The 57298-nt window shown below is 66.0% G+C and carries 48 protein-coding genes and 1 riboswitch (1 of these 49 cut by a window edge); of the genes, 20 read left to right on the top strand and 28 right to left on the bottom strand.

All coding sequences use genetic code 11. The features are described from left to right. The 4 genes from AC13GF_RS18085 to AC13GF_RS18070 all read left to right on the top strand — a co-directional run. Nucleotides 1–1582, top strand: the 3' portion of a protein-coding gene (locus tag AC13GF_RS18085) for an ArnT family glycosyltransferase (protein ID WP_440086436.1). It extends 149 nt beyond the left edge of the window; only the last 1582 of its 1731 coding nucleotides appear in the window; the start codon falls outside the window, past its left edge; the stop codon is at nucleotides 1580–1582. Between the two features lie 111 nt (nucleotides 1583–1693). Further along, complete coding sequence (locus tag AC13GF_RS18080) at nucleotides 1694–2461, top strand: phosphatase PAP2 family protein (protein WP_483005538.1); 768 nt, start codon at nucleotides 1694–1696, stop codon at nucleotides 2459–2461. Continuing rightward, on the top strand, nucleotides 2458–4107 hold the full coding sequence (locus AC13GF_RS18075; protein WP_483005537.1) for a phosphoethanolamine transferase: 1650 nt from the start codon (nucleotides 2458–2460) through the stop codon (nucleotides 4105–4107). The genes AC13GF_RS18080 and AC13GF_RS18075 overlap by 4 nt, the downstream gene beginning before the upstream one ends. Nucleotides 4108–4693: 586 nt before the next feature. Beyond that, nucleotides 4694–6658: a M2 family metallopeptidase gene (locus AC13GF_RS18070; protein WP_005410621.1), complete on the top strand. Its 1965-nt coding sequence runs from the start codon at nucleotides 4694–4696 to the stop codon at nucleotides 6656–6658. A 119-nt stretch (nucleotides 6659–6777) separates the two neighbouring features. Here the strand turns inward: AC13GF_RS18070 and AC13GF_RS18065 are convergent, their stop codons facing one another. The 3 genes from AC13GF_RS18065 to AC13GF_RS18055 all read right to left on the bottom strand — a co-directional run bounded on the left by AC13GF_RS18065 (nucleotide 6778) and on the right by AC13GF_RS18055 (nucleotide 9517). After that, nucleotides 6778–7170 (bottom strand): hypothetical protein, encoded by a 393-nt coding sequence (locus AC13GF_RS18065; protein ID WP_126928404.1) that lies wholly within the window; start codon nucleotides 7168–7170, stop codon nucleotides 6778–6780. An 82-nt stretch (nucleotides 7171–7252) separates the two neighbouring features. After that, nucleotides 7253–8149 carry a siderophore-interacting protein gene (locus AC13GF_RS18060; protein ID WP_483005536.1) on the bottom strand — a complete coding sequence of 299 codons (897 nt, stop codon included), beginning with the start codon at nucleotides 8147–8149 and terminating at the stop codon, nucleotides 7253–7255. A gap of 141 nt (nucleotides 8150–8290) precedes the next feature. After that, nucleotides 8291–9517, bottom strand: coding sequence for a multidrug effflux MFS transporter (locus AC13GF_RS18055; protein ID WP_126928402.1), 1227 nt, complete (start codon nucleotides 9515–9517; stop codon nucleotides 8291–8293). A 299-nt stretch (nucleotides 9518–9816) separates the two neighbouring features. Further along, a riboswitch (glycine riboswitch) is annotated at nucleotides 9817–9919 on the top strand. A 62-nt stretch (nucleotides 9920–9981) separates the two neighbouring features. On the opposite strand from AC13GF_RS18055, the gene gcvP reads away from it, so the two are divergent. Further along, nucleotides 9982–12849 (top strand): aminomethyl-transferring glycine dehydrogenase, encoded by a 2868-nt coding sequence (gene gcvP / locus AC13GF_RS18050; protein ID WP_483005535.1) that lies wholly within the window; start codon nucleotides 9982–9984, stop codon nucleotides 12847–12849. Nucleotides 12850–12941: 92 nt separating this feature from the next. Here the strand turns inward: gcvP and AC13GF_RS18045 are convergent, their stop codons facing one another. From AC13GF_RS18045 to AC13GF_RS18035, 3 genes are all read right to left on the bottom strand, one after another. Further along, complete coding sequence (locus AC13GF_RS18045) at nucleotides 12942–13352, bottom strand: VOC family protein (protein WP_005410627.1); 411 nt, start codon at nucleotides 13350–13352, stop codon at nucleotides 12942–12944. Between the two features lie 103 nt (nucleotides 13353–13455). Then, nucleotides 13456–14823, bottom strand: coding sequence for an amino acid permease (locus AC13GF_RS18040; protein WP_483005534.1), 1368 nt, complete (start codon nucleotides 14821–14823; stop codon nucleotides 13456–13458). Nucleotides 14824–14905: 82 nt separating this feature from the next. After that, on the bottom strand, nucleotides 14906–15628 hold the full coding sequence (locus tag AC13GF_RS18035; RefSeq protein ID WP_126928399.1) for an AraC family transcriptional regulator: 723 nt from the start codon (nucleotides 15626–15628) through the stop codon (nucleotides 14906–14908). Between the two features lie 107 nt (nucleotides 15629–15735). Here AC13GF_RS18035 and AC13GF_RS18030 point away from each other — a divergent pair, with 107 nt between their 5' ends. Then, the gene (locus AC13GF_RS18030) at nucleotides 15736–16110 is read left to right on the top strand and encodes a hypothetical protein (protein ID WP_483005533.1); all 375 of its coding nucleotides are present in this window, start codon (nucleotides 15736–15738) and stop codon (nucleotides 16108–16110) included. Between the two features lie 9 nt (nucleotides 16111–16119). Here AC13GF_RS18030 and AC13GF_RS18025 read toward each other — a convergent pair whose 3' ends face one another. After that, on the bottom strand, nucleotides 16120–16821 hold the full coding sequence (locus AC13GF_RS18025) for a serine aminopeptidase domain-containing protein (protein ID WP_483005532.1): 702 nt from the start codon (nucleotides 16819–16821) through the stop codon (nucleotides 16120–16122). A 132-nt stretch (nucleotides 16822–16953) separates the two neighbouring features. Between AC13GF_RS18025 and AC13GF_RS18020 the strand changes: the two genes are divergently transcribed. Then, nucleotides 16954–17241 carry a hypothetical protein gene (locus tag AC13GF_RS18020; RefSeq protein WP_049429967.1) on the top strand — a complete coding sequence of 96 codons (288 nt, stop codon included), beginning with the start codon at nucleotides 16954–16956 and terminating at the stop codon, nucleotides 17239–17241. Nucleotides 17242–17327: 86 nt separating this feature from the next. Here the strand turns inward: AC13GF_RS18020 and AC13GF_RS18015 are convergent, their stop codons facing one another. Then, nucleotides 17328–19451 (bottom strand): methyl-accepting chemotaxis protein, encoded by a 2124-nt coding sequence (locus AC13GF_RS18015; protein ID WP_483005531.1) that lies wholly within the window; start codon nucleotides 19449–19451, stop codon nucleotides 17328–17330. 152 nt (nucleotides 19452–19603) lie between these two features. Further along, complete coding sequence (locus AC13GF_RS18010; RefSeq protein WP_483005530.1) at nucleotides 19604–20302, bottom strand: potassium channel family protein; 699 nt, start codon at nucleotides 20300–20302, stop codon at nucleotides 19604–19606. A 235-nt stretch (nucleotides 20303–20537) separates the two neighbouring features. Here AC13GF_RS18010 and AC13GF_RS18005 point away from each other — a divergent pair, with 235 nt between their 5' ends. Further along, nucleotides 20538–21779, top strand: a complete 1242-nt coding sequence (locus AC13GF_RS18005; protein WP_483005529.1) for a DUF4062 domain-containing protein — start codon at nucleotides 20538–20540, stop codon at nucleotides 21777–21779. 109 nt (nucleotides 21780–21888) lie between these two features. Here the strand turns inward: AC13GF_RS18005 and AC13GF_RS18000 are convergent, their stop codons facing one another. The 5 genes from AC13GF_RS18000 to hflK all read right to left on the bottom strand — a co-directional run bounded on the left by AC13GF_RS18000 (nucleotide 21889) and on the right by hflK (nucleotide 26479). After that, nucleotides 21889–22530 (bottom strand): hypothetical protein, encoded by a 642-nt coding sequence (locus AC13GF_RS18000; RefSeq protein WP_483005528.1) that lies wholly within the window; start codon nucleotides 22528–22530, stop codon nucleotides 21889–21891. 117 nt (nucleotides 22531–22647) lie between these two features. After that, a complete protein-coding gene (locus AC13GF_RS17995; protein WP_014038120.1) occupies nucleotides 22648–23940 on the bottom strand; it encodes an adenylosuccinate synthase in 1293 nt (430 codons plus the stop codon). A 292-nt stretch (nucleotides 23941–24232) separates the two neighbouring features. Continuing rightward, on the bottom strand, nucleotides 24233–24418 hold the full coding sequence (locus AC13GF_RS17990; protein WP_005414170.1) for a DUF2065 domain-containing protein: 186 nt from the start codon (nucleotides 24416–24418) through the stop codon (nucleotides 24233–24235). Nucleotides 24419–24485: 67 nt separating this feature from the next. Then, complete coding sequence (gene hflC / locus AC13GF_RS17985; protein ID WP_010482785.1) at nucleotides 24486–25349, bottom strand: protease modulator HflC; 864 nt, start codon at nucleotides 25347–25349, stop codon at nucleotides 24486–24488. Next, complete coding sequence (hflK, locus tag AC13GF_RS17980) at nucleotides 25346–26479, bottom strand: FtsH protease activity modulator HflK (RefSeq protein ID WP_006463285.1); 1134 nt, start codon at nucleotides 26477–26479, stop codon at nucleotides 25346–25348. Before hflK ends, hflC begins: the two co-directional genes overlap by 4 nt. A 153-nt stretch (nucleotides 26480–26632) precedes the next feature. On the opposite strand from hflK, the gene AC13GF_RS17975 reads away from it, so the two are divergent. Continuing rightward, a complete protein-coding gene (locus AC13GF_RS17975; RefSeq protein ID WP_483005527.1) occupies nucleotides 26633–27628 on the top strand; it encodes a YhdH/YhfP family quinone oxidoreductase in 996 nt (331 codons plus the stop codon). A gap of 88 nt (nucleotides 27629–27716) precedes the next feature. Then, a complete protein-coding gene (gene pilH, locus AC13GF_RS17970; RefSeq protein WP_126928388.1) occupies nucleotides 27717–28088 on the top strand; it encodes a twitching motility response regulator PilH in 372 nt (123 codons plus the stop codon). A gap of 89 nt (nucleotides 28089–28177) precedes the next feature. Here the strand turns inward: pilH and AC13GF_RS17965 are convergent, their stop codons facing one another. Continuing rightward, nucleotides 28178–29071 carry a DnaJ C-terminal domain-containing protein gene (locus AC13GF_RS17965; protein WP_483005526.1) on the bottom strand — a complete coding sequence of 298 codons (894 nt, stop codon included), beginning with the start codon at nucleotides 29069–29071 and terminating at the stop codon, nucleotides 28178–28180. A gap of 261 nt (nucleotides 29072–29332) precedes the next feature. On the opposite strand from AC13GF_RS17965, the gene AC13GF_RS17960 reads away from it, so the two are divergent. Further along, nucleotides 29333–29815, top strand: a complete 483-nt coding sequence (locus tag AC13GF_RS17960) for a peroxiredoxin (RefSeq protein WP_032127816.1) — start codon at nucleotides 29333–29335, stop codon at nucleotides 29813–29815. A gap of 29 nt (nucleotides 29816–29844) precedes the next feature. Further along, nucleotides 29845–30420 (top strand): ferritin-like domain-containing protein, encoded by a 576-nt coding sequence (locus AC13GF_RS17955; RefSeq protein WP_483005525.1) that lies wholly within the window; start codon nucleotides 29845–29847, stop codon nucleotides 30418–30420. Between the two features lie 113 nt (nucleotides 30421–30533). Here AC13GF_RS17955 and pbpC read toward each other — a convergent pair whose 3' ends face one another. The 9 genes from pbpC to prpB form a co-directional block, all read right to left on the bottom strand. Then, entirely contained in the window at nucleotides 30534–32915 is a 2382-nt protein-coding gene (pbpC, locus tag AC13GF_RS17950) for a penicillin-binding protein 1C (RefSeq protein ID WP_483005524.1), read from the bottom strand. Between the two features lie 49 nt (nucleotides 32916–32964). Further along, nucleotides 32965–37872 (bottom strand): alpha-2-macroglobulin family protein, encoded by a 4908-nt coding sequence (locus tag AC13GF_RS17945; protein ID WP_483005523.1) that lies wholly within the window; start codon nucleotides 37870–37872, stop codon nucleotides 32965–32967. Nucleotides 37873–38035: 163 nt separating this feature from the next. Continuing rightward, nucleotides 38036–39496 (bottom strand): bifunctional 2-methylcitrate dehydratase/aconitate hydratase, encoded by a 1461-nt coding sequence (locus tag AC13GF_RS17940; protein ID WP_483005522.1) that lies wholly within the window; start codon nucleotides 39494–39496, stop codon nucleotides 38036–38038. A gap of 124 nt (nucleotides 39497–39620) precedes the next feature. Then, on the bottom strand, nucleotides 39621–40799 hold the full coding sequence (prpF, locus tag AC13GF_RS17935; RefSeq protein WP_483005521.1) for a 2-methylaconitate cis-trans isomerase PrpF: 1179 nt from the start codon (nucleotides 40797–40799) through the stop codon (nucleotides 39621–39623). A gap of 3 nt (nucleotides 40800–40802) precedes the next feature. Next, nucleotides 40803–41165: a type II toxin-antitoxin system RelE/ParE family toxin gene (locus AC13GF_RS17930; RefSeq protein WP_483005520.1), complete on the bottom strand. Its 363-nt coding sequence runs from the start codon at nucleotides 41163–41165 to the stop codon at nucleotides 40803–40805. Beyond that, entirely contained in the window at nucleotides 41162–41404 is a 243-nt protein-coding gene (locus tag AC13GF_RS17925) for a type II toxin-antitoxin system ParD family antitoxin (RefSeq protein ID WP_005410653.1), read from the bottom strand. The genes AC13GF_RS17930 and AC13GF_RS17925 overlap by 4 nt, the downstream gene beginning before the upstream one ends. A gap of 100 nt (nucleotides 41405–41504) precedes the next feature. Next, complete coding sequence (acnD, locus tag AC13GF_RS17920; protein WP_483005519.1) at nucleotides 41505–44123, bottom strand: Fe/S-dependent 2-methylisocitrate dehydratase AcnD; 2619 nt, start codon at nucleotides 44121–44123, stop codon at nucleotides 41505–41507. A gap of 97 nt (nucleotides 44124–44220) precedes the next feature. After that, nucleotides 44221–45378: a bifunctional 2-methylcitrate synthase/citrate synthase gene (prpC, locus tag AC13GF_RS17915; protein ID WP_010482770.1), complete on the bottom strand. Its 1158-nt coding sequence runs from the start codon at nucleotides 45376–45378 to the stop codon at nucleotides 44221–44223. Nucleotides 45379–45414: 36 nt separating this feature from the next. Then, nucleotides 45415–46308, bottom strand: coding sequence for a methylisocitrate lyase (gene prpB, locus AC13GF_RS17910; RefSeq protein WP_005418360.1), 894 nt, complete (start codon nucleotides 46306–46308; stop codon nucleotides 45415–45417). Between the two features lie 154 nt (nucleotides 46309–46462). Between prpB and prpR the strand changes: the two genes are divergently transcribed. Continuing rightward, a complete protein-coding gene (gene prpR, locus AC13GF_RS17905) occupies nucleotides 46463–48046 on the top strand; it encodes a propionate catabolism operon regulatory protein PrpR (protein ID WP_483005518.1) in 1584 nt (527 codons plus the stop codon). Between the two features lie 74 nt (nucleotides 48047–48120). Here the strand turns inward: prpR and AC13GF_RS17900 are convergent, their stop codons facing one another. After that, nucleotides 48121–48582, bottom strand: coding sequence for a DoxX family protein (locus AC13GF_RS17900; RefSeq protein WP_483005517.1), 462 nt, complete (start codon nucleotides 48580–48582; stop codon nucleotides 48121–48123). Nucleotides 48583–49504: 922 nt separating this feature from the next. Here AC13GF_RS17900 and AC13GF_RS17895 point away from each other — a divergent pair. Continuing rightward, entirely contained in the window at nucleotides 49505–49903 is a 399-nt protein-coding gene (locus AC13GF_RS17895) for an imm11 family protein (RefSeq protein WP_483005612.1), read from the top strand. Between the two features lie 147 nt (nucleotides 49904–50050). Here the strand turns inward: AC13GF_RS17895 and AC13GF_RS17890 are convergent, their stop codons facing one another. Then, nucleotides 50051–50395 (bottom strand): YqfO family protein, encoded by a 345-nt coding sequence (locus AC13GF_RS17890; RefSeq protein WP_483005516.1) that lies wholly within the window; start codon nucleotides 50393–50395, stop codon nucleotides 50051–50053. A gap of 9 nt (nucleotides 50396–50404) precedes the next feature. Beyond that, nucleotides 50405–51004, bottom strand: coding sequence for a pyridoxamine 5'-phosphate oxidase (gene pdxH / locus AC13GF_RS17885; RefSeq protein WP_483005515.1), 600 nt, complete (start codon nucleotides 51002–51004; stop codon nucleotides 50405–50407). Between the two features lie 40 nt (nucleotides 51005–51044). On the opposite strand from pdxH, the gene AC13GF_RS17880 reads away from it, so the two are divergent. Further along, on the top strand, nucleotides 51045–51872 hold the full coding sequence (locus AC13GF_RS17880) for a kinase (protein WP_483005514.1): 828 nt from the start codon (nucleotides 51045–51047) through the stop codon (nucleotides 51870–51872). A 6-nt stretch (nucleotides 51873–51878) separates the two neighbouring features. Here AC13GF_RS17880 and AC13GF_RS17875 read toward each other — a convergent pair whose 3' ends face one another. After that, nucleotides 51879–52082 (bottom strand): dodecin family protein, encoded by a 204-nt coding sequence (locus tag AC13GF_RS17875; RefSeq protein WP_005410663.1) that lies wholly within the window; start codon nucleotides 52080–52082, stop codon nucleotides 51879–51881. Nucleotides 52083–52180: 98 nt separating this feature from the next. Between AC13GF_RS17875 and AC13GF_RS17870 the strand changes: the two genes are divergently transcribed. From AC13GF_RS17870 to mdtD, 5 genes are all read left to right on the top strand, one after another. After that, nucleotides 52181–52723 carry a shikimate kinase gene (locus AC13GF_RS17870; protein ID WP_483005513.1) on the top strand — a complete coding sequence of 181 codons (543 nt, stop codon included), beginning with the start codon at nucleotides 52181–52183 and terminating at the stop codon, nucleotides 52721–52723. Further along, complete coding sequence (aroB, locus tag AC13GF_RS17865; protein ID WP_483005512.1) at nucleotides 52720–53832, top strand: 3-dehydroquinate synthase; 1113 nt, start codon at nucleotides 52720–52722, stop codon at nucleotides 53830–53832. The genes AC13GF_RS17870 and aroB overlap by 4 nt, the downstream gene beginning before the upstream one ends. Nucleotides 53833–53954: 122 nt before the next feature. Next, entirely contained in the window at nucleotides 53955–54194 is a 240-nt protein-coding gene (locus tag AC13GF_RS17860; RefSeq protein ID WP_032127800.1) for a WGR domain-containing protein, read from the top strand. A 26-nt stretch (nucleotides 54195–54220) separates the two neighbouring features. Beyond that, nucleotides 54221–55303: a uroporphyrinogen decarboxylase gene (gene hemE / locus AC13GF_RS17855; RefSeq protein WP_483005511.1), complete on the top strand. Its 1083-nt coding sequence runs from the start codon at nucleotides 54221–54223 to the stop codon at nucleotides 55301–55303. A gap of 92 nt (nucleotides 55304–55395) precedes the next feature. Next, nucleotides 55396–56805 (top strand): multidrug transporter subunit MdtD, encoded by a 1410-nt coding sequence (gene mdtD, locus AC13GF_RS17850; protein ID WP_010482759.1) that lies wholly within the window; start codon nucleotides 55396–55398, stop codon nucleotides 56803–56805. The last annotated feature ends 493 nt before the right edge of the window (nucleotides 56806–57298 follow it).

The raw sequence follows: 57298 nt of genomic DNA, 5'->3' as shown, positions 1-57298 counted from the left end.
GGCCGCGCGGACTATGGTCGAGAGCGGGCAATGGCTGCTGCCGCATCGTGGCAGCGAGCTGTATGCCGAGAAACCACCGGTGTTCATGTGGCTGCAGGCGGCCGCTTACGAGGTGGTCGGCAGCTGGCAGTGGTCGTTCCTGCTGCCGTCATTGCTGGGCGCCCTGCTGAGTCTGTGGCTGGTGTCGGATCTGGCACGGCGGCTGTGGTCGCCGCGGCATTCCATCTATGCCCTCGCGGCGCTGTTCTGCACCCTGCAGTTCGGGCTGATGGCCAAGCGTGCGCAGATCGACATGGTGCTGGTGGGGATGACCACCGTCGCCCTGTGGGGCTTGATGCGGCACCTGTGCGAACGTCGCAACCTGCCCGCGCTGTGGCTGGCCGGTTTCGCCGCAGGCGTCGGCACGGTGACCAAGGGCGTGGGTTTCCTGCCGCTGCTGATGGTGCTGCCCTGGTTCGGCTGGTGGCTGTACCAGCGCCGTCGCGGGCACCGTGTGGAGGGTCCGCACCCGGCAACGCTGCTGTGGCTGATCCCGGCGTTCCTGCTGGGCGTGGGCGTGTGGCTGGCACCGCTGGGCTGGGCCCTGCTGCATACACCCAGCGCCGAACTGCAGGCCTACGCGCATGAGCTGCTGTTCAAGCAGACCGGCACCCGCTACGCCAATGCCTGGCACCACCGGCAACCGGCCTGGTACTACCTGCAGGTGATCCTGACCCTGTGGCTGCCGGGCAGCCTGCTGCTGCCGATGCTGCTCAAGCCCTGGTGGCGCCGCATCCGTCGTGGCGATGGCCGCCAGTGGCTGCTGCTGGGCTGGGCGGTGCTGGTACTGGTGTTCTTCAGTGCCAGCCCGGGCAAGCGCGAGGTGTATCTGTTGCCGATGCTGCCCGCGATGGCACTGGCGGTGGCGCCGCTGCTGCCCGGCCTGCTGCGCCGCCTGTGCGTGCGCCGCTACCTGTTCGGCTACAGCGTGGTGCTGATGCTGGCCACCGGCGTGCTCGGCGTGATGCTGATGACCGAGCACCCGTGGGCGTTGGCACAACTGGAACGCCGCGCCATGCCCGATACGTTGCTGCCGGTGCTGGGCGATGGCCTGCTGACCTTCGCCATTGCCCTGGCCACGCTGATCGTGTGGCTGCGGGTACGTCGTGCCGCGACGCTGGTACTGCTGACCCACGGCATGCTGTGGATGCTCTACGGCCTGGTGCTGATGCCTGCACTGGACCCCTTCGCCTCGGCATCGGCACTGATGCGCCGGGTCGGTGCGCGGATCGGTCCCGATGCCGAACTGGCGCTGGTGGCCTGGCGCGAGCAGAACCTGCTGCAGGCCGACCGGCCGGTGCGCGAGTTCGGCTTCAAGCGGCCCTGGGCCGAGCAATGGCACGACGCCGGCCCGTGGCTGGCCGAGGCACCGGACAAGCGCTGGCTGCTGGTGCTGGATGATGCAATGAGCCCGTGCGTGGACCCGAGCAAGGTGATCGATATTGGTGTTGCCAACAGGAACCGTTGGCAATTGCTTCCCGGTACCGCATGGAACCCGGAATGCCACGCCGAGCGGACAGGGTCGACCGCTGAAGAAGACTGAACGTTGACACGTACCGGGCAAGCATTAACCCGGCACGAACGAGCGTCCGACCCTTCTCCGACATCCAGGTGACGAGCATGACCGCGGATTCCCGACCCGCCCTTTCCCAGCATGCCCGTCCGTCCCCTTGATTCGGTAGCGCCGCTTGCGACATCGCCACTGGCGTCACGATTTGCCGTAACTCACCTCTGGCTGCCTGTCGCAATCGGTCTGCCCCTGTTTACGCTGCTGATGGGTTTCGGCGGCGACCAATGGGTGGCCGATCACCTGTTCCGCCTGGAGGGTGGCCACTGGGCGCTGCAGGACGCCTGGGTCACCCGCACGGTGGTGCACAAGGCCGGCAAATGGCTGAGCACGGCTGCTGCACTCGTGGCGATCCTGCTGTGCTTCCACCACTGGCGAAAGGGTCGCGATCGCACCCTGCGGTGGGCGCTGCTTTATGTCGTAATTGCCATGGCTCTGGGCACCGGTGTGATCTCCCTGCTGAAGTCGCTGGTACCGATGGAATGCCCCTGGGACCTGCTGCGCTACGGCGGCCACCAGCCTTTCATCGGGCTTTTCACGGCGCGCCCCGCAGGCATGGCCGCACAGGCCTGCTTCCCGGCGGGCCACGCCAGCGCGGGTTATGCATGGTTGTCCCTGTACTTTTTTGCCTTGCTGTGGCGCCCTTCATGGCGCTGGGCCGGGTTGTGGATCGGCCTTGCCACCGGCCTGGTGTTCGGCATCAGCCAGCAGCTGCGGGGCGCGCATTTCCTTTCGCATGACGTGGCTACTGCTTTGATCTGCTGGCTGCTTTCGCTGGGCCTGTATCTGATCGTCAAACGCGTCCTGGCACGCCGTCAGCTGGACCGTCCCCACCGCCAGGAGGCAAACGCATGAGTGCATCGGTCCAACGCCCCGCCCGCCTTCCCGCGTTGGCGAGCCTTCGCCGCTGGCGGCCGCAGCTATCCACCGAAGCACTGATCGCACTGACCAGCCTGTTCTTCGCGGTGGCCGGCAACGGCCTGTTCTGGCACAGCGCGATGGCCAGCCATCCGGGCAGCCTGCGCTACGCGCTGTCGCTGCTGCTGTTGCTGCTGGGTGCACACGGCGTGCTGCTGGGCATCCTGGTCTGGCGCTGGAACGCCAAGGTGGTGATCAGCCTGTTGCTGCTGGTGACCGCATTCGCTGCGCACTACATGAGCCGTTACCACATCTACCTGGATGCGGACATGCTGCGCAACGTGCTGGCGACCGATCCCAAGGAAAGCCGCGAGCTGATGACCGTGTCGCTGGTGTGGCCGGTGCTGTTGCTGGCGGTGTTGCCGATGATCGTACTGTGGCGCGTGCAGCTGCGCCGCCGCAGCTGGGGCCGCAGCCTGCTCTGGCGCATCGGCTTCCTGGTCGTGGCGGCAGTGACCGCGGTGGGCGGCGCATTGATCTCGTTCCAGGATGTCTCGGCACTGATGCGCAATCAGCGCGAAGTGCGCTACCTCGCCACCCCGGCCAACGTGCTGCTGGGCATGCCGCGTGCGCTGCGTGGCGACAACCCGGTGCAGCGCGCGCCGAAGCTGCCGATCGGTACCGATGCCAAGGCCACCCCGCGTGCACCTGCCAGCAAGCCGCGCCTGCTGGTGATCGTCATGGGCGAAACCGTGCGCGCGCAGAACTGGGGCCTCAACGGTGGCCGCAACACCACCCCGGAACTGGCCCAGGCCAGTGTGGTCAATTTCCCGGACATGCATTCGTGCGGCACCAGCACCGAGGTTTCGCTGCCGTGCCTGTTCTCGCCGTGGGGCCGCCACGACTACGATGAGAAGAAGATCCGCGCGCACCAGTCGCTGCTGCACGTATTGAACCGCGCCGGCATCGCACCGTTATGGCGTGACAACCAGTCCGGCTGCAAGGGCGTGTGCGAAGGCCTGGACTTCCAGTCATTGTCCGATGCGACCACCCCGGGCCTGTGTGCTGATGGCCGCTGCATGGACGAAATCCTGCTGCAGGACCTGGCCACCCAGGTGCGTGCCAGGCCCGGCGACCGCGTGGTGGTGCTGCACCAGCTGGGCAACCATGGCCCGGCCTACTTCGAGCGCTATCCGCCCGCGTTCCGCCGCTTCACCCCCACCTGCGATACCCGCGACATCGGCCGCTGCACGCGCGAAGAGATCACCAACAGCTACGACAACGCCGTGCTGTACACCGATCACTTCCTGACCAAGACCATCGGCACGCTGCAGGGCATGCAGGACTACGACACAGCGATGATCTACCTGTCCGACCACGGCGAGTCGCTGGGCGAGAAGGGCCTGTTCCTGCACGGCGTGCCCTATGCGATTGCCCCGGCCGAGCAGACCCGGGTGCCGATGACGATGTGGTTCTCGCAGGGCTTCGCCAGCAGCCGCGGGCTGGACCTGCAGTGCGTGCGCAAGCGTTCGGCGGCCTATACCGACCATGACAATCTGTTCCCGTCGGTGCTGGGCCTGATGCAGGTGAAGACCTCGCTGTACGAGCGCGATCGCGACCTGTTCGCAAACTGCGAAGGTTGAGGGTTGTTCGGCAGGGCTTGCAGCCCTGCACCTGCAGAGGCAACGGCCGAAGCAACAGCAACAGCATGCATTCCGTGGGATGGCGGGGTGGGTCCGATGGCGGGAGACGCCGTAAACCCATCCTTGGGGGCTTGGCCGCGGCATCCATGCCGCGGACACTCCCGCCACCGGACCCACCCCGCCTTCGACAGTTTTCCGCGATCTGTTGGACATGCCGATGGGGTCGGATCCGTTTTCCGTAGGAAAACGGATCCGACCCCATTTTGATTGTCGATATCTGACAGATGTGTCGACCAAGGTCGACACCCACCAACAGCCGTAGAGATCTGTCAGAGGTGGGGCGGTGTCGGAGTGCGGGGTGTCAGCCGCATGGATGCGGCTGCCAAGCCTACAGGGACGTACTTGCGGCGTCCCCGCACTCCGACACCGCCCCGCCAAACCACGGATAGTCCGCTGTTGCTTCTGCCTTTGCCCTTGCTTGAAGGCCTCTGCGGGTGCCGGGCGCCGCCCGGCCGACTTCCGCCACTTGCGGTGGCAGCGACGGCCCACTAGCCTTCGGCCGTCGTTCACCACCCAAGGACCGCCCGTGAAACACCGTCATCTCCTGCTGGCCTCGGCAATCGCCGCCGCCACGCTGGCCCTGGCCGCCTGCAAGAAGGAAGCTGCCCCAGGCACCGATACCGCCAGCAGCAGCGCCCCGGCCGGCGAAACCGCCGACCAGTTCGTGGCCCGCATCAATGCCGAATTCAAGGCCGCCTACCCGGAGATGACCTCGGCGCAGTGGCTGTCCTCCACCTACATCAACAGTGATTCGGAACGCATCGCGGCCAAGGCCAACGAGCGCTCGCTGACCCAGCTCAACAGCTGGATCGAACAGGCCGCCAAGTTCGACGGCAAGCCGATGAGCGAGGACAGCAAGCGCGCGATCCACCTGCTGAAACTGATGTCCTCGATGCCGGCGCCGCGCGACCCGGCCAAGCTGGCCGAGCTGACCCAGATCGCCACCCGCATGGAAGGCAGCTACGGCGCCGGCAAGTACTGCACCGACGCCAACGATCCCAACTCCTGCCGCCAGCTGGGCGAGCTGGAACAGGTGCTGGCACGCAGCCGCGATTACGACAAGCAGCTCGACGCCTGGCAGGGCTGGCACAGCACCACCAAGAGCATGCGCGGCGACTACCAGAAGTTCGTTGGCCTGGTGAACGAAGGTGCCAAGGGCATGGGCTTCACCGATGCCGGCCAGATGTGGCGCAGCGGCTACGACATGCCGCCGGAGCAGATCGGCCCGGAAACCGACCGTCTGTGGGAACAGGTCAAGCCGATGTACGAGCAGCTGCACTGCTACGCACGCGGCAAGCTGGACAAGACCTACGGCAAGGACAAGGCCGAAGTGGGCAACGGCCTGATCGCCGCGCACCTGCTGGGCAACATGTGGCAGCAGGACTGGTCGAATCTGTGGGACCAGCTGGAACCGTATCCGGGCGCCGGCAGCCTGGACATCACCGCAGCGCTGGAAAAGCAGTACCAGACCAACCTGAGCGCGGCGCTGGCCAAGGCCGGCAAGGACGCCAACGTGGCCGCCCAGTACAAGGCGCAGCGTGAGGCCGAACTGCGTACCGCCAAGCAGATGACCGAACGCGCGCAGGACTTCTACGTGTCGCTGGGCATGCCGTCGCTGCCGCAGTCCTATTGGGAAAAAACCCAGTTCATCAAGCCTGACGACCGCGACGTGGTCTGCCACGCCAGCGCCTGGGACATGAACATGGAAGGCGACGTGCGCACCAAGATGTGCATCAAGCCGAACGAAGAGAACTTCACCACCATCTACCACGAGCTGGGCCACATCTATTACGACCTGGCCTACAACCCGCTGCCGCCGCTGTTCCAGGGCGGTGCCAACGATGGCTTCCATGAAGCGATCGGCGACACCATCGTGCTGGCGATGACGCCCAAGTACCTCAGCTCGATCGGCCTGGTCGATGCACCGACCGAAAGCCGCGAGGCGGTCATCAACAACCAGATGCGCATGGCGCTGTCAGGCGTGTCGTTCCTGCCGTTCGGGCTGATGATCGACCGCTGGCGCTGGGGCGTGTTCGATGGCTCGATCACTGCCGACAACTACAACAAGGCGTGGTGGGACCTGAAGGCCAAGTACCAGGGCGTGGCGCCGGCCAGCACCCGTGGCGAAGAGTTCTTCGATCCGGGCGCGAAGTACCACGTGCCGGGCAACACCCCGTACACCCGCTACTTCCTGGCGCGCATCCTGCAGTTCCAGTTCTACAAGGGCCTGTGCGACGCGTCCGGCTACAAGGGCCCGCTGCATGAGTGCACCTTCTACGGCAACAAGGAAGCCGGCCAGAAGTACTGGGCGATGCTGAGCAAGGGCGCCAGCCAGCCGTGGCAGGCCACGCTGAAGGAGCTGACCGGTACCGACAAGCTCGATGCCGGCCCGATGATCGAGTACTTCACCCCGGTCAACGAGTGGCTGAAGCAGCAGAACGAAGGCCAGATGTGCGGCTGGCAGGCCAACGCGGCCCCGGCAGCAAAATGAAAAAAGGGGCGGGTCCGCGAGGATCCGCCCCTTTCTGGTAGTGCCGGCCGCTGGCCGGCAACTGCACGGTGGAAATCCGTCTGGCAGCCGGCCAGCGGCCGGCTCTACCGCAACAGCGATCAGCTGTTCTTCTTCGCTGCCATCGCTGCAGCCAGCTCGGCCTTGAACTCCTCGAAGGTCTGGCCCTTCTCTTTGGCTTCGGCCTGTGCAGCATCGCGCAGTGCATCGGAGTACACCAGGCGCACCGGCGTGCCCTTGCGCTCGTGCAGCTCACCGGCCTGCATGATCAGCGCCAGCACCTGCGCAGCGCTCTCGCTGTGGCCCGCGATGCGGCCGTCCATGCCCAGCACCCATTCGCCGTCGCGGCGCACGACACCGGCCAGCAGCGTGCGCTGCGTATCGCGCAGTTCGGCATGCGGCTCCACCGGCGAGGCCTGGGCAGCGGCCTTGTTGGCGGCCTTTTCTTCCTGGCGGCGGCGCTGGTCGCGACGGGTCTTGGAGCTGGTGGACATGGTGCGGTACCGCTGCGAAGGGGGCGCAAGGATAGCGCACCCCGCCCGCAGCGCTGCTTCACGCGTGCCCGGTCCAGTTCGCTCAGTCCAGCACCTTGCCCTGCCGCCAGTAGCCCATGAAGGTGATCGCGCGGCGGTCCAGCCCGCAATCGCGCACCAGGTGGCGGCGGATCGCCATCACCGCACCCGCCTCGCCCGCCACCCAGGCATACAGCGGCCCGGCCACGCGGGTATCGGCCTGCTCCCAGAGGATCTGCGTATCAACGTCGATCTCCTCCAGCGCATCGCCGACAGCCACGCCCGAGGCCGCTGCCATCCGCGCCTGCACCGCCTCCAGCAACGGCTGTCCGTAGGCGGCCTGCCCGCGCGGCAGCCAGACCAGCTCGGCGCTGGAGGGCGCCTTCAGGTGCACCGCATCACCGGCCTGCGCCACCTCCAGCAGCGCCAGCGTGCGCGGTGGGTCGACCATGGTCGACAGTTCCTCAAGGATGCCGGCCACCGCCGGCAACGCGGTTTCATCGGCCACTAGCAGCACCTGGCCGACACCGGCAGGTGGCTTCCACTCCCAGCCCTCGCTGCTCCCGGCACAGTCGGCGTCCGGGGCCAGCAGCAACACGCGGTCGCCGGGGCGGGCGTGCATGGCCCAGCGCGAGGCGGGACCGGTTTCGCCGTGGATGACGAAATCGACATCGACCTCGCCCTGCTCGGCGCGCAACTGGCGGATGGTGTAGGTACGCATCGGCGGGCGCTGATCGTCCGGCAGGGCCCGGTAGCGCGGGTACCAGTCTTCACCGCTGGGGACCTGCGGCACGTCCTGGCCGGGCAAGGGGAAGAACACCTTGATCCGTTGGTCCGGGCCTTCGGTCTTCATCCGCGCCACGTCGGCACCGGTGAACACCATGCGGTCCAGGGAAGGGGAAAGAACGCGGCGCTCCTTCAGCGCCACCTCGAACAGGCGGTAGGTCTGCTGCGCAGCCATGGGGGAACCTCATGCAACGACATCGGATTGGCTGGCTGTCGTGCATCCACGCACCGGCTGGCTGGAGTGCCCAGCCTAGTCCGGTCGTTCCCTGTCGCAAGCATTGCGGGCATCGCGGCCCGCCCTACCCCTGCGCGCTGCTCAATGGCCCGTGCAGGCCGCCTGCGCCGCGCGTTCACGCTGGTGTTCCCAGTACCAGAACACGAAGCCGGCGCCGAAGAATGCGGCCTGGCCCAGTGCCAGGTGCAGCGGGCTGGCGCTCAGCAGCGGCGATACCACGCCGGCCACCACGGTGCTGATCATCAGCTGCACGAAGGCCTGCAGCGACGAGGCCAGGCCGCGCTGGTGCGGGTACATGTCCAGCACCGCCAGCGCCAGGATCGGGAAGATCAGTGCCATGCCCATGCCGCCCAGGAAGATCGGCAGCACTGCCCACGGCAGCACGAACTGCGGCGACAGCGCCACGTAGCCGACGTTCAACAGCACCGACAGCGCGCACAGGCCGAAACCAATGGACACCTGGCGGGTGGGCGTGGTGTGCCCGGCCATGCGCCCGGACAGGAACGAGCCGGTGGTCATGCCGCCGATGGTGGGGATGAACAACCAGGCGAAACCACCCTCGCCCAGATGCAGGTGCTGCATCACGAATACCGGCGCCGAGGAGATGTACAGGAAGATGCCACCGAAGCCGATGCTGCCGGCCAGTGCCAGGCGCAGGAAGCGCGGGTTGAAGCCGATCCGCACGTAGTCACGCATCAACGTGCGCGGCGACAACGGCACGCGCGCTTCAACCGGATGGGTCTCGGGCAGGTAGCGTGCAGTGGCCGCCAGCAGGACCAGCCCGAACACCACCAGGAACCAGAAGATCAGCGGCCAGCCGGCACCACTGAGCAGGATCCAGCCACCGATGATCGGCGCGATGGCCGGGGCGATGCCGAACAGCATCGACACCTGGCTCATCAGGCGCTGCGCGTCGTGGCCATGGTAGAGATCGCGGATCACCGCGCGGCCGACGATCATGCCGACACCCGCCGACAGGCCCTGCAGCGCGCGGAACGCCAGCAAGGTGGTCAGGTCGGTGGACAACGCGCAGCCGACCGAGGCGCCGACGAACACCACCAGGCCACCGAGGATCACCCACTTGCGGCCCCAGGCGTCGGACAGCGGGCCGTGCGCCAGGCTCATCAGGCCATAGAACAGCAGGTACACGCTGATGGTCTGCTGCACCGCCACCTCGTCCACCGCCAGGCGCTGGGCCAGCTGCGGGAACGCCGGGAAGATGGTGTCGATCGAGAACGGACCGAACATGGCCAGGCCGGCGAGCAGCAGGGCCATGCGGCGGGTGGAGGGAGCAACAGCGGCGGTCATGGGGAAGGCGTCCGGCAGGGCCATGCGCGGCACGCACGGCGGGCGCCGGTCCCCTTCTGCAGGGACAGCGCCAGATGAATTCGGGTATCCGCCCATCATAGGTGGGGATTGCGCCCGATGCCATGCAGAGGTGCACAAAACGCACGGCTGGGCCATCGGCCATTCAGGCGCGGTGGCCATACCTGGAGGCGGCCGGCGGGCCCGCAACGGGCTATAATCAGCGGGCAACACGGTGGGAGAAGCGGAACACCGCTGCCGAAGGCGCAACGCCCGTAATCGCTCAGGCCCGATACCACCCGTAACAGAACTCTGGAGAGACCGGTTCGATCCGGCGCCGAAGGGGCACGAAGCTGCGGTCCGCCGCGCTTTTAAACTCTCAGGCAAAAGGACAGAGGGGCGCCCCGCAGACCGCCGACCGGCGGCTTGTGCCCGTGCGTGTGCCCTTTCCTGACGGATCCTTCGCCATGTCCCAGAACACCCCTTCCCTGCGTGAGCTCGAGCACCACAATGCGTTCGTCGAGCGCCACATCGGCCCCAACGACGCCGAGATCGCGCAGATGCTCGATGTCGTCGGCCACGCGTCGCTGGATGGAATGACCGATGCCATCGTACCGGCCAAGATCAAATCGCCGGCGCCGCTGGCGCTGCCGGAATCGATGACCGAAGTACAGGCACTGGCGAAGATCCGTGCGATCGCCGACAAGAACACCGTGCTGCGCAGCTTCATCGGCCAGGGCTACTACGGCACCCACACGCCGAACGTGATCCTGCGCAACATCCTGGAAAACCCGGCCTGGTACACCGCCTACACCCCGTACCAGGCGGAAATCTCGCAGGGCCGCATGGAAGCGCTGATCAACTTCCAGACCCTGTGCGCCGACCTGACCGGCATGGAGATCGCCAACGCCTCGCTGCTGGACGAAGCCACTGCCGCCGCCGAAGCGATGACCCTGGCCAAGCGTTCGGCCAAGTCGAAGTCGGACACCTTCTTCGTGCACGACGCCGTGCACCCGCAGACGCTGGAACTGCTGCGCACCCGCGCCGAGCCCATGGGCATCGTGCTGCGCGTGGGCACCCCGGCCGAAGCACTGGAAGCGGAGGCCTTCGGCCTGCTGCTGCAGTACCCGGACACCTTCGGCCAGGTCGGCGACTACAAGGCGCTGGTCGATGCCGTGCACGCGCGCGGCGGCCTGGTGGCCGTGGCCACCGACCTGCTGGCGCTGACCCTGCTGGCCGCTCCCGGCGAATGGGGCGCGGACATCGTGGTCGGCAACAGCCAGCGTTTCGGCGTGCCGTTCGGTTTCGGCGGCCCGCACGCTGCGTTCATGGCCTGCCGTGATGCCTACAAGCGCTCGATGCCGGGCCGCCTGATCGGCGTCTCCATCGATGCCGAAGGCAAGCCGGCCTACCGCCTGACCCTGCAGACCCGCGAGCAGCACATCCGCCGCGAGAAGGCCACCTCCAACATCTGCACCGCGCAGGTGCTGCTGGCGGTGATGGCCTCGATGTACGCCGTCTACCACGGTCCGGAAGGCCTGGCCCGCATCGCCCGCCGCACCCACCGCCTGGCTTCGATCCTGGCCGCGTCGCTGCGCAGCGCCGGCGTGCAGGTCGGTGGCGACTTCTTCGACACCCTGCACGTCACCGGCGTGCATGCCGATGAAATCCATGCCAAGGCACGCGCCGCTGGTTACAACCTGCGCGCGATCGACAGCGACTCGGTCGGCATCAGCCTGGACGAGACCACCACCCGCGCCGACATCGTCGCCGTGGCTGCGGTGTTCGGCGCTTCGCTGGACGTCGACGCGCTGGATGCCAGCACTGCCGACGCGCTGCCGGCCGGCCTGCTGCGCCAGTCCGCGTTCCTGACCCATCCGGTGTTCAACACCCACCACAGCGAGCACGAACTGCTGCGCTACCTGCGTTCGCTGGCCGACAAGGACCTGGCGATGGACCGCACGATGATCCCGCTGGGCTCGTGCACCATGAAGCTCAACGCCACCGCCGAGATGATCCCGGTGACCTGGCCGGAGTTCTCGCAGATCCACCCGCTGGTGCCGGCCGACCAGGCGCTGGGCTACAAGGAACTGATCGACACGCTGGAAGCGATGCTGGTGGAATGCACCGGCTACGACGCGGTCAGCCTGCAGCCGAACTCCGGTGCGCAGGGCGAGTACGCCGGCCTGCTGGCGATCCGCGCCTACCACCGCTCGCGCGGTGAGGAACATCGCGATATCTGCCTGATTCCGGACTCGGCGCACGGCACCAACCCGGCCTCGGCACAGATGTGCGGCATGAAGGTGGTGGTGACCAAGACCGATGCCAACGGCAACGTCGACGTCGAGGACATCCGCCTCAACGCCGAGAAGTACAGCGACCGCCTGGCCGCGATCATGATGACCTACCCGTCCACGCACGGCGTGTTCGAGGAAGAGGTGGTGGAGATCTGCGAGATCATCCACAAGCACGGCGGCCAGGTGTACACCGATGGTGCCAACATGAACGCCCTGGTCGGCGTGGCCAAGCCGGGCAAGTGGGGTTCGGACGTTTCGCACCTGAACCTGCACAAGACCTTCTGCATCCCGCACGGCGGTGGCGGCCCGGGCGTTGGCCCGTGCGCGGTCAAGGAGCACCTGGCGCCGTTCCTGCCGGGCAAGCTGGGTGACAACGGCCCGGTCGGCATGGTCAGCGCGGCCAGCTTCGGCAGCGCCTCGATCCTGCCGATCAGCTGGATGTACATCGCGATGATGGGCCACGATGGCCTGCGCAAGGCTACCCAGGTCGCGCAGCTCAACGCCAACTACATCGCCAAGCGCCTGGCCCCGCACTTCAAGACCCTGTACACCGGCCGCAACGGCCTGGTGGCGCATGAGTGCATCCTGGACGTGCGCCCGCTGGAGAAGACCAGCGGCATCGGCGCCGAGGACGTGGCCAAGCGCCTGATCGACTTCGGCTTCCACGCCCCGACCCTGAGCTTCCCGGTAGCCGGCACGCTGATGGTCGAACCGACCGAAAGCGAATCGCTGCACGAGCTGGACCGCTTCATCGACGCGATGATCCAGATCCGCGAGGAGATCACCGCGATCGAAGACGGCCGCCTGGACCGCGAAGACAACCCGCTGAAGAACGCGCCGCACACCGCCACCGCGGTGACTGCCAGCGAATGGACCCACGCCTACCCGCGTGAACTGGCTGCGTTCCCGCTGCCCAGCCTGAAGCTGCAGAAGTACTGGCCGCCGGTGGCACGCGTGGACAACGTGTACGGCGACAAGAACGTGATGTGCGCCTGCATCCCGGTCGATGCCTACAAGGATGATGAAGTCGAGGCGTAATCCTTCGACCCATCGGAAATGAAAACGGCCCGCGCAAGCGGGCCGTTTTCATAAGGGCGCGTGGACCCAGGTCCACACCCACAACAATCCGATCACGGGTCCGGCATCTGCCCCAGGCTCAACTGCCACGACACGCCGAAGCGGTCCTGCACCCAGCCGTAGCGGTTGCTGAAGTCATAGTCGCCCACCGGCATCAACCAGTGGCCGCCCTCGCCCAGCACGCGCGCGGCACGCTCGAACTGTTCGGCGCCGGAACACTCCACGAACAGCGAGATCGACGGCGAGAAGGTGAAGTCGTGCACGTCCAGGCTGTCGAAGCACAGGTAGTGGGTGCCTCCGAGCAGGAAAATGGCCTGGCGGACCTGCCCGGGAACGCCGGCACCGGCGCCGTCCGGATGGCGCTGCATTGCCAGCAGGCGGAAATCGGCGAAGGCCTCGGCGTACAGGGCCAGGGCGGCCTCGGCCTGGCCGGTGAACATCAGGAAGGGGCGACTGCGCAGCATGCGGTACTCCTGGTCAACGGGCCGCTGACGGCCCACACGATCAGGATGGCACGGCGGATGTGCAGCCTCCGTGGTAGTGCCGGCCGCTGGCCGGCAGCTTCAGTCACGCCTCGCGCATGCGCCGCGCGATGGCGCTGCCGGCGGCGATGGTGGCGGTCAGCGCCACCATCGACAGGAACTGCAGGCGGGTGTGCGACTCGCTCAGCAGCAGGCCGAAGATCAGTGCCAGGATCGCCAGCGCGCAGCAGGTCAGCCACGGGAAGCCGGCCATGCGGAACGGCAGCCGGGTACCCAGGCGATCCGCGCGGCGGCGCAGCACCAGCTGCGACACCAGCGACAGCGTCCACACCAGCAGGCAGGTGGAACCGACGATGTTCAGCAGCACCGGCAGCACCCGGTCCGGGAACAGCAGCTCCATCACCGTGGCGGCGAAACCGAACAGCACGCTGGCCAGCACGGCGATCACCGGCACCTGGCGCGGATCGGTCCAGCCCAGCACGGCCGGCGCTTCACGACGCTGCGCCAGCGAATACATCATGCGCGAGGCGCCGTAGAGGTTGGCATTGAGCGCCGACAGCAACGCGATCACCGCGATCAGGGTGATGGCGGTGCCGGCGCCGGGAATGCGGGCGATATCCAGCACGGCGGCAAACGGGGACTTCAGCGCCTCGCTGGTCCATGGCACGACGGCGATGATCACGCTCAGCGAGCCGATGTAGAACACCAGGATGCGCCAGGCCACAGTGCGGATGGCACGGGCGATGCTGCGCTCGGGATCTTCGGTCTCGGCTGCCGCAACGGCGACGATCTCGGTGCCACCGAAGGCAAAAACGACAACCAGCAATGCAGCGCCAATACCGGCCAGGCCCTTCGGAGCGAAGCCACCGTGTTCGGTGAAGTTGCTCAGGCCCGGCGAGGTCACCTGCGGCAGCCAGCCCATCAGCAGCGCCACGCCGATGGCGATGAAGGCCAGGATCGCCACCACCTTGAGGATGGCGAACCAGAATTCGAACTCGCCGAAGTTCTTCACTCCGAGCAGGTTGATCGCGGTGAAGAACAGCATGAACGCCAGCGCTGCCATCGGGACCGGCACCGCAGGCCAGACCGTGGCCAGCAGCCCGGCCGCGCCTACCGCCTCGGCGGCGATCACGATCACCAGCTGCACCCACCACAACCAGCCCACGGTGGCGCCGGCGGTGGCGCCCATGGCGTCGGCCGCATACACCGAGAACGCGCCGCTGGTCGGTTTGGCCGCCGCCATCTCGCCCAGTGCGTTCATCACGATGATCACCAGCGCGCCGGCCACCAGATACGACACCAGAACCGCCGGACCGGCCGCCTGCACACCTACGCCCGAGCCGAGGAACAGGCCGGCGCCGATGGCGCTGCCCAGGCCCATCATGATCAGCTGGCGGGGCTTGAGCGAATGTCCGAGGCGGGACGGCGAAGCGGTCGGAATCGAGTTGGGCATCGGCGGGGCTGGCGGCGGGCTACAGGGGCGACACCTTACCCTGTCCCATGCCCGCGGGGATAGGCACAGCGCAGCAGGCCGCTCAGGCCAGTGCTGGCTCGCCGACACTGCCGCCGATGCGGGCACGGTAGGCGCGCGGCGAGAAACCGGTTTCAGCCTTGAACTTGCGGGTAAAGGCGCTCTGGTCGCTGAAACCGCAGGCCTGGCCGATGCAGGCGATGCTGTCGTCGCCATGCAGCAGGTGCATGGCCATCTGGATCCGCAGCCGGGTCAGCACCTGCTGCGGGGTCATCTGGAACACCTTGCGGAAACTGCGCTCCAGCTTGGACAGCGAGAAGCCGGTGATGTCGAGCAGGGTCTGCATGCGCACGTTCTCGGCGTAGTGCGCATTGAGGTGGGCCAGGGCCAGCCGCAGCTGTTCGTACTGGGTGCCCAGGCTGTCCTTCTGGCCAAGGTCGCGGGAAATGCCGATCAGGCCCTCGATGGACCCATCGACCACCAGCGGGCGCTTGCAGGTCAGGCACCAGCCCGGTTCGCGGTTGGCGAACAGGTGCAGCTCCATCAGGTTCTCGATCACCTCGCCGGACAGCACGCGGGCGTCCTGGTCGACGTAGTCCGCACTGAGGCCGGTCGGGTAGATTTCAGCCGCGGTGCGCCCGATCACGTCCTTGCGCGCGCGCAGGCCCAGCCGCCGCAGCATGGTCTGGTTGACGTGGGTGTAACGCCCCTGAAGGTCCTTGATGAAGAACAGCACATCCGGGATGGCGTCGAACAGGGCTTCGATGTCGGCGGGCTCGACTCGCATGCCACAAGCATAGCCGAGGCCCCTTGCCGGTGCGATCACCCTTGCGGGACTTGCGCTTAACGCCGCCAGGACCACCGTGGGGGCCAGCCCCGACCGGAGAACCGGCCATGCCCCGCGGTGACAAGTCCGCCTATACCGAAAAGCAGAAGCGCCAGGCCGAGCACATCGAGGACAGCGAGCGCGAGCGCGGTGCCAGCGAAAGCACTGCCGAACGCATTGCCTGGGCCACCGTGAACAAGCAGGATGGCGGCGGCAAGCGCAGCGGCAGTGGGCGCACGGTGGCGAAGAAGGCGGCGGCCAAAAAGGCGCCTGCCCGCAAGACGGCCGCGAAGACGGCGGCAAAGAAAACGGTGGTCAAGAAGACCAGCACCGCCGCCTCACGTAGTGCTGCCGCGAAGAAGGCAGCGAAGACCCGTGCGGCGAAGAAGACCGTGCGCAAGGTAGCGGCGAAGAAAGCGGCACGTACCCGCGCCTGCAGCTGAGCGCACCGTTCAGTGCGACAACGTCGTCATCCACGCGGCAACTTCGGCTGCCGCTGCGTCAGCGCGCGCCTGCAGCAGCAGATGTGGGCCCTCCAACGACACATGGCGGGCATCGGGCAACAGGGCCTGCAGCTCGGCCACGCTGGGCGGCCACAGCAAGCGGTCCTGCGTGGCGTGCAGGCACAGCGTCGGCAACACGAGTTCCGGCAGCAGTGCACGAACGTCCACCTGCAGTGTCGCCGCAGCACGTTGGCGCAGGGTTGCAGCCGGTACCTGCGTGATTGCCAGGCCCAGCTCGCGCAGGTTCGCGCGCGTCCGCCACTGCCCCAGCAGCAGCCGGGCCATCAACGCGAGTGGCGGCAACGGCCACGCCGGAGCCAGTATCCGTGCGCTTGCCGCAGGCAGCGGCACCGGCCGCCGTGCGAAGGTCGTACTCAGTACCAACCCACGCAATCCAGGCAACCCAGCCGCCGCCAGTTCGATGGCCAGTGGCCCGGCGAACGATTCGGCCAGCAGCACGAAAGGAGATGCGGGAAGCTGCGGGCGCAGGATCGACGCCAACGTGGTGTAGTCCTGTTGCCCCCGCGCGGGCAACGGCAGCACCTGCATCTGGATGCCTCGCGCCTGCATCGCCTCCACGAAGTGTGCCGACAGCAGGCTGGTGCCATCCAGGCCCGGCAGCATCACGACCGGCAGCATCACAGCATTCATCACGTTGATCACCCTTCAGGTTTCTTCGCACAGCTCCCTGCCTGCAGCTTCACTCATTGGCTCGACCCAAGGAAGTGCACGGCGGCGCACGCGGCGCTACGCTGATGGTCCCGACGGAACGGACAAGGCGGCATGCGCAAGCCACGCTGGCTCAGCTGGACCGGCATTGCCATATGCACACTCTATCTCGCGCTGACCGCCTGGCTGGTGCTCGATGCCCAGGCCAACAGCGATCCCAAGAGTGTCTACATCCTCATGCAGCTGCCGGTGATGCTGCAGACCGCAGCACTCGACGTCATCGGCATGGGTGGGTGGCTTTCCGGAAAGACCTGGACGACCGTCTACCTTCTGGTGATGCCCCCTACCCTGGCCGTGCTGTATGCCGTGGGGGCCATGCTCGGCAGTGTCCTTGAACAATGATGACGGTGTGTCCCTCTGTCTGGGCAGGCAATGGAAATACGGCCGCCCAAGGCGGCCGCATTCCTGTCACCGGATCAGCAGCCTGCTCAGGCTGCGCGACGCGACACGGCTGAAGCCGCTGCGCCTTCCACCTTGAACACCGACACCGACGTGGTCAGTGCATGCGCCTGTTCTTCCAGCGCGCGGCTGGCGGCGGTGGCTTCTTCCACCAGCGCGGCGTTCTGCTGGGTCACCTGGTCCATCTGTACCACCACCTGGTTGACCTGCTCGATACCGGCGGCCTGTTCCTTGCTGGCCGCTGCAATGTCGCTCATCAGCTGGGTGGTACGCGAACTCGCCTGGGCTACGCGCGCAATCGCGGCTTCCGATTCGACGGTCACCGCCAGGCCACTCTTCACCTTGGCGGCAGCGTCTTCGATCAGTTCCTTGATCTCCTTGGCGGCGACACCGGCACGTTGCGCGAGCGTGCGTACTTCGCTGGCGACCACGGCAAAGCCACGGCCCTGCTCGCCTGCACGCGCGGCTTCCACTGCAGCATTCAGCGCCAGGATGTTGGTCTGGAACGCGATGCCGTCGATCACCGTGGAGATTTCCGAGATGCGTGCCGAGGACTGGTCGATCTCACCCATGACCGACGCCATCTGTGCCATCGCCTGCTCGGTCTCGCGCACGGCGGCACCGGCGGCATGCGCTTCACTGTCAGCCTGACGCGCCAGCTCGGCATTCTGGCGCACGGTGGAAGTCAGTTCCTCCATCGATGCAGCCGCTTCTTCCAGGTTGGCTGCCTGCTGCTCGGTGCGGCGCGACAGGTCGTTGTTGCCGGCGGCCAGTTCCTGCGCCGCGTTGTTGATGCTGTCGGCAGCCACCTGGATGCCACGCACGATGCCGGTCAGCTGAGCGGTGGTGGTGTTGGCGTCGTCGCGCATGCGCGCGAACACGCCGTCGTACTCGCCGTCCATGCGTGCGGTCAGGTCGCCGTGCGAGATCGCGCGCAGCACATCGGAGACATCGGCGATGCTGGCCTGCGAACTGGCCATCATGCCGTTGAGGTGCTCGACCATCGCCTTGAACTGGTACTGGAACGCAGCGGCATCGCCACGCATGCTGAAATCACCGGCGCGCGCGGCACGGGCCAGTTCATCGATCTGCGCGTTGATCGCCATCAGGCTCTGCTTCACCGCGGCGAGGGTGCGGGTCAGCGTGCCCTTCTCGCCCGGGTAGTCCGGCAGGTCGCGGCTGAGGTCACCAATGGCGTAACGCTGCATCACTTCGGCCATGAGCAGTTCCACCTGCACGTGCGATTCCACCAGGCTGTTGGTGGCCTGCACCATGCGGCCGAAATCACCGGGGAAGGCACTGGCGTCCATGCGATAGCGGATTGCGCCGGCCTCATGCTGCTCGGCCATCTGCAGCTGCGCGCCGATCGCCGCCTGCACGCTCTGCCGAACGCTGGCCATGGCTTCACCCAGCTGGGTCAGTTCATCGCGGCCGCCAAGGCGGAACTCCTGGTCCAGCTGTCCCTTGGACAGGCGCTCGGCCAGGTTCACCGCGCGGGCCAGCGGACCGGTCAGGCTGCGGCCGATCATCACCGAGGCACCGATGCCGACCAGCAGCGCAACGCCGCCCAGCACCAGCAGCTGCAGCAGGCTACGCTCGCCCAGGCGGATCGCCTCGGCGGCTGCATCGCGGCTTTCCTTCTCTTCGAAGTCCACGCCATCGGACAGCGCCTTGTTCCAGCCATTGGCCGCTTCCTGCACCGGGCCCAGGGTCAGCGCCACGGCACCCGGGTAATCGCCCTGCTCCATCAGTTCGCTGGTCTGCTTGTTGAGCGGACGCGCGATGGCACGCTTGGCCGCGATGGTTTCAGCGATGGCCTTGCCGTCGGCGTCGCTGGGCAGTGCCTGGTAGGCGGTCCAGCTGGCCTCATAGCGCTTGACCAGGTCGGCAATGCGCTGCTCGTCACTACCGCGGTCTTCGCCCTGACGGATCAGCATCTCGCGGCGCACGACCATCATCTGGTTGTTGGCATCGAGCATCTGCGACAGCAGGCGCACCTTGGCCACGCTGACGTCGACCACCTGCTGCATCGCGCGCTTCTGCACGACACTGGCGGTGGCGCCGGTGGCCACCACGGCGGCGACCAGCAGCAGCAACAGGCCAAAGCCCAGCCCAAGACGCCAGGCAACCCTGACGTTCCTCAAGTAGTTCATGGGTACATCCAAAACGGGGGGATGTGGCCCTATCGGCACATGTACTGCTGCACTTGATATGGACCGCCATTTCCCTCCCAGATTCATTCATAAAAGTGAAGGGCCAGATGATTCCCGGGACGCTGACGACCAAGCCGGCATCATCCGACAAGCTACTTTTCACGGCCATCTTCACTTTGGCTAAAGTCGACATTTCGGAGAAAGTTCAGGATAAAAAGGACCATGTGAGTCATTCCCAGCAATGACTCCAGCATTACCACCCATCTCCCCTGATCGTTCGCCGGCACGATGTCGCCATAGCCAAGCGTCGTGAACGTTGCAGTAGAAAAATAAACCGCAGAAGTCAGATTTCCAGAGATAGGCACATCATCCCGAGTCGAAATTGCGATCGGAAAAGCGATGTAGTAACCGGTGAACACAATAATCAAGAGAATGGCAGTCGACACAAAAACCATAGGAGCGGCGACAAGCTGCTCTCGGGTATACCGAACGTATCTGTGACTGATAAAACCAAAGCTGGCATAGCTGACCGCAATGAGCGGCATCCCAATCCAAAGGGTCACATTCAAGGGGATCCACGCCCTGAACAGTGGCAGCAGTGCCGCCGCAATTACCAGCCCCATGCTCAGAATGAACCGAAAGCGACCACTGGGGTCCTTGAGCTCCATCCACCTTACGAACTTCACCATCATCGTCCGCACGTCAACATGTCCTATCTCCTCCGGCCGTCCAATGAAGAGGTAGCGGCGCTGTGCAGCCATAGCTTTAGCAAATCTCACTTCCACGCACTCTTCGCTCCAGGCGCTTCGCAGCAACGATACAGTTTCCCCGGAACCTCCAAGCTCCTCCAAGCACCCACTACCATCATCAGGACCAGAAGCGAATCGCTCGCCACCCGTGCATTGGCGTCTAGCAATCCCCCAATCCCACTCGAAAGGAGAATTTTCGCAACGGGAACATCATGCTGCAGACACATGACACTCGAACTGCCGGTCAGTGCAACTTCACCCCGGGAACCTGCAGAAATCACCCCCTCCTCCCGGGGATTTATATTAGAGTCCAAGGATTCCACATCCAGCGCTCCCAATGACACTCAGAGCTTTCATCAGCAGCACCATGGATGATCTTGTGAACGAAAGACGGCTCGTTGCCAAGAGGCTCAAAGAGCTTGGCATTGAACCTGTAAATGCTGAAGCCATGCCTCCCTCTGGCCTCAACAGCTGGGATAGGATCAAAGGCGAAATAGAAAGCTGCCAGATTGTGATTCTCATCTTGGGCGACAGATATGGCTGGGTGCCGAATAGCGGCCATGGGGCCAACCTGGGAAAATCAGTTACGCACCTTGAGTACGACCATGCGAAGGAACTTGGAAAGATCATTCTTCCGTTCCAGAAGCGACTCAGGTACGGCCTCCCTGCGGACACTTCCCGGGACGATTTCCGTCGCGAAGTTTCCGAATGGTCCGATGGCGCGTTTCGACAGGAATTCGACTTTGCGGACGAGCTTTCAGAGCTTGCTGGCGCCGCCATCATCGATCTTCTCCGAAATACGTTCCTCAAGAACCCGCCGTATCCCCACCGTCAGCCGAGGTCAATCCCACGCCCGGCGCTCTCCACCTCAAACCGTTTCACCAACAAGGATGTCCTAATTGCTGGAGCAGGGATGTCCATTGCCGCAGGAATGCCCACTGCATCGCTTCTGATCGGCCTACTTTCTCACGAAATCTGGGATCAACCGAGCCAATCGGAGCGGTTCAACTTCAGTGATGTTGCCGAGTTCTACACCCATAAATTCGGCAAAGAACAACTGATTAGGCGGTTGGTGGAAGCAATGGAAGGGCTAGGAAACCCTCAGCCGACATCTGCTCACAAGCACTCGGTGACGTACTTCAGCGCAATCATTACCACCAACTTCGACAGCCTGTTCGAGCAGGCTTGCGAGCAGCAGGGCATTCCATACATCGTCATGCTTCCAGGCGAGCCTCTCCCCCAGGTTGGAAACCACCTGCCAATCTACAAACTTATAGGAAGCTTGGACACATCAAAATCGCTGCGCCTGACTCAACAAGAAGCAGCCATGGATGTGAATTCAGAGCTTGTCATGATGGTAAAGCAGCTCATACGGAAGAACCCAGTAACGGTGATAGGTCACGGACTTCGCGATGGACTCATCCCTGAAATCCTCTCTCAAAGACCAGAGAGCCTTGAAGGAAGAATGGTTTCTCCAATCGCAGACCCCATGGAAGAAATATTACTCAATCGATTCCATTTGAATAAAATCGAAATGTCAGCCAACGATTTCATGGAAGATCTGATAGGCCGGCTGTGACTTCGTAGTGAATTCAACAAAAGGGACAGCGAGAAGGCAGGCCCCTTCCAATGCGATCAAATGTAGAAGCCGCAGCACGGTGTTGCGGTTCATGTTCCGCTGCAAGGAACTATTGAAACAAGTTCCTGTGCCTGCGCCGCAAGGTCAGCGTGAAAACAGCCAGCGCGGCTCCTGGAATCAGCAGGAGCAACGCCGCCATCTTCCAGAAGAAGAACGGCCACAGCCAGAGGTAATCCAGGTCGGTCAGCTTCAGCAGATCCAGCGGTGGCTGCAGCTCGATCTCTGCCGGGTGCCCCGCCAGCGCCGGGTCCACCTCCAGCACGGTTACCCGCAGCCATGAGCGTCCGCGTGGCAATGCGTCGCCGCGGCCATAGCCGAAGTAGGACGCCATGAGGCCGCTGGATTCAACCGATGCCAGCCTGCGATTGATGCCCTGCCCGTCCACTCCCGAACGCTCTCCTGCGCGGAAGTCTCCATGATCGGTGGGAGTATCGATGCGCAGCAGCACTTCAGGGTCAGTTTCAGTACCGTCTGCGGCATAGCGCAGCCGCAGCCGCAGCCGCAGTTGATCATCGATGAGGCGGTAGACGGTGAACTGGGCGGTTGCGCCAGGGCTCAGCACCAACGGCACCGTCTGGGTGCGTGAAGCCAGGGTATTGGCAGCCGCACCCAGCACCAGTACCAGGCAGGCGATGCCCCACAGGCTCCACAACACCCACAGGGTGACCCGTATCACCGTCGTGCCCTTCACGCTGACATCCTGGTCATCGCGTCGCTTCCCCGCTGGCCCTGGCGACACAGTAACGAAAAAGCCCCGCTTGCGCGGGGCTTTTCCTGTCACCTACGCCGGGCAGCGCCCGGCGCTACCTCAGGCGAACGGATCCTGCAGGACCATGGTGTGGTCGCGGTCCGGGCCGGTGGAGACGATGCTGATCGGGCAACCGGCCAGCTCTTCCAGCGAACGCAGGTAGGCACGTGCGGCCGGCGGCAGGTCGTCCCAGTTGGTGATGCCGTGGGTGTTCTCGCTCCAGCCCGGGAACTCCAGGTACACCGGGGTGCAGTCTTCCCAGCCCTGTGCGTCCAGCGGCGCGTACTCGGTGCGCTTGCCGTTGTATTCGTAGGCGATGCAGACCTTCAGCTTTTCCATGCCATCCAGCACGTCCAGCTTGGTGATGCACAGGCCGCTGATGCCGTTGATGGCCACGGCGCGCTTCAGCGCGACGATGTCCATCCAGCCGCAGCGACGCGGACGGCCGGTCGAGGCACCGTACTCGGCGCCGCGGTCACGGATGCCCTGGCCGACTTCGTCGTCCAGCTCGGTCGGGAACGGGCCGCCGCCGACGCGGGTGGCGTAGGCCTTGGCGATACCCAGCACGTAGTCGATCGAATCAGCGCCGACGCCGGAACCAGCCAGCGCACCACCGACGGTGGTGTTGGAGCTGGTGACGTACGGGTAGGTGCCGTGGTCGATATCCAGCAGCGCGCCCTGCGCGCCTTCGAACAGCACGCGCTTACCCTGCTTGCGCAGGTCGTGCAGGATGCCGGCCACGTCGGACTTCATCGGCTGCACGTATTCGCCGAAGGCCAGCGCTTCGTCGAAGGTCTTCTGGAAATCGACCGCATCGGTGTTCAGATACTTGGTCAGCACGAAGTTGTGGTAATCCAGCGCAGTGCGCAGGAGCTCTTCCAGCTGCTTCGGGTAATGCAGGTCGGCGATGCGGATACCGCGACGCGCCACCTTGTCTTCGTAGGCCGGGCCGATGCCACGGCCGGTGGTGCCGATCGCCTTGCCACCGGCAGCGCGCTCGCGCGCCTGGTCCAGGGCGATGTGGTACGGCATGATCAGCGGCGCGGCCGGGGAGATCTTCAGGCGCGAACGCACTTCCACGCCGGAGGCTTCCAGCTCGGCGATTTCCTTCTGCAGCGCGGCCGGCGAGATCACCACGCCGTTGCCGATCAAGCACAGCGCGTCGTCACGCAGGATGCCCGACGGGATCAGGTGCAGGACGGTCTTCTTGCCGTTGATGACCAGGGTGTGGCCGGCGTTGTGGCCGCCCTGGAAGCGCACGACGGCGCCGATTTCCTCAGTGAGCAGATCGACGATCTTGCCCTTGCCTTCATCGCCCCACTGGGCACCAAGCACTACGACAGACTGACCCATGACGGGCTCCTCATATGTTGCGGCCATCGGGGCCGCGGACGGGTAAACCGTGGCGGGGCTGGCCAGCACCTGGAGGGCGGCTCCAAACGGGGAGCGGCCGGCGATGGAAGGCCCAGACACGGAAAAAGCCGAACGGGGAGGCCCGTCCGGCTTTTGTGCATTATCCGGGTTTCCGGGGTCGGGTGCCACCTTTCCGACGGACGGCTTCACCGACCGGTCAGCCGCCCCGCCCGGTCGTGTCGGCCGCTGGCCGGCAATCCCGGGTTGCCGGCCAGCGGCCGGCACTACCCTTTCAATGCCGCACCCACCACAGCAGGCTCAGGCCGGCCAGCAGCACCAGGCCGCCGAAGCTGCGCAGGGCCGGGCTGGGCAGGTCCAGCAGGCGCTCGGCCATGCGCTTCCAGGCGAACGGGGCGACGAACAGGAACAGGCCTTCCAGCACCGCCACCAGGCAGACGGCGGCGAACAGATCTTTCATGGGGGACTCCGGAAAAAGCACGGGGCCCGGCAACTGGCCGGGCCCCGTGGGGTACTGCCCTGCGACCTCAGCGGTCGTTCTTCAGGTACTGCAGGAACGGGTCGTTCTTGTCCAGCACGATCACGCCGTTGCCGTCGGTCATGGAGCCACGGTAGGCCTCCAGGCTGCGGTAGAACGCATAGAACGACGGGTCGGCCGAGCCGGCCTTGCCGTAGATGCGGGCCGCATCGGCATCGCCTTCACCGCGCAGGCGCTGGGCATCACGCTCGGCCTCGGCGATCAGCACGGTGCTGTCACGGTCGGCCTGGGCGCGGATGGTCAGCGACTGCTCCTCACCTTCCGCACGCAGCTTGGCCGCTTCCTGCTTGCGCTGGGCGCGCATGCGCTCGTACACGTCGTTGATCACCTGGCTGTCGGTCGGCAGGTCCACCTGCTTGATGCGCAGGTCGATCATCTGCATGCCGAGGCCAGCCACCGCTTCGTTGATCCCCTTCAGCTGCTCGGCGATCAGCTCGCTGCGATCGCCGGAAACCAGCTGCTGCAGCGTGCGCGAGTTGATCTGGTTGCGCAGCGAGTCGGTGATGATCGGTGCCAGGCGGGCGTTGGCGATGCGCGGATCGCCGCCGGTGGCACGGAAGTAGTCACCCACGTTGGAGATGTAGCCGATGGCGAAGAAGTCGACGCTGACGTCCTTCTGCTCGGCGGTGAAGTAGCGCGCCGGCGCGGTGTCGAGCACCTGGAAGCGGCGGTCGAAGACCTTCACCGTTTCCACCACCGGCACCTTGAAGTGCAGGCCCGGCTTGATGTCCGAACGCACCACCTTGCCCAGGTTCAGCACCATGGCGGTCTGGTCCTCACGGACCACGTACACCGAGCCGAGCAGGCCCAGCACCACCGCCACGATCACGGCGATCCAGATAGGACTCTTCATCGGCTGCCCTCCTCACGGCCGCTCGGTCGCCCGGTCGGGCGGCCCACCGGCCGACCCGGATCACGGGAAGCTTCCGCCGCTGCACCCGGCAGCGACGGCATCACCACGTCCGGGTTGGCCACTGCGGCCGGAGCCGACGTGCTGGGACGGGTATCGCCGGTCATCGGCACGTAGATCAGCTGGCGGCCATCGCCACCGATCACCTTGCGGTTCTCGCTCAGCACCTGCTGCACGGTCTCCAGCCACAGGCGCTTGCGGGTCACCTCCGGGGCGTCCTTGTACTGGGCCTGCAACAGGCTGAAGCGCTGCGCGTCACCCTCGGCCTTGGACACCACGGCCTGCTTGTAGCCTTCGGCGGTGGTACGGGCGCGCGAGGCCTGGCCTCGGGCTTCCGGCACGACCTTGGCGGCGTAGGCCTGGGCTTCGTTGATCAGGCGTTCCTTGACCTGCTGGGCACCGTTGACCTCGTCGAAGGCCGGCTTCACCTCTTCCGGCGGACGGGCGTCCTGCAGGGTCAGGCCGGTCACGGTCAGGCCGGTCTTGAACGCCTTCAGCAGCGCCTGCAGGCGCTCTTCGGCAGCCACGGCCAGCGGGCCACGGTTGTTCAGTACCGCGTTGAGGTCGGCACGGCCGACTTCCTCGCGCACCGCGCTCTGCGCCGACTGCTCCAGCACCTGGTTGGCATCAACGGTGCCGAACAGGTACTGCTGCGGGTCGTCGATGCGGTACTGGACGTTCAGCGAGACGTTGACGATGTTCTCGTCGCGGGTCAGCACCGGCACCTGGATCGAGAAGGTCTTGATCTCGGTGGCGTTGACCTTGGTGACCGATTCGATCGGCCACGGCAGCTTGAAGTTCGGGCCGGGCTGCAGGATGCGCGAGAACTGGCCGAAGCGCAGCACCACGCCACGCTGCTGTTCGCCGATCAGCTGGAAGCTGGAGAACAGCACCAGCAGCACGACAGCCGCCACCACCCAACGCATGATGCCGCCGTCGAACAGGTCTTTCAGCGGCCCGGGCAGTCCGCCCCAGCCACCACCATTGCCACCGCCGCGCGACCCGAACGGCCCGCGTCGATTGTCCTCGGGGCCTTGTCCGCCCTTGTTGCCGCCGGGTGTATTCCAGGCCATGCACGCTCCATCAAGATTTGGGCTGCGGCGCGGGCCCTTCCCGCACCACCAGCCGTGAAACCATTACCGATCATACAAGATGGGGCGGATCGGCAGGATCGAAAGGGGGGCAACGGGGTAAGGTGGCGTTTTCCTCGAAGTCAGGCAACGCCGATGGCCCCCACCACCCCGTTCACCGCCTTCCGCATCGAAAACGACGACGCCGGCTACCGTAGTGGCCTGGCCCTGCTCAATGTCGACGACCTCAACCCCGGCCAGGTGCTGATCCGCGCCCACTGGTCCTCGGTCAACTACAAGGATGCCCTGGCCGGCACCGGCAAAGGCAGGATCCTGCGCCGCTTCCCGCTGGTGGGCGGCATCGACGTGGCCGGCACCGTGGTCGCCAGCACCGATCCGGACTGGCGTGAAGGCGACGCGGTGCTGGCCACCGGCTGCGGCCTCAGCGAGACCCGCGACGGCGGCTACAGCCAGTATGTGCGCCTGGAATCGCGTGCGGTGATCGCCCAGCCGACCGGGCTGACCCCACGCGAGGCGATGGTGCTGGGCACCGCCGGCTTCACGGCGGCCCTGGCCCTGCTGCGCATGCAGGACAACCGGCAGACCCCGGAACTCGGCCCGCTGGCGGTCACCGGCGCCAGCGGTGGTGTCGGCGCGCTGGCGCTGTCGATCTTCAGCCGTGCCGGCTATACCGTGCACGCGGTCAGCGGAAAACCCGAACAGACCGGTTTCCTGCGCGGCATCGGCGCCACCGAGGTGCTGCCACGTGACGCACTGGCCGACACCGCCCCGCTGCAATCGGCCCGCTTCGGCGGAGGCCTCGACAATGCCGGAGGCGACATGCTGGCCAGCCTGCTGGCGCAGACCGTGCCCTATGGCAGCGTGGTCAGTGCCGGTCTGGCGGCCAGCCCAGCGCTGGATATGACGGTGATGCCGTTCATCCTGCGCGGCGTCTCGCTGCTCGGCGTGTCCTCGGCCAATGCACCGCGCGGGCTGCGCGAAGAAGTGTGGTCGCGCCTGGGCGGCGAATGGAAGCCGCAGCATCTGGACCGCATCTGCACCGCCGAGGTGGGGCTGGATGGCCTGCCCGCCGTGTTCGATCGGATGCTGACCGGTGGCTCGCTAGGCCGCACCGTGGTGCGGATCGACTGAACGTCGCAGGCAGGCGACGGACGGCAGAGGCGGCCCTCCCACCGGTAATGGGCCCGCACTACACTGCGGGCATTACATGGGGAACAACATGGCACGCATTCTGATCGTCGACGACTCACCGTCGCAGCTGTTGGGGATACAGCGCATCGTCGAGAAGCTCGGGCACCAGATCCTGACCGCCACCGATGGCGCTGCCGGGGTCGAAGCCGCCAAGGCCGAGCTGCCCGACCTGGTCCTGATGGACGTGGTGATGCCCAACCTCAATGGCTTCCAGGCCACCCGCACCCTCGCCCGCGACGAGGCCACCCGCCACATTCCGGTGATCCTGGTGACCACCAAGGACCAGGACACCGACCGCATGTGGGGCATGCGCCAAGGCGCCAAGGCGTACATCACCAAGCCGTTCTCGGAAGACGAACTGTCCGAGGTGCTGGAGCGCGTGTTCGCCGGGCAGGGCTGAGCTTGCCCTGGTAGGTGCCAACCTTGGTTGGCACGCTTTGAACGACCGGAAGGCGTGCGGACCAAGGTCCGCACCCACCAAATTCCATCTCAGATTGACTCGCCGAACGCCTTGGCCAGATTGCGGTAGGCCTTCTTCTGCGCCTCGTCGGTCGCAGCCGGGGCCACGATCTCGATCTCAACGATCTGATCGCCCTCCGGATTGCCCGGCAGGCCACGACCGCGCAGGCGCAGCTTGCGGCCGGCATCGGAATCGGCCGGAATCTTCAGCTCCACCGCACCGCCCAGGGTCGGCACGCTGATGCTGGTGCCCAGCGCGGCCTGCCACGGGGTGACCGGCAGCGTATAGAGGATGTTGCGGCCATCGACCTCGAACTGCGGGTGGGCGGCGTACTCCACTTCCAGCAGCAGGTTGCCGCCATGGTTGCCCTGCCGCGCCAGGCGGATCACCTGGCCCGGACGGATGCCCTTGGGTACGCGTACATCCAGCTGCTTGCCGTTGACGGTGATGCGCAGGCTGTCGCCGCTGTAGGCCGCTTCCAGTGGTACCGACAGCTTGGCGCGGGTGTCGCGGTTGGGTGCGTGGCCCTGGCTGCTGAAGCCCGGACCCGGACCAGCGCCGCCACCGCCACGCTGGCGCGCGAACAGGCTTTCGAAGAAGTCGCTGAAGCCGCCGTTGGGGCCACCGCCGCCGAACACCTCCTCGAAGTTGAAGCCACCGGCACCGCCGTAGTTCGGCGGCACGTTGAATTCCTCGCCCGGGCGGTAGCCCTGCGCGCGCAGCTGGTCATAGGCCGCGCGCTTCTCCGGGTCACGCAGCGCCTCGTAGGCCTCGTTGACCGCCTTGAACTTGTCTTCGGCCCCGGCCTCCTTGCTGACGTCCGGGTGGTACTTGCGTGCCAGCCGGCGGTAGGCGGTCTTGATCTCCGCCTCGCCCGCGCTCGGTTCCACCCCCAGGGTGGCGTAGTAATCCTTGAATTCCATCCAGCTACCTCGATTCGCTTCGGCAGCGCCGGTGGCGCCGCCCCGGGTTCATTCTACGCGCCGGCGATGCTACGCCGCCCCTCGTGCGGCGTCGGTGAGGCCGACTGATCCTGCGCAATGCGGCTGCCATCGCCCTGCCCCAGGCTGTGGCTGGAAGCCCCTGCCGCAAAGCCTGAAGATGGGGCCTGCACACCGGTTTTCCAATGTCTTGACGCCCCTGTCCCATCCGGCCCACTAGCCTGCCCCAGCAAGGAGTTCCCCATGACCATCCATGTCGGCGACCGCATTCCGGAAGTGACCCTCAAGCGCATCCGCGAGGGCATCGAAACGCTCGATACGCATTCGCTGTTCGACGCGCGCAAGGTGGTGTTGTTCGCCGTGCCCGGCGCGTTCACCCCGACCTGCTCGGCGCGCCACCTGCCCGGCTACGTCGAGAAGTTCCAGGCCTTCCGCCAGCGCGGCATCGACGTCTACTGCATGGCCGTCAACGACCCGTTCGTGATGAAGGCCTGGGCCGCCGACCAGAGCGTGCCCGACGGCCTGCTGATGCTGTCCGACGGCAATGCCGAACTGACCCGCGCACTTGGCTTGGAGCTTGACGCCAGCGCCTCGGGCATGGGCATCCGATCGCGCCGCTTCGCCCTGTATGTGGTCGACGGCGTGGTTCGTGCGGCCTGGATCGAACAGCCGGGCCAGTTCGAGGTGTCTTCGGCCGAGTACGTGCTGGAGCACCTGCCCACCTGATTCCCCACCGCAAGAGGAAACGGCCAGCCATGTCCAGCAAGCCAGCCAAAACCGCAAAGCCCGCCGCAAAGGTGCCCGGCATCAGTGACCGCAAGACCCTGCGCGAACGCGCCCGGCGCAACATCGAAGACGGGGCGATCACCGGCAGCTACAGCGCCGACCGCAAGGTGGTGATCAAGCTGCTCAACGACGCACTGGCCACCGAATACGTGTGCGTGCTGCGCTACTACCGGCACTACTTCATGGCCAAGGGCATGCTGGCCGACGCGGTCAAGGCCGAGTTCCTCGAGCACGCGCAGCAGGAACAGGCGCACGCCGGCAAGCTGGCCGAGCGCATCGTCCAGCTCGGAGGCGAGCCGGATCTCAACCCGGATACGCTGACCACGCGCTCGCATGCCGAATACAAGGAAGGCAGCGACCTGCGCGACATGGTCCGCGAGAATCTGGTGGCCGAACGGATTGCCATCGACAGCTACCGCGAGATGATCAACTTCATCGGCGACCGCGACACCACCACCAAGCGCATCCTCGAAGAGATCCTGGCGCAGGAAGAGGAACACGCCGACGAGTTTGCCGACCTGCTGGACGGGTGGATCGGAGAATGATCCGGTAGGTGCCAACCTTGGTTGGCGCTCGGTCCAACGCCAACGACACCTTCGTGCTCTGGTAGGTGCCAACCTTGGTTGGCACGTGGCAGAACGCCCACCAAGGTGGGCATCTACCGGAGGACGTTGAACCTTACCTGCGTCCACGCGCCATCTGCCGCCAGCGCGGTCAGGGTGTGCGCGCCCGGCTCGGCGAACTCGCGCTGCATCAACTGCGCGCCGTGGGTCTGTGCGATCCAGCGTCCATCCAGCAACCAGTCCACCGTCTGCTCGCTGCCCAGCGCGCGCAGCTGCAGGCGCACGCCATGTTCCGAATTCGGAGCGCGCGCCAGCGTGGCACCGTCGTTGAGCCCGTCCACATGCAACGCGACACTGGCCTCACGCCCATCGTCGCGGCAGTCCGGCGACAGCGCCGGCAGCTGCGAGGCCTCGCGCGTGGCCTTGGACAACCACGGCGACAACAGCGCCGGCCAGCGCGCGATCTCACGCGCGACTTCCTCATGCGGCAGACGGCAATCAGCGGATACACGCAGACCGGTCCGCGCGTCGGCCAGGTAACGCTGCCGCCCCGGCTGCCAGCGTCGCGCCTCGCGCTCGGGGAAGGTTGGCGGTGCTGCGCCATCCAGCAGGTAGGCCGACATCCGCCGCTGGCAGAGTGCCGCAGGCAGGCCCTCGGCACGTTCGCCGGTCGGCCAGCAGATATCTTCCTGGCTGACACTGGCCGGCATCGGTGCAGCAGCGGAATCGCCACGCTGGCGCGGCAGGCTGTCCACTACTTCGAACATCAGCGGCAGTGCGGTGACCGCACCATACTGGCCCGGCAACGGCGTGCCGTCCGGCCGCCCCACCCACACGCCCACGGTGTAGTGGCGGGTACTGCCGATGGCCCACGCATCGCGATACCCGTAACTGGTGCCGGTCTTCCACGCCACACGCGGGCGGCCACCGACATCGAACGTACCGACGCTGTAGCCTGGGCGCGGATTCGACTCCAGCATCTCGCGGACGATCCAGCTTGCACCGGGCGAAGCGAGGCGCCGCTCGATCATCGGCTCGTCGTCTGTGTAGCGCACACGTCCGGCGATGCCGTTGCGATTGAGCGCAGCGAACGCGCCGACCAGGTCTTCCAGGCGTGCGCCGGTGCCGCCCAGGATCAGCGACAGGTTGGGCGTACTGCCCGGCGGGAACCGCAGCTGGATGCCGGAGTGCGAAAGCCGCGCAGCAAAGCGCGCCGCGCCCACCCGCTGCAGCAGATCCACCGAGGGAACGTTGAGCGACAGGCGCAACGCACTGGAAGCGCCGATCGGTCCATTGAAGGCCATGTCGAAGTTGCCAGGGCGGTAGCTGCCGAAACTCTGCGGCGCATCGACCAGCAGGCTTTCCGAATGAATCAGGCCATCATCCAGCGCCATTGCATACAGGAACGGCTTGAGCGTGGACCCCGGCGAACGCCAGGCCTGCACCATGTCCACGTGGCCCAAGCGCTGGCGGTCACCGAACGCCAGCGTGCCAACGTAGGCACGCGCCTGCAGGGTCTGGTTGTCGACCACCAGCAGGGCCGCCGAGGTGCGCTCGGGCAGCGTCGAGAAATAGCTGGCCACGCGCTCTTCCAGCGTGCGCTGCAGGCCGATATCGATGCTGCTCTGGATGCGCGCTTTGCCCGGCTGCGCTGAATGCAGCCGCTGCGCCAGCAATGCCGCATGCAGCGGCGGCCGCAGCGAACGTGCGACCACGTTCTCGATGCGCGCGTCTTCTACTTCTTCCGGTGTCCACGCACCCAGTTCGGCCATGCGTGACAGCACCTTGTCACGCGCCTTCTGCGCCGCTTCCGGATGACGGTCCGGGCGCAGCCGGCTCGGCGCCTGCGGCAGCACCGCCAGCAACGCGGCCTCGGCATGCGACAGCTGCGCCGCCGGCTTGCCCAGGTAGGCCCAGCTGGCCGCTTCCACGCCCTCGATGGTGCCGCCGTAAGGCGCACGCTCCAGATACAGGGCCAGAATCTGCTGCTTGCTCAGATGCACTTCCAGCTGCACTGCGCGCAGCATCTGCTTGAGCTTGCCCCAGGGCGTACGCGTATGCGGATCGAGGATGCGTGCGACCTGCATGGTCAGGGTCGAGCCACCGGAAACGATGCGACCGCCGCGCAGCAACTGGCCGCTGGCGCGCAGGATCGCCAGCGGGTTGATGCCCGGATGACGCCAGAACCAGCGGTCCTCGTAGGTCAGCAACGCCTGCAGGTACAGCGGCGAGACGCTGTCGATCGAAGCCGGATAGCGCCACACGCCCTCGGCATCGGCGAACGCACGCAGCGGCGTACCGTCGGCGGCCACCACCAGGGTGCTGGTGTCGCGCTGCTTCGGCAGCGGCGGCGGGAAAGCGAAATCCAGCACCAGCAGCAGCGCCAGCGTCGCGGCCGTGCCCCAGCGCAACCACGGCCACAGCGGCCGCAGCCGGCGGCGCAGGGCCGCCAGCCGGGTCTTCATTGCGTCTTTCATTGCAGGTTGCCAGCAGGACGGGCCGCGCCGTCGCGGCCCGTCCGCGCGGTCACGGCTGTACCACCGTGATCGTGGTCGGGTTGCTGCGGCCGACGCCGCGCAGCTGCGGCCGGTACATGTCCTCCACCAGCGGCGGCGGCACCGAGTAGGTTCCCGGGGTCACCGCGCGTACCAGGTAGAACACGTTGGCCTTGCTGCCACGCGAGAGCTTCAGCGCAGCCACGTAGCGATCGTCGCGGAACTCCTCGTGCTTGGTATCGGCGGCTTCACCGCGGTCGCTGATGGTGATGCCATCGACCACCACGTCGGCCCACTGCTTGGCATCGCCCAGGTTGAAGTTCTCGATCTCCAGGCCCGCCGGCAACAGGTCGGTCAGCAATGCATCGGGCATCGTGGTGTCGGCGGTGACGGTGACGCGCACGATCAGTGCTTCGCCTTCCTTCAGCGGGCGCGGCGACCACGGCTTGCCATCGGTGCCGTAGTAGCTGCGCTCCACGCCCAGCACGCTGTTGTCCGGCGCCGGTGCGCTGCGCGGAATGCCGGCCACGTCGATGCTGGCGAACATCGGCGGCTGGCCCTGCGGAGTGAAGCGCACGCCACTGGCCAGTTCGCTGGCGCTGAAGTTGCGGCCGAACAGCTTGCGTTCGCCGATGGCTTCGGTGTTGCCACCAATCACCAGTTCACCGGCCACCAGCGCCTTCTGATTGGCGGCGAGCGCCTTGCCAAGGCGGGCAATCGCCACCTGTTCCTGCGTGCTCAGCCACATCCAGCCGGCATTGCGGCGCGCATCCAGGCCACGGCCAAGATCGACCGCACGCGCATCCCAGGCCGGCTTGGCCAGCTTGTTTTCGTGGGTCAGTGCGATCATCAGCGCGTCATCACGGATCGCACTGCCGTAGTCGCCGAAGTACGACGGGCGTTCGCCGCTGGACTTGGCGAAGGCTGCGGCCAACGCGGCCTGGCCACGCTTGGCATCGCCCTGCAGCGACAGCGCCACGCCCAGATGGACCAGCGACAGGCCACCGACCGCCTTGCTGCGCTCGTTGTCGTACAGCGTGCGCAGGGTACCCAGCGGCGCACGGTTGACCCGGGCCAGCACGTAGCCCGAATACGCCTGGTTGGCGAACCTCAGCTTCTCGCGGTCATCCTGGCCGTAGAACTGGTTGCCGCCGGACAGCAGATCCTCGCTGAGCCGGTTGAGCGCCTTCTGCAGCACGTTGTCGGGCACGGCGAAGCCGGCGTCCTTGGCATCGAGCAGGAACTCGGTGATGTACGGGGTCAGCCACGGGTTCACGTAGCCGTCGTCACCCCACATCGAGAAGTTGCCGTTGGCCACCTGCATCGACGCCAGGCGACCGAACGCGCCTTCCATGCGCTCGCGGCGGGTCTTGGCATCCAGCCCGTCCGCTCCGAGCATCGACGACGTCGCCTGGTCCAGGATCAGCGCGGCGTAGCCCTTGCTGGTGGTCTGCTCGGCACAGCCGTACGGGTAGTTCAGCGCGCCCTGCAGCGCACTGGCGAACGGGATCGGCGGCAGCGGGCTGACCAGCAGGCGCGCATTCACCGACTCGGACATCAGGCCATCGGTCAGACTGTTGTCGAGACTGACTGCGGCCAGCGGATCAAGCGTGCGCACCTGCGAACGCAGTACCTGCGGCCACGCCGCACGCACCGGCAGGTCGTAGCGGCGATCGGCCTTGAATCCATTGCCGTCCACCCGCACCCGGACCTTGGCCACGCTGTGTCCCTCGCGTGCCGACAACGGGAAGCTCAGTGTGGTCTTGGCATCGGCGTTCAACTGCACGCTGCGGCTGCCCTCGCCCAGGTTCAGCGGGCCTTCGCTTTCCACCTTCACATTGAACTGGCCCGGCTTGCCGGTGAAGTTCTGCACGTCCAGGGTCACGGTGCTGCGGTCACCCGGGGCCAGCACGCGCGGCATGCTGGCTTCGGCCAGGATCGGCGCGCGCACCACAGTCTCCACGTCGCGCTTGCCGTACTGGTCATCGCTGTAGACCAGTGCCGATACGCGCAGGGTGCCGTTGAAGTCCGGCACCTTCAGGCGGATGCGGGCGATGCCCTTGGCATCGAGCTGCACCGGGCCGGAGAACAGGTCCACGGTCTGCACGCGCGCAGTCGGGCGCTTGGCCTGCGGCAACGCCTGCAGCGCCATGTCGCCACCGAACTTCAGCTTGCCGGCACCGCCGTCAAAGCTCTCGATCACCCGGCTGTAGATGTCGTAGGCATCGATGCCGAGGCGACGCTGGGCGAAGAAGTGCGCACCGGCGTCGGGCACGGGGAACCGGGTGATGTTGAGGATACCCACGTCCACCGCCGAGACGGTGACGTGCGCCACCTTGCCGGCCAGCTGCGGTGCGCTGACCGTCACCGGCAGGTCCTGTTCCGGTCGCATCTGCTTGGGCGCTGCCAGGCCGACGGCCACGGTGCGGCCCTTGCGGTCCATCGGCACATGCACCACGCCCACGGCACGGGCCGGAGTGATCTTGCTCGGCGCACTACCGCCACGGAAGACCAGCGCGGTGATGTAGACGTCGTGGCGCTCCCAGTCGGCAGTGACCGGAATCTTGAAGGTCGAACCCGGCTTGGCCTCGATGTCCTGCACGTACAGCATGCGGTCGGTCTCGACCATCAGGATGCCCTTGCCGGCGTGCGGCGGGGTCACCGTCACTTCCAGGGTGTCACCGGCCTTGTACCCGGTCTTGTCCAGGCCCAGCTTGACCTTGTCCGGGCGTGCATCCAGGCCACGGTTGTCATCGCCCCAGCTCCAGCCGGCGCGGAACGGGTAGCGGCTGGTCAGGCCGGTGGACGGATCGAACACGTCCACCCGGTACTCACCCCACTCCACCGGGAAATCAAAGGCGACCGCGCTGCTGCCTGCATCGACGGTGCGAGTTTCCTTGTTCTCGAAACGGCGGGTGAAGTCGTAGTCCCAGCGGTTATCGTTGAAGGTCCAGTGGTAATCCCGCAGTTCACGCACCAGGGTGATCTTCAGGCCCTTGGCCGGCTGCGGCGCGCCGGCGGCATCCACGCGCATCAGCTCGAAGCGTGCATTGCCGTTGGAATCGGCGCCATCCTCGGGGTTGAACAGCGGGCGCACACCGACCAGCGCATTGGCCGGCCACATCACCCGCTTCAGGGTACGGGTGACCGTGCGGCCGCCGGTTTCATACAGGCTGCCGGACAGCACCACGGCGATCGGTGCCTTGGCCTTGGCCGCCTCTTCCGGCAGCGCCACATCCTCACGCAGCTGGCCGTTGCCCGGCAACGTGGTGTCGATCACGTCCTTGGCCTCGCGCGGCAGCTGCAGGGTCGGGTCACCGAAGAAATAGCCCGGCAGGCCTTCCACCGGCGTCTGTTCGGCGGCCACCGCCATACGTGCGGTGAAGCGGTTGCCATCGGCAGGTGCCCCGTACAGATAGGCACCATTGGCCTGCAGGCGCAGGTCCTCGCCCGGCTTCAGCGTCTTCTGCGCGCTGTCCAGGTCCAGCTTCATGCGCTCGGGCAGGAACTCCTCGATGCGCAGGGTCATGCCCTGGATCGCTTCCTTGCTGGCCGGGTCGGTGCGGAACTCGACCTGCCAGCGCCCGGTCGGCGCCTCGGCGGGGATCACCTGCTCGAAGTTGATGTAGCCCTGGCCACCCGGCTGCAGGCGGGTCTCGCGGAAGGTCTTGCCGTCGGGCTGCTTCAGGCGCAGGAACACCGGTTGCGCCTTGACCGGCTTGCCGTCGTTGTCGCGCAGCAGCGCGGACAGGCGCACGGTCTCGCCCGGGCGGTACAGGTCGCGGCCGGACCAGGCGTAGACGTCGAACCACGCGTTGTCACGGCCGGCCACGGCGAATTCGCTCAGATCCAGCGCCGGCTGGTTGAACGGCAGGAAGCTGGTGTCCTTGCCAGTGCTGGCGACCAGCACGTGGGTGGCATCCAGGGTGTAGTTCAGCAGCGCATTGCCATTGCCGTCGGTGCTGCCCTTGAGCACCACCTCGCCCTTGGCATCCAGCACGCGCAGGTCGATGCCCTTCAGCGGCGCACCGTCCTTCAGGCCGGCGGTGTGCACGAACAGCTTGTCCTTGTAGGCACGGGTATGCAGGCCGATGTCGCTGACCGAGAAGAACGCGGTATCGAACTCGCCTTCGTAGTCGCCGGTGCGCTTGAGCAGGGCGAAGTACAGGCCCGGCTCCTGCAGTTCCTTGATGTCCTGGGTCGGCAGGTAGGTCAGCACCCGCTCGTTCTTCTTGCCGCCAAGAATGAAGCGGTTGACGTAGACCGGCTCGGCCAGCTTGTTGATCGGGCTGCGCTCGTAGTCGCTGCTCAGCTCCCAGCTGCCACGGCGGCCACCGCGCTGGTACTGGCTGAAGAAGGTCGGCAGGTCCTTCTCGCGCACGCGCAGGAACTCGACATCGACCTCCGGCACGTTCACCGAGACCACCGGCAGGCCGCGGCTGTCCTTGGCCGGCAGCACGCTGCCCTGCGAAGCGAAGCCAACCACCGGCTTCAGCTCGCCGCTGAACACCTTCTGCTTCAGTTCCTTGCCCAGCCGGCTGCCATCGGCGGCCAGCAGGTCGGGCGAGACCACCAGGCTGAATTCCTTGCCGGCCTCGACGAACGGATAGCGCAGGGTCAGGCCGTCATCGGACAGCGTCCAGCTGCTGTCGTCGGTGCCGACCTTCTCCTCGAAGCGCACCAGCTTGTCGAAATCCTGGGTGCCGACCAGTGGGCGCGAGAACTCCAGCGCCAGCGACAGGCCGTCATTCTTCTGGTCCGGGTAGGCGCGCAGCAGGGTGAATTCCTTCACCTGCTCGGCCTGGGTGGTGATGGCTTCACCACTGGCCTTGGGCAGCTGCCCGCTGTCGTTGCGGCAGCCGGCCAGGCCCAGCAACAGGCCTCCTGCCAGTACAGCCGCCGCCCATCCCCACCGCTTCCGCCGTGCCGGACCGCTCATGTCGTCACTCCTTGATCGAGGCGGCCATTATAGGCAGGCCGCGTCAAGGTGTTGACGCGAATTCGGCAATTGCCCCAGCTGCGGGTAGTGCCGGCCGTTGGCCGGCAACCGGCATGGCAGGTTGAATGGAATTGCCGGCCAGCGGCCGGCACTACCGATTGCCCTACCCCGGCAGGTACAGGTCCACGTAGTCGGTCACCGGCATCGCGGCCAGCGCCACCGGGTCCAGCGAAGCGGCCCAGATGCGCTGCTGCTGGGCGGTCGGGAAGCGATGGGCCAGGTGCCGGCGGAACTTGTCCATCAGCAGCGGGATGCCCTCCTCACGGCGCCGGGCGTGGCCGAGCGGGTACTCCACCAGCACCTCCGGCAGTTCGCTGCCATCGGTGAAGCGCACGCCCAGGCCGTTGGCGATGCTGCGCTTGTCCGGGTCCAGGTAATCGGCGCTGAGCTGCGGATCCTCGTGGCAGGCCATCTTCGCGCGCAGCGCATCGATACGCGGATCGGCGGCAACGTCATCCTCATAGTCCTCGGCCACCAGCCGCCCATGCAGCAGCGCGATGGCGACCATGTACTGCACGCAGTGATCGCGGTCGGCCGGGTTATGCAACGGGCCCTGCTTGTCGATGATGCGGATGCAGGCTTCCTGGGTCCGGATCGCGATATGCGCGATGTCCTCGACCCGGCGCCCCATCGCACGCAGCTGCTGGTGCAGCGTGATCGCCGCCTCCACCGCGGTCTGGCCGTGGAACTCGGCCGGGTAGCTGATCTTGAACAGCACGTTCTCCATCACATAGCTGCCCAGCGGTCGCTCCAGCGTCAGTGCCTGACCGTGCATGGACACCGCTTCAAAACCCCAGGTCGGTGCGCTGAGCACGCTGGGGTAGCCCATCTCACCGCTGGCTGCCATCAGTGCGAGACGAACACCACGGCTGGTCGCATCACCCGCCGCCCAGCTCTTGCGCGAGCCGGTGTTGGGTGCGTGTCGGTAGGTGCGCAGGGCCTGGCCGTCCACCCAGGCCAGCGACAGCGCATTGAGCATGCGTTCGCGATCCAGCCCGAGCAGCTGCGCAACCACGGCGGTGGTAGCCACCTTGACCAGCACCACATGGTCCAGCCCGACGCGGTTGAAGGAGTTCTGCAGGGCCAGCACGCCCTGGATCTCGTGCGCCTTGATCATCGCCAGCAGCACGTCGTGCACGGTCGGCGGCGGACGACGCAGGGCCTGCGCGTTGCGCCCCAGCCAATCGCAGACGGCTAGGATGCCGCCGAGATTGTCGGAAGGATGGCCCCATTCGGCGGCCAGCCAGGTGTCGTTGAAATCCAGCCAGCGCACCATCGCGCCGAGGTTGAAGGCCGCCTGCACCGGGTCCAGCACGTAGTGCGTACCCGGCACGCGCGCGCCGTTGACCACGCTGATGCCTGGCACCAGGGGACCGAGCAGCTTGCTGCAGGCCGGGAAGGACAGCGCTTCCAGGCCGCAACCCAACGTATCAAGCAGGCAATGATGCGCGGTCTGGAACGCCAGCGGTGAGTCGATGCGGGCGTCGCGTACGTAGTCGACGATATCCACCAGCAGCGCATCCCACGCTGCACGCTCGTTGGATGGGGTGTGGTTGATGGACATCGTCGATCTCCTCGTTGCGGTGCACCGTTGCCCGTGCACCATGCCAACCAAGGTTGGCATCTACCAAAGCAATCGGTCTCTGCGGCCTGGTAGTCGCCAACCTTGGTTGGCGTTTACCAACGCATCACTCGGCCGGTACCCGCACCCTGCCTTCCATCAGCACGCGGGCGCTGCGGCTCATGATGGCCTTGGTCACTGTCCACTGGCCGTCAACGAAGCCGGCCTGCGCGCCCACGCGCAGCGTGCCGGAAGGATGACCGAAGGTCACTGCCTCGCGTTCACCACCACCAGCCGCCCGATTGACCAGGGTGCCCGGAATCGCCGCGGCGGTGCCGATCGCCACCGCAGCGGTACCCATCATCGCGTGGTGCAGCTTGCCCATCGACAGCGCACGCGCATGCAGGTCGATCGCCGAGGCCGGGATCGCCTTGCCACTGGACGACACGTAGTCCTGTGCCGGTGCCACGAAGGCCACCTTCGGCGTGTGCTGGCGGGTCGCCGCATCTTCCAGACTCTTGATCAGACCCATGCGCAAGGCGCCGTAGGCGCGGATCTTCTCGAAGCGCTCCAACGCTCCCTTGTCTTCGTTGATCGCCGGCTGCAGTTCGGTACCGCTGTAGCCCAGGTCCGAGGCATTGAGGAAGATGGTCGGAATGCCGGCGGTGATCATGGTCACCTCGAAGCTGCCCACGTCCGGCACGTCCAGGGTGTCGACCAGGTTGCCGGTCGGGAACATCGCGCCCGCATCGCCGTCATCGGACGGATCGATGAATTCCAGCTGGATCTCGGCCGCCGGGAAGGTCACGCCGTCCAGCTCGAAATCGCCGATTTCCTGTACTTCGCCACCGCGCATCGGCACGTGGGCGATGATGGTCTTGCCGATATTGGCCTGCCAGATGCGCACGGTGCACAGGCCATCGCGCGGCACGCGGGCCGGATCGATCAGCCCGTTGGCAATCGCGAACGGACCCACCGCGGTGCTGAGGTTGCCGCAGTTGCCGCTCCAGTCGACGAAGGCGGTGTCGATCGAGACCTGGCCGTACAGATAATCCACATCGTGGTCCGGCACGGAGGCGGTGGAGATGATCACGCACTTGCTGGTGCTGGACGTTGCACCGCCCATGCCGTCGGTCTGCTTGCCGTACGGATCGGGCGAGCCGATCACGCGCATCAGCAGCGCATCGCGTGCGGCGCCCGGCACCTGCGCGGCCTCGGGAAGATCCTGCAGGCGGAAGAACACGCCCTTGCTGGTGCCACCGCGCATGTAAGTAGCGGGAATACGGAGTTGCGGGAGGAAGGTCATGGATCAGTATCCTGGATGCGACGAACCAATATCGGGGTTGAGCTCCTCGTCTTCGAACAGTGCTTCCATGCCCCGCGAAGCGTTCCAGATGCGCACGATGGAAACGTGCGCAGGTAGCTCCACGTAGTAGACCAGGTAGCCGTCGAAGCGACGAACCGGATGAAAACGCAATGGCGCTGGCAGTGAGGGCAACAGATCCGCATGCAGTGCGGAACCAGCACCCGGGTGGGCCTCGATCAGCTTGACGACGGATTCCACCGCATCGATGAAGCCGATTTCCAGCACTTCTCCGCCCTGATCTGCATACCAAGCTGCTGCCTGGTCAAGATCTCGAACCGCTGCAGGGGACCAGTGCGAAGGTTTCACTTGCGGTTCCGTGCACGCTCACGGAGCTTGTCAAAGTGATCCGGCGCCAGAGGTGCCGAAGGACCAGAAGCCAGCCCCTCGGCAATCAGCTGCTTGAGCAGTTCTTCGGCCTTGCTGCGCTGTCGCTGGCGGATCAGGTCACGCACATAGTCCGACGTACTGGAGTAGCCGCCTTCGCGCACTTCTTCGTCCACGAACTGCTTGAGTGGGTCGGTCAGCGAAATGTTCATGGTGGCCATGAAACTCTCCTTTGGCAGTTTTTGCCAAGTCAGTGTGCGCCCCGCTCTGGTGTCGGACAAGCCCGCCCCCGGCCTCCGGGGGCAGGCATTCAGCCGGCTATCACGCCACCTTGGCGCCTTCCAGGAAGTCCTGGGCGAAGCGCTGCAGCACGCCGCCGGCTTCGTAGATCGCTACTTCCTCGTCGCTGTCCAGGCGGCAGGTGACCGGCACGATCACGTCCTGGCCGTCGCGGCGGTGGATGACCAGGGTCAGTTCGGCACGCGGGGTACGCTCGCCGATCACGTCAAAGGTCTCCGTGCCGTCAATGCCCAGGGTCAGGCGGGTGGTGCCCGGCTTGAACTCCAGTGGCAGCACGCCCATGCCGATCAGGTTGGTGCGGTGGATGCGTTCGAAGCCCTCGGCCACGATCGCCTCCACGCCAGCCAGACGCACGCCCTTGGCGGCCCAGTCACGCGAGCTGCCCTGGCCGTAGTCGGCACCGGCGATGATGATCAGCGGCTGCTTGCGGTCCATGTAGGTCTCGATCGCTTCCCACATGCGCATCACCTTGCCTTCCGGCTCCACGCGCGCCAGCGAACCCTGCTTCACGCTGCCGTCGTCGTTGCGCACCATCTCGTTGAACAGCTTCGGATTGGCGAAGGTGGCGCGCTGCGCGGTCAGGTGGTCACCGCGATGGGTCGCGTAGGAATTGAAGTCCTCTTCGGGCAGTCCCATCTTCGCCAGGTATTCGCCGGCGGCGCTGGAGGCCATGATCGCGTTGGACGGCGACAGGTGGTCGGTAGTGATGTTGTCCGGCAGCACCGCCAGCGCGCGCATCCCTGCCAGCGTACGCTCACCAGCCAGTGCACCCTCCCAGTACGGCGGGCGGCGGATGTAGGTGCTCTGCGGGCGCCAGTCGTACAGCGGGCTGACCGCGGCGCCATGCTCCACGCGCACATTGAACATCGGGTTGTAGACCTTGCGGAACTGCTCGGGCTTCACCGAGGCCTTCACCACCGCGTCGATCTCGGCGTCGCTCGGCCAGATGTCCTTCAGGCGTACCTCATTTCCATCGGCATCCACGCCCAGCACGTCCTTCTCGATATCGAAGCGGACGGTGCCGGCGATGGCGTAGGCGATCACCAGTGGCGGCGAGGCCAGGAAGGCCTGCTTGGCGTATGGATGAATGCGGCCATCGAAGTTGCGGTTGCCCGACAGCACAGCCGTGGCGTACAGGTCACGGTCGATGATTTCCTGCTGGATCTTCGGGTCCAGCGCACCGCTCATGCCGTTGCAGGTGGTGCAGGCGAAGGCGACGATGCCGAAGCCGAGCTGCTCCAGGTCCGGCAGCAGGCCGGATTCTTCCAGGTACAACTGCACGGCCTTCGAGCCCGGCGCCAGCGACGACTTCACCCACGGCTTGCGCTGCAGGCCACGCGCGTTGGCGTTGCGCGCCAGCAGTGCGGCGGCAATCACGTTGCGCGGGTTGGAGGTATTAGTGCAGCTGGTGATGGCGGCGATGATCACCGCGCCATCGGGCATCAGGCCCTGCGCCTGCTCGGCCTTGCCCGCTTCCAGCTTGGCTTCATCGGCAATGCCGCGCTCGGCCAGCTCGGCGGTGGCCACGCGCTTGTGCGGGTTGGACGGGCCGGCCATGTTGCGCACCACGCTGGACAGGTCGAAGCGCAGCACGCGCTCGTACTGCGCGGTGGCCAGGTCATCGGCCCACAGGCCGGTGGTGCGTGCGTAGTTCTCCACCAGCGCCACCTGCGATTCCTCGCGGCCGGTCAGGCGCAGGTACTCGGTGGTCTGTGCGTCGATGTAGAACATCGCGGCGGTGGCACCGTATTCGGGGCACATGTTGGAGATGGTGGCGCGGTCACCGATGGTCAGCGCCGCGGCACCCTCGCCGAAGAATTCAAGCCAGGCACCGACCACGCGCTCCTTGCGCAGGAACTCGGTCAGGGCCAGCACCACGTCGGTGGCGGTGATGCCCGGCTGCGGGCGGCCACTCAGTTCGACACCTACGGTGTCGGGCAGGCGCATCCACGACGCGCGGCCCAGCATCACGTTCTCCGCTTCCAGGCCGCCAACGCCAATCGCGATCACGCCCAATGCATCCACGTGCGGGGTGTGGCTGTCGGTGCCCACGCAGGTATCCGGGAAGGCCACGCCGTCCTGCACGTAGACCACCGGCGACATCTTCTCCAGATTGATCTGGTGCATGATGCCGTTGCCTGGCGGAATCACGTCCACGTTCTCGAAGGCCAGCTTGGTCCAGTCGATGAAGTGGAAACGGTCTTCATTGCGACGATCTTCGATCGCGCGGTTCTTCTCGAACGCCTGCGGATCGAAACCACCACATTCCACTGCCAGCGAGTGATCGACGATCAGCTGCACCGGCACCACCGGATTCACCTTGGCCGGGTCACCGCCCTTGTCGGCGATCGCATCACGCAACCCCGCCAGATCCACCAGCGCGGTCTGGCCGAGGATGTCGTGGCACACAACGCGCGCCGGGAACCACGGGAAATCGAGGTCGCGACGGCGCTCGATCAGCTGCTTCAGCGAATCGCTGAGCGTGGCTGGATCGCAGCGGCGCACCAGATTCTCGGCCAGCACGCGCGAGGTGTACGGCAGGGTGGCGTAGGCGCCGGGTTGGATCGCATCGACAGCGGCACGCGCGTCGAAATAATCCAGCGCGCTGCCGGGGAGGTTCTTGCGGTAATCGGTATTCATGGGCTGGCGGAGTGCTTGGGGCGGGCCGGGTGCCGGCGGTGCGGCGGCGAAAGCATCCGGCCGGCACGCGGCCGGCCGGATGGGTACAGCAGGTGGATCAGACGCGCTTGTCGATGGCGACGAAGTCGCGGTCTTCCGGACCGATGTAGTTGGCGCTCGGGCGGATGATCTTGCCGTCGATGCGCTGCTCGACGATGTGCGCGCTCCAGCCGGCGGTGCGGGCGATCACGAACAGGGGAGTGAACATTGCGGTCGGCACGCCCATCATGTGGTAGCTGACGGCGCTGAACCAGTCCAGGTTCGGGAACATCTTCTTGATGTCCCACATCACCGACTCCAGGCGCTCGGCAATGTCGTACATCTTCATGCTCGACTGTTCTTCGGACAGCTCGCGGGCCACGTCCTTGATCACCTTGTTGCGCGGATCGGAGACGGTGTAGACCGGGTGGCCGAAACCGATCACCACTTCCTTGCGCTCGACGCGGGCCTTGATGTCTTCCTCGGCCTCATCGGGAGTGTCGTAACGCTTCTGCACTTCGAATGCCACTTCGTTGGCACCGCCGTGCTTCGGACCGCGCAGGGCACCGATGCCACCGCAGATCGCGCTGTACATGTCGCTGCCGGTACCGGCGATGACGCGGCAGGTGAAGGTCGAGGCGTTGAACTCGTGTTCCGCGTACAGGATCAGCGAGGTGTGCATCGCCTTCACCCACGATTCCTGCGGCTTCTCGCCGTGCAGCAGGTGCAGGAAGTGGCCACCGATCGAGTCATCGTCGGTTTCCACGTCGATGGCGCGGCCGTTGTGGCTCCAGTGGTACCAGTACAGCAGCATCGAACCGAGGCAGGCCATCAGCTTGTCGGCGATGTCACGCGCGCCCGGATGGTTGTGGTCATCCTTCTCCGGCGCCACGCAGCCGAGCACGGACACGCCGGTACGCATCACGTCCATCGGGTGCGCCGACGGCGGCAGTTCTTCCAGCGCCGCCTTCACCGCAGCCGGAATGCCGCGCAGCGACTTCAGCTTGGCCTTGTACGAAACCAGCTCGGCGCGGGTCGGCAGCTTGCCGTGCACCAGCAGGTAGGCGATTTCCTCGAACTCGCTGGTGTTGGCCAGGTCCAGGATGTCGTAGCCACGGTAGTGCAGGTCGTTGCCACTACGGCCCACGCTGCACAGCGCGGTGTTGCCGGCAGCGGTGCCGGACAGGGCGACGGACTTCTTCGGCTTGAAGGTCGGGGTTGCGGTCGTATCGTTCATGTTTCCCTCCGAAAACTTGATGGTGCAGGGTACTGCTTATTTCTTGGCGGCGAACAGTGCATCGAGCTGCTGCTCGAAGGCGTGGTAGCCGATGCGGTCGTAGAGTTCTTCGCGGGTCTGCATGGTCTCCACCACATTGCGCTGATGACCGTCGCGGCGCACCGCCTGGTAGACGTTCTCGGCAGCCTTGTTGGCCGCACGGAAGGCCGACAGCGGGAACAGCTGGATGGCAACGCCGGCCGAAGCCAGTTCATCGCGGCTGAACAGCGGGGTGGCACCGAATTCGGTGATGTTGGCCAGCACCGGCACCTTCACCGCGTCGACGAAGCGGCGGTAGGTGTCCAGATCGTAGGCGGCCTCGGCGAAGATGCCATCGGCACCGGCCTCGACGCAGGCGATGGCGCGCTCGATGGCCTTGTCCACGCCGTCCACCTGGATGGCGTCGGTACGCGCGATCAGGAAGAAGTCCGGATCGGTCTTGGCATCGGCGGCAGCCTTCACGCGGTCGACCATTTCACCCTGCGAGACGATTTCCTTGCCCGGACGGTGACCGCAGCGCTTGGCGCCGACCTGGTCTTCAATGTGGCAGGCGGCCGCGCCGGCCTTGATCAGCGACTTCACGGTGCGCGCGATGTTGAACGCACTCGGGCCGAAGCCGGTATCGATGTCGACCATCAGCGGCAGGTCGCAGACATCGGTGATGCGGCGCACGTCCACCAGAACGTCTTCCAGGGTGTTGATACCCAGGTCCGGCAGGCCCAGCGAGCCCGCGGCAACACCGCCGCCGGACAGGTAGATGGCGCGGAAGCCGGCGCGCTTGGCCAGCAGTGCATGGTTGGCGTTGATCGCGCCGATCACCTGCAGCGGCGATTCGGCAGCCAGCGCCTCACGGAAGCGGGCACCGGCGGAGAAAGGGGCGGAAGCGGTCATGCGGCAATCCAGGTTGAAGTACGGGAAAGAGAGCGCAAGCACCATGCCAAGCTGCAAGCCGTTGATTTCACGGGAATGACGCTCATGCAACAGTGAAACATATGAAACATTGAAACGGATGTATCATGAAACACCCCACCCGCCTCCCGCCGCCATGTACCTGCCCCGCTCGCCCCTGCGCCATGCCGACGCCGACCCCGGTCGCCCGGTGATCTGGACCGTCAGCGTCTCGCGGCTGACCGGCCTGCTCGGCGACGTCATTCCGGAGTTCGACCGCCGCGCGCGTATCGAGCAGATCAACCTCGGCTTCGAGGAAGCGGTGGATGTGATCGGCCAGCGCCTGCGCCGCGAGCACTGCGACGTGGTCATCGCCGGCGGCTCCAACGCGGCCTGGCTGCGCGGCCGGCTTGAGCTGCCGCTGGTGCCGATCCAGGCCAACGGCTTCGACCTGATGGAAGCGCTGGCCCGTGCCCGCCGCATCGCCAGCCGCATCGGCCTGGTCACCCACGCCAGCGACGTGCCGGTGTTCAGCAACTTCCAGCAGAGTTTCGGCCTGGATATCGAGCATCGCCGTTTCGTCACCCGCGAGGATGCGCGCGACTGCATCGCCGACCTGCGCGCCAACGGCATCGAAGTGATCGTCGGCACCGGCATGGCCATCGACCACGCCGAACAGGCCGGACTACCCGGCGTGCTGCTGTACTCGGCCGACTCGGTGCGGCAGGCATTCGAACATGCGCTGGAACTGACCCAGACCCTGGCCCGCTCCAGCAGCAACCGATCCGCCCCGCGCCGGCGCCCGGCAACGCGTGCCGACACGCATGAACTGCTCGGCGACAGCGATGCAATGGCGCATGTGCGCGCACAGATCGCGCTCTATGCGCCGCACGACAGCACCGTGCTGGTCAGTGGTGAAACCGGCACCGGCAAGGAACTGGTGGCACGCCAGCTGCACGCCGCCAGCGGCCGTCGCGGACGCTTCGTCGCGCTGAACTGCGGCGCCATCAGCGAATCGCTGCTGGAGGCGGAGCTGTTCGGCTACAGCGATGGCGCCTTCACCGGCGCACGTCGTGGCGGCCGTGTCGGCCTGGTCGAGGCCGCAGACGGCGGCACGCTGTTCCTGGATGAGATCGGCGAACTGCCGCTGCCGCTGCAGACCCGCCTGCTGCGGGTGCTGGAAGAACGCGAGGTACTGCGTGTGGGCGCCACCGAACCGACCCCGGTGGACCTGCGCGTGGTGGCCGCGACCCTGCAATCGCTGGAACAGCGCGCGGCAGCCGGCAACTTCCGGCGCGACCTGTATTACCGCCTGGCCGCGCTGCGCATCGCCCTGCCCTCGCTGCGTGCCCGGCGCGGTGACATCCCGCTGCTGGCCCAGCACTTCTTCCGCCAGTTGCGTGGTATCGACGCGCCACTGGATGAGGATGCACTGGCGGCACTGACCGCCGCCGAGTGGCCCGGCAACGTGCGCGAACTGCGCAATCTGGTGGATCGCCTGCGCATCCACTGGCAGCCCGGTGAAGGGCTGATTGATGCTGCGCGACTGCTGCAGCTGGCACCCGAACTGGTGAATGAAGGCGCCGCTGCGCTACCGGTGGAAAGCAACGGCAGGCGCCCGCTGCGTGCGCAGTTGGAAACGCTGTTGCAGGAACACCGCAATGACCGCGAGGGGATGGCGCAGGCGCTGGGCGTATCACGGACCACGCTATGGCGCTGGCTGCGCGCGGAGGGCCTGTAGAGCCGAGCCCATGCTCGGCTGATGTTCCCGCAGAAGCAGCCGAGCATGGGCTCGGCTCTACAGGGTGCGTGTCGTCAGCGCGCCCAGCGCGCCTCTATCGCGAACCGTCCACTCCCTACCGCGACAATCCACAACAGCAGCACTCCCAACGGAACTTCGGTCAGGTAGAAGAACCAGCTCAGCCAATCCGGCACGCTCAGCCCGGCAGGAATGCGAGCGATGCCATCAGTCAGTGCAGCCACCGCGCAGATACCTGCCAGCAGCAACGCCGAGGGGCGACTGAGCAGGCCCAGCACCAGCAGACCACCGGCGATCCATTCAATGCCGCCGAGCACCGGCGCACTGAACACCGGGAACGGGATCCCCGCATCGACCAGCGTATGCACCATGCGCTCGCGGCCCGCATCGGTGAACACCTTGTTCCAGCCGGACACGCAGAACATCACCCCGGCCACGATGCGCGCGAGCAGCAGCATGAGTGCTTCCACGCCGTGACGCGGCGGCGGCACCGCAAACAGGCAACGCCAGGTGGGCATGGCAACTCCGGAAATCGAGGTCATCCGTCGTAGTGTGCCGGTTGCGGGCCTGCCCGGAGATGAAGCAGATCGGCCCGATCACGACAGCGTATTCTCAGCTCTCAATCTGCAGCCTGAGATGGGCACCATCATCGCTCCGACTTGTCGCCTTTGACCCTTCAATGATTGCACGGCCAGTGAAATGCTCTCCTTCAACGCAAAAAGATAGAGCAATCACTTGCCGATCTCCTCACCCGATTCAACATCGGAACACCCTGCCGTAACTGACCTAAAACGTCACCTCGCGACGTTCTTGGAGTGGGAGACGTCACTCGACCAGTTGAAGCGAAGCCATGCGTATAGGCATGACACGATTCAACGACAAGCCATCCTCGATACCGCGCACCAAACTCTTTGCCTGCTGTTTGAGCAAGCGTTGAGCGCCAGCTCGCGAGCGAAGCTTGGCCAGCCTCGCCTGCACATACTTGCTACTGGGCGCCCTCCCGAGTTCGAGCAGCAGATCGTGCAGGTACTCCCATCACGCTACCGCCGCCCAGTCTACGTCGAGACATTGAATGCCAGGTACATTGCTCCACACAAGCAATACCGAATGGTGCTGGAGGAAGGCGAATACCGCATCGACGAAGTGAGAACACGCGTCAGCACAGACTCCCCTTGGCGCAGGCAACGAGGAATCTGAACTCCACCAAGTGAAGAAAGCCCATAAATGACTCACTACGCAATAGCACAGGATCTTCCCGCCGGCGTATTCCCAGGCGACTTGGCGGCCGTCCTGGTGGATAAGGCATACCCCGATGCCCATTCGCACGGATACCACGTGTACCCGTGGTACGCGCGAAAGCGTTATGACCCCAATCCGGTTTTCAACGACAGAATGATCCTTAGTGTTGATCACCAACATCGCATTTCTGAGATATAAAGAATATCGTCGGAGGTCTTCATCGTCAGCAACCGGATTCTCAACACGTGCCGCGAACTGCACGTGGAAATGGTTGATCACCAAGAGACCGAAATCTTCCTGCCAAGAGGAGAAACATTGAAAGGAGACTACAGCGCGGTAATTTTCAGGGCCATCGATGTCGAAGAGGCCGCAGATGAATCAAGCCAGCTCATCTACAGAAATGGACGCGTACGCCGCATGAGATCACTCCAGGTGAAAAGCGGATTCGACAAAGACCTGTACACATTCAGAGGCATGGAAAGCACCAGCGGAGCCTTGATCTGTTCGGAAATATTCCGCTCCGCCCTGGAAAATCGCGCGTTGGGAATCAAGTTCGTCGACATTCAAAATGTAGAGTGGCCAAGGATCAAGATCGTCTGATGCGGCTTGGCCGGGCACCAAGGCTCCACTCAACTTACCCTGTTCTCGGCGCGCCACAGGCAGCAACAACAGTCGATCAAGCTCGACTCTGCGATGCCGGCGAATCCGTCATTTCATCAACGCGTTCCATCCACGCATGGCGTGAATCTACCTGGTCAGCAGCTCGATTTCCTCCACCTGCACCACCGGCACCTGCCACGGGTGATGCGGCACGATGCCCCACTCGAAGATGTGCTGCAGCCGCTGCGGATCACGCGGCAGGCAGAACTCCAGGCGCACGCTGGCGACCACTTCGGTGCGACCCGCCTCACCCTGTGCGGGCGACGCACCCACGCGCGGGCGGAACTGCTCGAACCCGGGCGCCGACCACCACATGCCGTGTTCGTAGTCGCCGGCCGCCAGCGCGTCCACCGCCAGGATGCCCTGCTTCACCGCATCCAGTGCTGCCGACGGCACGAACACCACCACGCGGTACAGCGGCAGGCGTTGCATCGGATTGCCTTACGGGTACAGCAGGCGCTTGCTCCAGCGCCCTTCGGCACCGGCTTCATAGCACCAGCGTTCGTGCAGGCGGAACTGCGCGCCGTACCAGAACTCGATGCGGTCAGGCACCACGCGCAGGCCGCTCCAGCCCTCCGGGCGCGGCACGTCCTTGCCTTCGAAGCGGGCTTCGACCTCGGCAACGCGCGCGTCGAACTCTTCGCGCGTTGCCAGCGTCTTCGACTGCTGCGAGGCCCACGCGCCGATCTGGCTCATGCGCGGGCGGCTGGCGAAATAGGCGTCGGCTTCGGCGTCGGCAACCTGCTCGACACGGCCTTCAATGCGCACCTGGATACCGGCCTCGCGCAGGCTGCGCCACAGGAACAGCAGCGCGGCCTGTGGGTTGGCCTGCAGCTCCTGGCCCTTGTGGCTGTCCAGGTGGGTGTAGAACACGAAACCACGCTCGTCGAACGCCTTCAGCAGCACGGTACGTGCCGAGGGACGGCCGTGCGCATCGGCAGTGGCCACGGTCATCGCGTTCGGCTCGACCTCGCGACTCTGTTTGGCCTCGTCGAACAGGCCGGCAAACGTGGACAGGGCTTCGGCGTACAGGTCGCTCATGATTGCGTTCTTCTCACACGGATTGGGCTATTGTGGCTGCATGGCCGCTGCTGCGTATATGCCCCAGGTGAAAGGATTCCCCGAAACATTGGCCGAACAGGTGCTGGACGATGCACTGGGCAGCGGTGCAGCGGTTCCAGTATTGGCGATCAGCGGCCTGCAGGGGAGCGGCAAATCGACGCTGGCCGCGCAGGTGGTGGCGCGCGCCCAGTCGCGCGGCCTGAACGCGGCCACGCTGTCGATCGATGATGTCTACCTGACTCGCGCACAGCGCCAGCGGCTGGCCCGCCAGGTGCACCCGCTGCTGATCACGCGCGGCCCGCCGGGCACCCATGACCTGCCGCTGGCCCACGCGGTGCTGGACGCCGTGGCCGCACGCCAGCCCTTCGCGATGCCACGCTTCGACAAGCTGGCCGATGAACGCCTGCCCGAAGCGCAATGGCCGCAGCTGCAGCAACCGCTGGACCTGCTGGTCTTCGAAGGCTGGTTCCTGGGCACGCCCGCACAGGATGACGACGCGCTGGACAGCCCGTTGAACGCGCTGGAGCGCGAGGCCGACGCCGATGGCCGCTGGCGGCGCTGGTGCAACCAGTCGCTGGCCCGTGACTACCCGGCGCTGTGGCAGCGCTGCAACCGCCTGTGGTTCCTGCAGCCGCCGGATTTCTCGGTGGTACCACGCTGGCGCTGGCAGCAGGAGCAGAACCTGCAGGCCGCGCAGCCGGGCCGGCACGGCATGAGCCGGCCACAGCTGGAGCGCTTCGTGCAGTACTACGAGCGGGTCAGTCGGCAGGCACTGCGCGCCCTGCCCGCCCTCGCCGACCACGTGGTGGTACTGGACGGCCAGCGCCAGGTGCAGGACGTGCGCTGAGCACGCCTACTCCACCAGGAAGGTCACCCGCAGGTTGACCCGCCACTCGGTGATCTCGCCGCTGCCATTGGTGACCACCTTGGTCTCGTTCACCCAGGCGCCCTGGATGCCCTTGACCGTCTCGGAGACCTTCTTCAGCCCGCTGCGCACCGCGTCTTCCACGCTCTTCGGCGAGGAGGCGGTGATTTCGATGACCTTGGCGACCGTCATGGCCTTTACTCCGGCTGGCGCGGGAGACCCCGCAGGAACTCCTACCCTGACGTGAAGAACGTAAAGGCCGGGGCACGGAGGTGTTAGCATCAGAGGGCATGAATCCTGCTCCGAACCTGATCCTGATCGGCCCGATGGGCGCCGGCAAAACCTGCATCGGCCGCCGCCTGGCCGAGCGCTTCACGCTGGACTTCGTCGATGTCGACCAGGCCATCGTCGATGCCGCCGGCGCCAGCATCCCGACCATCTTCGAGCACTCCGGCGAAGCCGGCTTCCGGACCCATGAACGCGAGGCGCTTGCGCGCGTGCTGGAAGGCCGCGGCCAGCTGGTCTCCACCGGCGGCGGCGCGGTGCTGGATCCGGACAACCGTGCACTGATCGCCCGGCGCGGCTTCGTGGTCTACCTGCGGGTCAGCGTGGCTGCGCAGCTGGAACGCCTGGCCCGCGACAAAGGCAGGCCACTGCTGCAGCGCCCGGACCGCGAGCAGGTGCTGCACGATCTGGCTGCACACCGCGACCCGCTGTACCGCGGGCTGGCCGACCTCACCCTCGATACCGACCCATACACCGCTGCCGACGCGACCGCCCACCTGGTGGTCAAGCTGGCCACGCAATGGCAGCGCCAGGACCTGACCGCATGACCTCCCCCGCCCTGCTGCAGGTCGCCGTTGGCGGCGACCGCCCTTACTCCATCACCATCGGCGCCGGTGCGCAGGCCGACGGCGCCGCGCTGGCCTCGCATGTTCGCGGCCGCCACGTGCTTCTGCTCAGCGACAGCGAAGTGGCCCCACGCTATCTGGACGCCGTGAAGCAGACGCTGTTGGCCGCACGCCCCGACCTGATCGTCGGCGAGCATGTGCTGGCCGCGGGCGAAGCCTCCAAGACCCTGGCCGAATTCGGCCGTGCGATCGAAGCACTGGCCGCGCTGGGCGCCACCCGCGACGCCTGTGTGTTCGCCCTTGGCGGCGGCGTGGTCGGTGACCTCGCCGGATTTGCCGCCGCCTGCTGGATGCGCGGCGTGGACTGCGTGCAGCTGCCGACCACCCTGTTGGCGATGGTCGATTCGTCGGTGGGTGGCAAGACCGCGGTCGACATTCCGGCCGGCAAGAACCTGGTCGGCGCGTTCCACCCGCCGCGTGCGGTCATCGCCGATACCCGCGTGCTGGCCACCCTGCCGCCGCGCGAGCTGCGTGCTGGCCTGGCCGAAGTGGTGAAGTACGGCGCGCTGGGCGATGCCGTGTTCTTCGAGTGGCTGCAACAGCATGCCGATGCGCTGCTGGCCGGCGAAGACAACGTGCTTTCCGAAGCCATCGCGCGCAGCTGCCGGCACAAGGCCGCCATTGTCGAGCGCGATCCGTTCGAGAAGGGCGAGCGCGCCCTGCTCAACCTCGGCCATACCTTCGGCCATGCCATCGAGACCGAACAGGGCTATTCGGCCCCCGGCCGCGATGCGCTGAACCACGGCGAAGCGGTCGCGGTGGGCATGGTACTGGCCGCGAAGCTGTCCACCGACCTGGGCCTGGCTGATGATGCCGACCGTGCTCGCCTGCAGACGCTGCTGGAACGCCTCGGCCTGCCGGTAGCAATCCCGGCAGGCTTGGACCCGCAGGCCCTGCTCGGCCGCATGCGTCTGGACAAGAAGAACGTGGCCGGCCGCCTGCGCCTGGTGCTGTGGCGCGGCATGGGACGCGCCGAAGTGGTGCCGGACGTGGATGAGGCGGCGGTGCTGAAGGTGCTGGGCGCGGGCTGACCGTATCCGTGGTCCGGTAGTGCCGGCCGCTGGCCGGCTTCTCCGCTCATGACGTTGCCGGCCAACGGCCGGCACTACCGCGTTGCGGCCGGGGTCACCCTGGCCCCGCTACAATCGACGCCATGCACGTCTACCTGCAACATCCCGACGCCGGTGCGCAGGCACCGCGCTTCCTGCGCCTGAGCCTGCAGCCGGACCTCTTCGGCGGCTGGGAACTGCTGCGCGAGAGCGGCCGCGTCGGCAGCCGCTCGCAGCTGCGGCGCGAGCTGTTCCTGCAGGCCGACGAAGCCCGCCACGCTTTTGAGAAGGCCCGCGATGCCGAACTGCATCGCGGCTTCCAGATCCTTTCGCACGGCGACTGACGCCGCTGCCAACTTTCGTCCAAGGAATGCCCATCGTGACCAGCCCTCTCCGCAATGATCGCCTGCTGCGCGCCCTGCGCCGCGAACCGGTGGACTGCACCCCCGTCTGGCTGATGCGCCAGGCCGGCCGCTACCTGCCGGAATACCGCGCGACCCGGGCCAAGGCCGGCAGCTTCCTGGCCATGGCCAAGAATCCGGAGATCGCCTGCGAAGTCACCCTGCAGCCGCTGCGCCGCTTCCCGCTGGACGCAGCCATCCTGTTCTCGGACATCCTCACCATTCCCGATGCGATGGGCCTGGAGCTGTACTTCGTCGAAGGCGAAGGCCCGAAGTTCCGTCACCCGGTACGTGATGAAGCGGCCATCGCCAAACTGGCGGTGCCGGACATGGAACAGGACCTGGGCTATGTGATGGACGCGGTGCGCCTGATCCGCCGCGAGCTGGACGGCCAGGTGCCGCTGATCGGCTTCTCCGGCAGCCCGTGGACACTGGCCTGCTACATGGTGGAAGGCGGCGGCAGCAAGGACTTTGCGCGCATCAAGGCGATGGCGCTGAACCACCCGCAGGCCCTGCACCGCCTGCTGGAGGTCACCACCAACGCGGTGATTGCCTACCTCGGCGCGCAGCGCGCGGCCGGTGCGCAGGCGCTGCAGGTGTTCGACACCTGGGGCGGCGTGCTCTCGCCGTCGATGTACCGCGAGTTCTCGCTGCGCTACCTGCAGCGCATTGCCGAGGGTCTGGAGCGTGGCGAAGGCAGCGAGCGCACGCCGCTGATCCTGTTCGGCAAGGGCACCGGTCTGCACCTGGAAGCGCTGTCGCAGACCGGCGCCGATGCACTGGGCCTGGACTGGACGCTGGACCTGGATGAGGCGATGCGCCGCACCGGTGGCCGCGTCGCCCTGCAGGGCAACCTCGACCCGACCACCCTGTACGCCTCGCCGGATGCGATCGCCGCGGCCGCAGCACGCGTGCTCGACACCTATGCCGCCGGCAACGGCGGCTCGCGCGAGGGCCATGTGTTCAACCTCGGCCACGGCATGTCGCCGGACATGGACCCGACGCATGTGCAGGTGCTGGTCGACGCGGTGCACGCGCACAGCCAGCGCTGAACACTGCGCATGCGGTTGCGGCGCGATGTTGATCGCGCCGTGACCCGCAGTGCGCGATCATGGCCTCCCCCACGTTGCACCGGCCACACCCCATGTCCACATCGCCATCGACCTACAACCGCCAGCGCCCCCTGCTGTGGCTGGTTTCGTTGGCGATCTTCATGCAGATGCTGGACTCGACCATCGTCAACACGGCCTTGCCGGCGATGGCGGCCAGCCTGGGCGAAAGCCCGCTGCAGATGCAGTCGGTGGTGTTCAGCTACGCGCTGGCGGTGGCTACCTTCATCCCCGCCTCCGGCTGGATCGCTGACCGCTACGGCACCCGCCGCACCTTCCTGGTGGCGATCATCCTGTTCACCCTCGGCTCGCTGGCCTGCGCACTGGCCCAGCACCTGCACCAGCTGGTCGGTGCGCGCGTGCTGCAGGGCATCGGCGGTGCAATGCTGCTGCCGGTCGGTCGGCTGGCGGTGATGCGTTCGGTGCCGCGCGAAGATTTCCTGCGCGCGATGAGCTTCATCGCCATCCCGGCACTGGTCGGCCCGCTGATCGGTCCCACGCTGGGCGGCTGGCTGGTCGAGATCGCCTCATGGCACTGGGTGTTCCTGATCAACCTGCCGATCGGCGTGATCGGTTTCATCGCCGCGATGAAGATCATGCCCGACCACTACGCCAGCCATCGCACCCGTTTCGACCTGCGTGGCTACATCATGCTTGCCTTCGCGATGGTGGTGCTGTCGCTGGCGCTGGACGGCATCTCCGGGCTCGGTACGCCACATGCGCTGGTGATGCTGATGACCGTGGCCGGCCTGGCGGCGCTGGTGGGCTACTGGCTGCACGCCGCCAACTCCACCGCGCCCTTGTTCTCGCTGGCCCTGTTCCGTGTGCCCAGCTACCGCATCGGCATCCTCGGCAACCTGTTCTCGCGCATCGGCAGCAGCGCCATGCCGATGCTGATCCCGCTGCTGCTGCAGGTCGGCCTGGGCCTGGGGCCAATGAACGCCGGCCTGATGATGGTGCCGGTGGCGGCGGCCGGCATGGTGTCGAAGAAACTGGCGGTGAAGCTGGTCGAACGCTACGGCTACCGCCGCGTGCTGATGGTCAACACCGTGCTGGTGGGCCTGGCGATGGCCAGCTTCATCCTGATGACACCGGGCCAGCACCTCGCCTGGCGCCTGTTGCAGCTGGCGTTCTTCGGCGCGGTCAATTCACTGCAGTTCACTGTGATGAACACTGTGACCCTGCGCGATCTTGACCGCGAATTCGCCAGTTCCGGCAACAGCCTGCTGTCGATGGTGATGATGCTCGCCGCCGGTTTCGGTGCCGCGGCGGCCGGCAGCCTGCTGGCCGCGTTCGGCAATCACCTGGACAGCAACAGCGCCACTGCGGCACTGCATGCGACGTTCCTGTGCGTGGGCGCGATCACCCTGACCTCGACGATGATCTTCTGGCAGCTGCCGGACACCAAGCCGGAGCCACGGCAGGTCGAGCACGTCGCGGAGTGAAGGTGGTTCGGCAGGGCTGCGCCCTGCACCTGCAGAGGCCGAAGCAACAGCAACAGCAACAGCGAGCATTCCGTGGGTTGGCGGGGCGGTGTGGGCTTGCAGGACACGCCGTAAACCCATCCCTGGGGGCTCGATGGCGCCATCCATGGCGCCAACGGTCCTGCAAGCCCACACCGCCCCACCTCTGACAGATTTCCGCAATCGGGTAGATCCACGCCATGCGTGGATGAATCTCATCGAAATCGAATATTTCGAATTGAAATCGAAACGCAACCACGCATGGCGTGGATCTACTGCAGATCGCAGGATTCTGTCGAAGGCGGGGTGGGTCCGGTTGCGGGAGTGTCCGCGGCATGGATGCCGCGGCCAAGCCCCCATGGACGGGTTGCGGTGGTCTAATCAACCTGGACACTCGATAGGATCAATTTCAAGCATCGAGGTAGACCCATGGCAAAACAGATCACTCAGGGCATGAGGGACGAGGCGGTCCGCC

The organism is Stenotrophomonas sp. 22LJNL06-5-1 (assembly GCF_056861455.1).
This window is presented reverse-complemented; position numbering and strand designations above follow the sequence as displayed.

What these genes read in the sequence shown, in the direction of transcription:
- AC13GF_RS17960 (WP_032127816.1), top strand. Translation starts at nt 29,333, where the DNA reads ATGACCATCCATGTCGGCGACCGCATTCCGGAAGTGACCCTCAAGCGC.
- AC13GF_RS17860 (WP_032127800.1), top strand. Translation starts at nt 53,955, where the DNA reads ATGCACGTCTACCTGCAACATCCCGACGCCGGTGCGCAGGCACCGCGC.
- AC13GF_RS17975 (WP_483005527.1), top strand. Translation starts at nt 26,633, where the DNA reads ATGGCCCCCACCACCCCGTTCACCGCCTTCCGCATCGAAAACGACGAC.
- AC13GF_RS17955 (WP_483005525.1), top strand. Translation starts at nt 29,845, where the DNA reads ATGTCCAGCAAGCCAGCCAAAACCGCAAAGCCCGCCGCAAAGGTGCCC.
- AC13GF_RS17880 (WP_483005514.1), top strand. Translation starts at nt 51,045, where the DNA reads ATGGCCGCTGCTGCGTATATGCCCCAGGTGAAAGGATTCCCCGAAACA.
- prpF (WP_483005521.1), bottom strand. Translation starts at nt 40,799, where the DNA reads ATGACCTTCCTCCCGCAACTCCGTATTCCCGCTACTTACATGCGCGGT.
- AC13GF_RS18065 (WP_126928404.1), bottom strand. Translation starts at nt 7,170, where the DNA reads ATGTCCACCAGCTCCAAGACCCGTCGCGACCAGCGCCGCCGCCAGGAA.
- hflK (WP_006463285.1), bottom strand. Translation starts at nt 26,479, where the DNA reads ATGGCCTGGAATACACCCGGCGGCAACAAGGGCGGACAAGGCCCCGAG.
- AC13GF_RS18045 (WP_005410627.1), bottom strand. Translation starts at nt 13,352, where the DNA reads ATGCTGCGCAGTCGCCCCTTCCTGATGTTCACCGGCCAGGCCGAGGCC.
- hflC (WP_010482785.1), bottom strand. Translation starts at nt 25,349, where the DNA reads ATGAAGAGTCCTATCTGGATCGCCGTGATCGTGGCGGTGGTGCTGGGC.
- AC13GF_RS18060 (WP_483005536.1), bottom strand. Translation starts at nt 8,149, where the DNA reads ATGGCTGCGCAGCAGACCTACCGCCTGTTCGAGGTGGCGCTGAAGGAG.
- prpB (WP_005418360.1), bottom strand. Translation starts at nt 46,308, where the DNA reads ATGACCGCTTCCGCCCCTTTCTCCGCCGGTGCCCGCTTCCGTGAGGCG.
- AC13GF_RS17945 (WP_483005523.1), bottom strand. Translation starts at nt 37,872, where the DNA reads ATGAGCGGTCCGGCACGGCGGAAGCGGTGGGGATGGGCGGCGGCTGTA.
- AC13GF_RS17925 (WP_005410653.1), bottom strand. Translation starts at nt 41,404, where the DNA reads ATGGCCACCATGAACATTTCGCTGACCGACCCACTCAAGCAGTTCGTG.
- AC13GF_RS18040 (WP_483005534.1), bottom strand. Translation starts at nt 14,823, where the DNA reads ATGCCCAACTCGATTCCGACCGCTTCGCCGTCCCGCCTCGGACATTCG.
- acnD (WP_483005519.1), bottom strand. Translation starts at nt 44,123, where the DNA reads ATGAATACCGATTACCGCAAGAACCTCCCCGGCAGCGCGCTGGATTAT.
- AC13GF_RS17940 (WP_483005522.1), bottom strand. Translation starts at nt 39,496, where the DNA reads ATGTCCATCAACCACACCCCATCCAACGAGCGTGCAGCGTGGGATGCG.
- AC13GF_RS18030 (WP_483005533.1), top strand. Translation starts at nt 15,736, where the DNA reads ATGCCCCGCGGTGACAAGTCCGCCTATACCGAAAAGCAGAAGCGCCAG.
- AC13GF_RS17900 (WP_483005517.1), bottom strand. Translation starts at nt 48,582, where the DNA reads ATGCCCACCTGGCGTTGCCTGTTTGCGGTGCCGCCGCCGCGTCACGGC.
- AC13GF_RS17870 (WP_483005513.1), top strand. Translation starts at nt 52,181, where the DNA reads ATGAATCCTGCTCCGAACCTGATCCTGATCGGCCCGATGGGCGCCGGC.
- AC13GF_RS18035 (WP_126928399.1), bottom strand. Translation starts at nt 15,628, where the DNA reads ATGCGAGTCGAGCCCGCCGACATCGAAGCCCTGTTCGACGCCATCCCG.
- pbpC (WP_483005524.1), bottom strand. Translation starts at nt 32,915, where the DNA reads ATGAAAGACGCAATGAAGACCCGGCTGGCGGCCCTGCGCCGCCGGCTG.
- prpC (WP_010482770.1), bottom strand. Translation starts at nt 45,378, where the DNA reads ATGAACGATACGACCGCAACCCCGACCTTCAAGCCGAAGAAGTCCGTC.
- pdxH (WP_483005515.1), bottom strand. Translation starts at nt 51,004, where the DNA reads ATGAGCGACCTGTACGCCGAAGCCCTGTCCACGTTTGCCGGCCTGTTC.
- AC13GF_RS18015 (WP_483005531.1), bottom strand. Translation starts at nt 19,451, where the DNA reads ATGAACTACTTGAGGAACGTCAGGGTTGCCTGGCGTCTTGGGCTGGGC.
- AC13GF_RS17965 (WP_483005526.1), bottom strand. Translation starts at nt 29,071, where the DNA reads ATGGAATTCAAGGATTACTACGCCACCCTGGGGGTGGAACCGAGCGCG.
- aroB (WP_483005512.1), top strand. Translation starts at nt 52,720, where the DNA reads ATGACCTCCCCCGCCCTGCTGCAGGTCGCCGTTGGCGGCGACCGCCCT.
- prpR (WP_483005518.1), top strand. Translation starts at nt 46,463, where the DNA reads ATGTACCTGCCCCGCTCGCCCCTGCGCCATGCCGACGCCGACCCCGGT.
- AC13GF_RS18055 (WP_126928402.1), bottom strand. Translation starts at nt 9,517, where the DNA reads ATGACCGCCGCTGTTGCTCCCTCCACCCGCCGCATGGCCCTGCTGCTC.
- AC13GF_RS17890 (WP_483005516.1), bottom strand. Translation starts at nt 50,395, where the DNA reads ATGCAACGCCTGCCGCTGTACCGCGTGGTGGTGTTCGTGCCGTCGGCA.
- AC13GF_RS18025 (WP_483005532.1), bottom strand. Translation starts at nt 16,821, where the DNA reads ATGAATGCTGTGATGCTGCCGGTCGTGATGCTGCCGGGCCTGGATGGC.
- gcvP (WP_483005535.1), top strand. Translation starts at nt 9,982, where the DNA reads ATGTCCCAGAACACCCCTTCCCTGCGTGAGCTCGAGCACCACAATGCG.
- AC13GF_RS18020 (WP_049429967.1), top strand. Translation starts at nt 16,954, where the DNA reads ATGCGCAAGCCACGCTGGCTCAGCTGGACCGGCATTGCCATATGCACA.
- AC13GF_RS18005 (WP_483005529.1), top strand. Translation starts at nt 20,538, where the DNA reads ATGACACTCAGAGCTTTCATCAGCAGCACCATGGATGATCTTGTGAAC.
- AC13GF_RS17875 (WP_005410663.1), bottom strand. Translation starts at nt 52,082, where the DNA reads ATGACGGTCGCCAAGGTCATCGAAATCACCGCCTCCTCGCCGAAGAGC.
- AC13GF_RS17995 (WP_014038120.1), bottom strand. Translation starts at nt 23,940, where the DNA reads ATGGGTCAGTCTGTCGTAGTGCTTGGTGCCCAGTGGGGCGATGAAGGC.
- AC13GF_RS18075 (WP_483005537.1), top strand. Translation starts at nt 2,458, where the DNA reads ATGAGTGCATCGGTCCAACGCCCCGCCCGCCTTCCCGCGTTGGCGAGC.
- pilH (WP_126928388.1), top strand. Translation starts at nt 27,717, where the DNA reads ATGGCACGCATTCTGATCGTCGACGACTCACCGTCGCAGCTGTTGGGG.
- AC13GF_RS18080 (WP_483005538.1), top strand. Translation starts at nt 1,694, where the DNA reads ATGCCCGTCCGTCCCCTTGATTCGGTAGCGCCGCTTGCGACATCGCCA.
- mdtD (WP_010482759.1), top strand. Translation starts at nt 55,396, where the DNA reads ATGTCCACATCGCCATCGACCTACAACCGCCAGCGCCCCCTGCTGTGG.
- AC13GF_RS17990 (WP_005414170.1), bottom strand. Translation starts at nt 24,418, where the DNA reads ATGAAAGATCTGTTCGCCGCCGTCTGCCTGGTGGCGGTGCTGGAAGGC.
- hemE (WP_483005511.1), top strand. Translation starts at nt 54,221, where the DNA reads ATGCCCATCGTGACCAGCCCTCTCCGCAATGATCGCCTGCTGCGCGCC.